The sequence below is a fragment of the Vibrio sp. 1CM23M genome, from assembly GCF_023161755.1.
In the GTDB taxonomy this organism is placed as follows: Bacteria; Pseudomonadota; Gammaproteobacteria; order Enterobacterales; family Vibrionaceae; genus Vibrio; species Vibrio coralliirubri.
Window position 1 is genome coordinate 57672 of the sequence record NZ_JALNTR010000008.1, and the last position, 57050, is coordinate 114721.

The window sequence follows — 57050 nt, forward strand, 5'->3', positions numbered from 1 at the left end:
AGTACACAACGTTGCACTACGTGTTGAAGAAACTGATAACCCAGATCGTTTCCGTGTTTCAGGTCGTGGTGAGCTTCACCTATCTATCCTGATCGAAAACATGCGTCGTGAAGGCTTCGAGCTAGCTGTATCTCGTCCAGAAGTTATCATCAAGAAAGACGAAGATGGCAACCTAACTGAACCGTTTGAAACTGTGACTATCGACGTGCTTGAAGAGCACCAAGGTGGCATCATGGAAAACATCGGTCTACGTAAAGGTGAGCTAACTGATATGTCTCCAGATGGCAAAGGCCGTGTTCGCATGGACTTCATGATGCCTTCTCGTGGTCTTATCGGTTTCCAAACTGAGTTCCTAACTCTAACGTCTGGTTCTGGTCTTCTTTACCACTCATTTGATCACTACGGTCCTCACAAAGGCGGCGTAATCGGTCAACGTAACAACGGTGTTCTAATCTCGAACGCAACTGGTAAAGCTCTGACTTACGCACTATTCAACCTACAAGAACGTGGTCGTCTATTTGCTGAGCACGCAGACGAAGTATACGAAGGTCAAATCATCGGTATTCACAACCGTTCAAACGACCTAACAGTAAACTGTCTGAAAGGTAAGCAGCTAACGAACGTTCGTGCATCTGGTACTGATGAAGCACAGGTTCTTTCGCCACCTATCCGTCACACTCTAGAGCAAGCTCTTGAGTTCATCGACGAAGACGAACTAGTAGAAGTAACGCCAGTAAGCATTCGTATCCGTAAGAAGCTTCTTACTGAAAACGAACGTAAGCGTGCAGCACGTCCAGCTAAGGCTTAATTGCCAGCTGACTAGCTTCTAGCTAAGTAGATAAGAAAGCCCCGAGTAGCCTAGCTGCTCGGGGCTTTTGTTTTTAGTTTGTTTAGATTCGAGTAAACGAGATGCGGGATACGAAGAGCGTATTTAGGCTGGAGATAGTCAGCCACTAAGAGGGTGACTATCTTTGGTACCCGTTCTCTTTTATCCATTTCCTGTCATCGAATCGTCATTCCAGAATTGAGGAACGAAATATCTGGAATCTTTCTCTTACGGCATCCAAGGGGTTCCCATTCATGCACGTACCTCGCTGTAGGGAATGACGGCAGTTTGTTTAGATACGGGTAACCGAGATGCGAGATGCGAAGAGCGTGTTCCATATCTACTCATCGAATCGTCATTCCAGAATCGAGGGACGAGATATCTGGAATCTAGCTTTTGATTCCTAGATGACTTTCAACGAATTGAACTCGCTCAGCTACCGACATAAACGGCACTTCAACCACCTCACAACCAAGTTCTTGATAGACTGTTACTAACGCGTGGTGAATCTCTAGCGCTTCCTCAAACGGATAAGGTCTCACATCATCTTGTACATAAATTGAAGCTTCAGGGCGACAGAACAAGACTTGTGAGTGGTAGCCTAGGCTCGCTTCTCGGTAGGTTGTGTTTATCTCTAGTTTCGCCTGAGCCAAGTAGCCACAGATATCTGGAATGGCGCGATCGAGAAAGGCAACTGGATGCTGACGGGCTTGGTCTTTTTGTTCGCTCATGACGGTTAAACATAGGCGAGCAAAGCCCGGAAGGTCTAACCAAGGCAAGATACCGTTCTCAAGTTGGCTCTGCTGTTCGATTAACTGGCGAGAGGACTCTGCGAAGGTGGGGTAACCCGCATCACCCAAGGCATTGATCAGTGTGGTTTTTCCGGCGCCAGGGCCGCCAGTAATAATGATTGGGTTCATACGGGCTTATCTTTATTTGTGTCTACGGGCGTTATTTTTGGTTCAACTGAGCTAGGAACTTATCCGATTCGGCGATCGCAGCATTCATCTGTTCTATTGCGTAGGCGATGTCTTTTTCTAAGCTCATAAACTCGCCCTGCAGTGAACCGACAGCGCTCGCATTGAGGTTGTGCTTCAAGTAAAGCGTATTGTCGCGAAGGGTATTGAGCACGGGATCCATTTTCTTCTCGGCGCGCTTCATTGCTGACAGCATGGTCTTGTAAGAGGATTGAGTCTCGCGCAGCTTTTGCTCGCTTGAGCGGCGCAGTGAGTCACTGGTGTAGAGATCTAATTCACTCTGCCACTCTTCAAACAGCGCATCCGACACATCTTCAATCGCAGCAATGCGATCACTGACATTTTGCGCGGCTTTCTCGCTGTCTTGGTATTTATCGTTGATTTGGTTGTACATGTCTTCAAGGTCGCCGCCACTGAAATTAGTCAGGCTACTTAAGGCTTCAAGTGCGCTAGTAAACTCTTCCTGAGCATCCTGCTGCGACTCTTTAGCGTCTTCCACTCTATCGATCATAATGTCACGCTTGTGGTAACCCACTTGCTCCATTGCGGAGTAATAAGCTGACTGGCATCCAGTAAGAGTAAAAATAGAGAGGACTATAACTATTAAATAAGGCATCCTAGTTTCCTATAGTTAAATAATATCAATCGTAGTAAATAACTGCTCAACCTAGCTTGTTAAAACACTCGATAACTTCGTTAGAATTTTTGATTGTAGAATAACTACTTATCGAAAAATCCTGCCTCGTTCTCAAGCCTTTTTCCTGCGCTATTTTTGAACATTTTCTTACTGTGATTGATATGTCGGAATATTAATTAGGACTATGAACGAGTTACAAGGGAGTTACAAGTTGAAGATAAAAAAGGTCGCCACACTCAGTATTCAGTTTTCTCGCTATCTTTTGGCGCGAATGACGCACGATAGAGTCAATGTGAATGCGGGATACTTGGCGTACATTACTTTGCTCTCGATCGTACCGATGCTGACGGTTCTGCTCTCTATCTTGTCGTCATTCTCCATCTTTGCTGATGTTGGTATCGTCATTCAAAACTTCGTTATTACCAACTTTGTTCCCGCGTCTGGGGATGCCGTACACGGTGCCTTGTTAGAGTTCGTTGCCAATACCGGAAAAATGACGGCGGTGGGCAGTGTGTTCTTATTCATTGCAGCGCTGATGCTGATCTCGAATATTGATAAGAACTTAAACTACATCTGGCGTGTCGACGAGAAGCGACGTGCGGTGCTGTCTTTTTCTATGTACTGGATGGTGCTCACGCTTGGACCTATTTTAGTTGGGGCGAGCATTGCAGCCACTTCTTATGTGACATCATTGAGCTTGCTGCAAAACGAGGTGGTGTCTGGCGCCTTTAATACCGTGATTCGTAAACTTCCTTTGATTCTCTCTTTCTTTGCGTTTTTCGGTCTGTATCTGTTGGTTCCCAACAAAAAGATACACTTTTCTCATGCGGCTGCTGGTTCTCTAGTGGCGGCTCTGTTGTTCGAACTCAGTAAGAAAGGCTTCGCGGCTTACATTACTCAATTCCCTTCTTACCAGTTGATTTATGGTGCATTAGCGGCGATTCCAATTCTTTTTGTGTGGGTTTATTTGTGCTGGTTGATTGTGCTGGTGGGTGCTGAGGTGACCGCTGCATTGGGTGAGCAGGAAAAGTGGAGTGACTCGAAAGAAATGGTACACTCGTCGGATAAAGACAAAATCACAGAGCAAGGAAACAACAGTGATAGCACTGATCCAGAGAGTAAGTGAAGCTGCCGTCCGTGTTGATGGCGAAGTAGTTGGTGAGATTGAGCAAGGCTTATTGGTTCTGTTAGGCGTAGAAAAAGGTGATGACGAAGCCAAAGCCAAACGTTTGATGGAACGAGTGACCACTTATCGTGTCTTTGGAGATGAAGACGATAAAATGAACCTCAACGTGAAGCAGGTAGAAGGTAAGGTATTAGTGGTGTCTCAATTCACTCTGCCGGCCGATACCAAGAAAGGGACTCGAGCAGGGTTCTCTCGTGGTGCTCACCCAGAAGATGCTGAGCGTCTTTACAACTATTTCTCTGACCAGTGTGAATCAGTGTTGCCAACGGAACGTGGCCGATTCGCTGCCGACATGAAAGTGTCTTTGGTTAATGATGGCCCAGTGACATTCTGGCTGCAGGTTTAGGCTTAAAGGAATAAGCATGTTTAAACTCATAACACCAACCACCGAAAATCAGCTAAACAAGTATTACCATTTTCGTTGGCAAATGCTCCGTGAACCTTGGCGAATGCCGGTAGGTTCTGAGCGCGATGAATATGACCCAATGAGCCACCATCGCATGATTGTTGATGGTCGTGGTCGCCCGATGGCGATTGGTCGTCTGTATATCACCCCAGATCTGGAAGGTCAGATCCGCTATATGGCGGTGAAGAAATCTCGCCAAAGTAAAGGCATGGGCTCGTTGATTCTAGTCGCACTTGAGTCATTGGCTCGCCAAGAGGGTGCTAAGCGCTTGGTGTGTAATGCACGTGAAGATGCGATCTCATTTTATGAGAAGAATGAATTTGAACGTCGCGGTGAGATTAACGATCAACGTGGCCCTGTGCGTCACCAACAGATGGTTAAGCATCTTGACCCAATGGCAGACGTTCTGCGTAAGCCTGAGTGGTGTAATGAGCTTCAGCAGCGCTGGGAACATCAGATCCCGATCAGTGACAAGATGGGCATCAAGATCAACCAATACACGGGTTACCAATTTGAGTGTAGTGCTCAGCTGAATCCTAACTTGAACCCGCATAATACCATGTTTGCAGGCTCTGCCTTTACCTTAGCGACCTTAACTGGTTGGGGGATGACTTGGTTATTGATGAAAGAACGCGGGCTGACCGGTGATATCGTGCTGGCAGACAGTAATATTCGTTATCGTCACCCGGTTGAGCAAAACCCTGTTGCCTCTACTTCATTGGATGGGATCAGTGGTGACTTGGACCGCCTTGCGTCAGGAAGAAAGGCACGTATCATCATTCACGTGACCATTCATAGCGGCGATGTGGAAGCGGTAGAGTTTACGGGAACCTATATGCTGATCCCTGACTACAAAAAGCGATTATCAACAGACTCCAACGTAAACGTATAGCTGACACTGGTTAACAGATACAGATTAAAGATACAAGGCGCTACTCCTGTGGAGTGGCGCTTTTTTGTTGGCAGTCGTTAATCTCCGAATACTCAGCTTGGGTGAGCTTTCCTGAGATTTGATGGCATGGGTCCGATAGGGTAATCGAGAGGGTGTGTTGCTCGGCTTTAAGCAAGTCGAGTTCTCCAGAAGCCTCGCCATTGAGCGTTTGAACCCTTTGTTCGCCTTGCTCTGCTGCTGATGCACCAATAATGTGCATCGGTTCGAGAGTGAAGCGCCCACGGTCAAAATGCGCATTAAGCTCTGGAATTTCAAACACGTTATCAGTCGATGTTTCAGAAAGCTTGTCATTAAAGGTCATCACACCTTGGCGAACGCTGCCAGTGAGTTGCCCTGTGGTTGAGTAACCGAGCATCAGAGAGTCGCCATATAAACCTGCGGCTTGAAGTTCAAACTCGCCATACCCGGTTGCATCGAGCGGTAATTCAAGTTGCTGCAGCATCGGCGCAATGGGTAACCCATCGGCAGATATATCTAAGCTCCATGGCTTGCTAATTTGGTTAAAGTCGAGTGTCGCATTGGCTTCAATGTAGCCATTTCTGAGAGGTGCAAACAGACGTGTCAGCGTCCATTTCCCTTGTTCGCTATTCATTTCAACCACAGGCTGTGCGCTGAGAATATTTTGGTAGCTGGCATCATTGGCGCTCGCCATCAGCTTCCCTTGCCACAAACCTAGCTTTCTATCTTGCAGCAGTTGAACTTGATGACCCTCGACATGTAATCCTGAGACCTGCCAGTAAGGTTGTTGTGCGAGTTGGATGAGTTGACTGCGTTCTATGTTAAGTCGGCTAACCTCGATGCTCTGGAGTTGTGTGAGCCAAGGGATTAGGCGAGTAGCAGGGAGGTTTTTATCTTGGCTTTCAGTAATCCATTTTATGCCTTGCAGGTCGAGTTGCGCTAATTCAATGCTGCTAGGTGTTATTTCGCCATTGAGTTGCACAGTGCCCTGCAGGAATTGAGTATAGAAATCCTCAATCAGAATCTGGTTTGCTTCTAGGTTGAGCTTGAGGCTTGGCCCGATGAACATGTCATCATCAATGGTCACTCCTTCAGCTTGCAGAGAGAAAATGGCTTTCTGTTGCTTCCACAGTTCAAAGGGTAGTTGGATATTTTCTAACGAGGCATCAAAGGCTGCGAGATGGCCACCTTTCCACTCTACATCGCTACGCAGAATATCTAGGCTGTTGATGTGGTTAATCTGAATACCTGCCACATCCCACTCTTTGCTTAGTAGGCTTTGGGTTTGCTGCTGATTGAGTCGTAAGCCATCGATGGTCACATTCACTAACGACCAATCTTGCTGATATTGCTCTGCTTGTCCGGAAATCTTAGCGCCACGCCAGTCAAACGAAGTACCATAAAGGGTGCTGTCACTCGGCTTGAGGTCCAGGTCAATCAACAGGTTATCGAATGCTTCACCTTGCCAATATAACTGCGAGGCTGAAAGTTGGGTTTTGCCATAAGGTAGCAGTGAGTTTTGGTTATCCCACACGGGGCCGGCGATCTGAAGGTTGATGCCTCGTGCATTAAAGTCTGGAGTCGAAAAGTCGAGATTGTTGATGGCCAGCTGGTGGAGCTTGATGTTTGGCTGGGTAAATAAAGATGTCAGTGTTCTTAGATCGTCTGCTTCTAATTGCAGGCCACTGATCAAAACAGATTCAAAGACCAGTTTGGCCTCTGTTATCGAGCTGGGGCTGAACCAAAGATCGATCTTGTCGATATACAGAGGTGCCTGTTTTTCAGGTTGGCTTTGGGTAATGCCCATTAAGGTGATGTGATAAGGCGCCTGATACTCAACATCTTCAATGAGTACAGGTTGTTCAATCGTATGTTTGATAAAAAAGTTAGCAACATCCGCACGGTATTGGGTCTGCAGGCTTAATAGCAGCGCTGCGATAGTTGCAACGGCGATAGCCAACACAATGCCGAACACCATGAATACCTTTTTCATTCCCTGAAAGCCTTAAATTTCAATAGTCTCAAAACAGAGTGGAACAAAAAGGGGCAAGCAGCAACAAAAAAGCCCCTCAAAAGAGGGGCTTGCTACAAAAATATCACTTTAAATTGGGCGTTCGCTTTTGGCTAAGCCCGAGCAGATGGTTGGGTTAGTCCAGTTGAGGGCCAGCCGCAACCAGTGATTTACCTTCAGCGTTGTCAGTGTACTTATCAAAGTTGTTGATGAAGCGCTCTGCTAGATCTTTCGCTTTGCTTTCCCATTGTAGAGGGTCAGTGTACGTATCGCGTGGGTCAAGGATCGCTGGGTCAACATCGTGTAGCGCTAGTGGCACTTCTAGGTTAAACATAGGGATAACTTTAGTATCAGCGTTGTCGATTGAGCCATCTAGGATAGCGTCGATGATGCCGCGAGTATCTTGGATAGAGATACGTTTACCAGTACCGTTCCAACCTGTGTTCACTAGGTAAGCTTCAGCGCCAGCCGCTTCCATACGCTTCACAAGCACTTCAGCGTACTGAGTTGGGTGAAGAGTTAAGAATGCCGCACCAAATGCCGCAGAGAACGTTGGCGTTGGCTCAGTAATACCACGCTCAGTGCCCGCTAGTTTTGCAGTGAAGCCAGATAGGAAGTGGTACTTCGTTTGTTCTGGAGTCAGTTTAGAAACGGGTGGCAGTACACCGAATGCATCAGCAGTCAGGAAGATAACCTTTTGAGCGTGACCGGCTTTTGATACTGGTTTAACGATGTTATCGATGTGGTGAATCGGGTAAGAAACACGAGTGTTCTCAGTTTTTGAACCGTCATCAAAGTCGATAGAGCCATCGCCACGAACCGTTACGTTTTCTAGTAGTGCATCGCGACGGATTGCATTGTAGATTTCTGGTTCTGCTTCTTTAGATAGACGAATAGTCTTAGCGTAACAACCACCTTCGAAGTTGAAGATACCATCGTCATCCCAACCGTGCTCATCATCACCGATTAGTTCACGCTTAGGATCGGTTGATAGAGTTGTTTTACCTGTACCAGATAGGCCGAAGAAGATGGCTACATCGCCCTTCTCGCCTACGTTTGCACTACAGTGCATTGAAGCGATACCTTGCAGAGGAAGTAGGTAGTTCATCATTGCGAACATGCCTTTCTTCATCTCACCGCCGTACCAAGTACCACCGATGATTTGAACGCGCTCTGTTAGGTTGAAAGCAACGAAGTTTTCAGAGTTTAGACCCTGCTTTTCCCAGTTAGGGTTGGTTGTTTTAGCACCGTTCATTACCACAAAATCAGGTTCGAACGTTGCTAGCTCTTCGTCAGTTGGACGAATGAACATGTTTTTAACGAAGTGCGCTTGCCACGCTACTTCAGTGATAATACGTACGCTTAGGCGCGTATCAGGGTTAGCACCACAATAACCGTCGATGACAAACAGGCGCTTGCCAGATAGCTGAGTTGTCACAAGCTCTTTCAGCTCATTCCATACTTCAGTTGTAATCGGTTTGTTGTCATTTTTGCCTTGATCTGACCACCACATGGTATCGCGGGTCGTGTCATCTTTAACAATGTACTTATCTTTTGGTGAGCGGCCAGTAAAGATACCAGTGTCTACCGCAACAGAGCCTAGTTCCGTTACTACGCCTTTTTCGTAGCCTTCCAAACCTGGCAGTGTTTCTTCAACGAATAACTGCTCGTAGCTAGGATTACGAAGAACTTCAGTAACGCCAGTCAGTCCGTGCTTAGTTAGATCAATTTGTGCAGCCTTTGTATGTTCCATAACGGTCATAGGTGCTCCTTGTAGGATATTTTGTAGGGATTTTGTATTAATTTTTTATTGTTATCTGCTCACCATGCTAGCAACGAGACTCGGGGGAAACAGGGATACAGCTCAAAAAATATCCATATTAACCATAGGGTTTTAAGCGCCTCGTCACATATTGGCCCAACTAGTCTATCCTGTACGCAAACCTTTGCGCTAGGGGCGAGAACATTATTAATTGATTAAAATTAAGCGGTGATTTTATTACGAGATGTTACGGAGTTTGCGCTGTTTTGATCACAAAAAAGGCCAGCTGAGTGCTGACCTTTTTGGGGTAAATTACGTGTTTTTGGTACGCCGTAAATTAATGAACCGTATTGCTGCCTTTATCTGCTGCTTCTGCGTACAGTGCATCAACATCATTCTTGTCGAACGAGTAGTTTGTGCCACAGTAATCGCAGTGTAGACCAACGCTTCCTTCGGTGCTTAGGATGTCGTAGATCTCTTCTTGAGCAACGGTAATGATTGCTGCTGCGCTTCGATCGCGTGAACAGCCGCAGAAGAACTCAACCGGTTGTGGTGTGAATAGCTGTACTTTCTCTTGGTTGTACAAACGGTAAAGTAGTTCGTTCGCTTCTAGAGTGAATAGCTCTTCGTTTTTCACGGTGTCTGTTAGTTGCTCTAGGTGTTCGAAGTCGTCTGGCGTACCAGTGCCGTCAGGCATTACTTGTAGCAACATACCTGCAGCGTGTGCTTTGCCTTCATGCTCGCCAGTGCGCAGCCATAGACGAGTCTTAAGCTGTTCAGAGTTAGCGAAGTAGCCTTCAAGCACTTGTGCCAGCGTGTCACCTTCAAGACCAACGATACCTTGGTAACGCTCACCTTTCTTAGGATCGATGGTGATCACTAGGTGACCTTTGCCCATTAGGTCGTGTAGACCAGCGTCGTCTGCGATATCGCCTTCAAAGCGAGCAACACCACGGATCTTCTGATCGTGATCGCCATTGATAACTGCTAGAGATACTGGGCCGTCACCTTGCAATTGCATCGTGATAGAACCTTCAAACTTTAGGGTCGCAGTTAATAGCGTTGTTGATACCAATAGCTCACCCAGTAGCTTTTGCACTGGCGCTGGGTATTCCTTGCTAGAAATAATTTGTTGGTACGCTTCATCCATTTGTACCAATTCACCACGTACTGATAGGTCTTCAAATAGGTAGCGATTTAAAACATTACTTGTAGACATTGGGTCTGCCATTTGGCTATTCCTTCTAGCTTATTGATGCTTGAACTTGATGATGTCACGACGTTGCTTCTTATCAGGGCGACGCTCTGGAGCTGGGTTATGAGCATTCAGTTTACGCTGTGTCGCAAACTCTTCTCTTTTTGCCAAGCTCTCGGTGGTTTCTTCATAGAGGGTTTGAGCGATCGGAGCTCCACCGCGATGAGCAGAGATTTTCTCGATCGTTACCGTCTTTTCTTCATTACCTTGGCGCAGTGTAATCACAGCCCCAAGTTCGACAATTTTACTTGGCTTACTGCGCTGACCATTATAGTGGACTTTGCCACCATCGACCATGTTGCGAGCAATAGACCGGGTTTTGTAAAAACGAGCTGCCCACAACCATTTATCGAGTCTGACAGCTTCATTAGCAGTTTTCATATAGGGCTGTGCCTTATTAAGTGAGAAATGAATGCGGTTTAACTGTAATGAACAGTGCGCAACATGTTTTTGATGATGCTTATCACATTAAGTAGAAGCTTAAAGTGGAGGCGGTTGGCATTTTTTTCAAGTCATAATACAAAATAGCCATGTTATGCCGATTTATCGATTTGCTATGATATAGTTCAGGATCTTATTGCTTAAATAAGCTTGGTATCGAACGAATGAATAAAAAAGCTGAAAGTTTAATGATTTGCAGCGTTTGTCGTCATGAAAAGGGACTAGGAAAGTGAACTTTTTAGAGCTCAAAAATCGCGTAGGGAATTCTCCTATGTTGAGCCGCTTATTAGAGAATGGATTTGTACTTCAGCAGAAACTAAGCTTAGCGACCTGTTGTGTATTGATTGCAGCTTCCGCATGGATTTTAGGACAGCTTGCATGGTTTATCGAACCTGCTGAGCAAACTGTCGCGCCTTGGACAGCAACCGCTTCATCATCTTCAGCACCTCAATCGACCCTTGATATCTCTTCTTTGCAGCAGAGCAACATGTTTGGTGCTTACAACCCAAGCACGCCCGCTGTGGTTGAACAGCAAGTTATCCAAGATGCGCCTAAGACTCGATTAAATCTCGTTTTAGTGGGTGCAGTCGCAAGCTCGAATCCAAAACTGAGCTTAGCGGTGATCGCCAATCGCGGCACGCAAGCGACCTACGGAATTAATGAAGAGATTGAAGGCACTCGAGCCAAGCTAAAAGCGGTATTAATCGATCGTGTGATTATTGATAACTCAGGGCGTGACGAAACCTTGATGCTTGAAGGTATTGAGTACAAGCGTTTGGCCGTATCAGCGCCTGCAGCACCTCGTAGCTCTTCTTCAGTTCGTGGTAATAACCCGGCTTCTGCAGAAGAGAAGCTTGATGAAATTAAAGCGAAGATAATGAAAGATCCGCAACAAATCTTCCAATATGTTCGACTGTCTCAGGTGAAGCGCGACGATAGCGTTATTGGTTATCGCGTGAGCCCTGGCAAAGATTCAGAACTTTTTAACTCAGTAGGGCTCCAAAACGGAGATATTGCTACTCAGTTAAATGGTCAAGACCTGACTGACCCCGCCGCTATGGGCAACATATTCCGTTCTATCTCCGAGCTGACAGAGCTAAACCTCGTCGTCGAGAGAGATGGTCAACAACATGAAGTGTTTATTGAATTTTAAAACTTTGCGTCTAACGAAGGACGAAAGTGTAGGAGAAGTACGTGAAGCATTGGTTTAAGAAAAGTGCATGGTTATTGGCAGGAAGCTTAATCTGCACACCCGCAGCCATCGCGAGTGATTTTAGTGCCAGCTTTAAAGGCACTGATATTCAAGAGTTTATTAATATTGTTGGTCGTAACCTAGAGAAGACCATCATCGTTGATCCATCGGTGCGCGGAAAAATCGATGTACGCAGCTACGACGTATTGAATGAAGAGCAATATTACAGCTTCTTCTTAAACGTACTAGAGGTGTATGGCTACGCAGTCGTTGAAATGGACTCGGGTGTTCTTAAGATCATCAAAGCCAAAGATTCGAAAACTTCGGCAATCCCTGTTGTTGGTGACCGTGATTCAATCACTGGTGATAGCGTAGTGACACGGGTAGTGACGGTTCGTAACGTATCGGTTCGTGAACTTTCTCCTCTGCTTCGTCAACTTAACGACAATGCTGGCGCGGGTAACGTTGTGCATTACGACCCAGCTAACATCATCCTTATTACAGGCCGAGCGGCGGTAGTAAACCGTTTAGCTGAAATTATCAAGCGTGTTGACCAAGCGGGTGATAAAGAGATTGAAGTCGTTGAGCTAAAGAATGCATCAGCGGCGGAGATGGTGCGTATTGTTGACGCTCTAAGCAAAACCACAGATGCAAAGAATACGCCTGCATTCCTTCAACCTAAACTGGTTGCCGATGAGCGTACCAATGCGATTCTGATTTCAGGTGACCCTAAGGTTCGTAGCCGATTAAGAAAGCTTATCGAGCAGCTTGATGTCGAAATGGCGACCAAAGGTAACAACCAGGTAATCTACCTTAAATACGCAAAAGCAGAAGATCTGGTTGATGTGCTGAAAGGCGTGTCGGACAACTTACAGTCGGAGAAACAATCTTCAACTAAAGGCAGCTCATCGCAACGTAACCAAGTAATGATCTCAGCTCATAGTGATACCAACTCTTTGGTTATTACTGCACAGCCAGACATCATGAATGCCTTGCAAGACGTGATCGCACAACTGGATATTCGTCGTGCTCAAGTATTGATTGAAGCCTTGATTGTCGAAATGGCAGAAGGTGACGGCGTTAATCTTGGCGTGCAGTGGGGTAACTTAGAAACGGGTGCCATGATTCAGTACAGCAACACCGGCGCGTCGATTGGTGGCGTAATGGTGGGTCTAGAAGAAGCAAAAGATACAGAAACGACAACCGCTGTATACGATGAAAATGGTAAGTTTGTACGAAATGAAACCACGACTGAACAAGGGGACTATTCAACATTAGCCTCTGCACTTTCAGGTGTTAATGGCGCAGCCATGAGCGTGGTAATGGGTGACTGGACTGCCTTGATCAGTGCGGTAGCAACCGACTCCAATTCAAACATCCTATCTTCTCCAAGTATTACCGTAATGGACAACGGAGAAGCATCGTTTATCGTTGGCGAAGAAGTTCCGGTTTTAACTGGCTCGACGGCGGGTTCAAGTAACGATAACCCATTCCAAACGGTTGAACGTAAAGAAGTGGGTATCAAGCTTAAAGTCGTGCCGCAAATCAACGAAGGCGATTCGGTTCAGCTAAATATTGAACAAGAAGTGTCGAACGTACTGGGCGCGAATGGCGCGGTTGATGTGCGTTTTGCTAAGCGTCAATTGAATACATCAGTAATCGTTCAAGATGGCCAAATGCTGGTGCTTGGTGGCTTGATTGACGAGCGCGCATTAGAGAGTGAATCTAAGGTGCCATTCTTGGGTGATATTCCTGTTCTTGGGCACCTGTTCAAGTCAACCAGTACTCAGGTTGAGAAAAAGAATCTAATGGTATTCATTAAGCCAACCATCATCCGTGATGGTATGACAGCCGATGGTATCACTCAGCGTAAATACAACTTCATCCGAGCAGAGCAGCTGTATAAGGCAGAGCAAGGTTTGAAATTACTCGATGACGATAACATCCCAGTATTGCCTAAATTTGGTGCAGACATGAATCACCCGGCTGAAATCCAAGCCTTCATTGATCAAATGGAAACAGAATAATGGCTGAATTGGTAGGGGCGGCACGTACTTATCAGCGCTTGCCGTTTAGCTTTGCGAATCGCTACAAGATGGTGTTGGAATATCAGCACCCAGAGCGTGCACCGGTACTTTATTATGTGGAGCCTCTAAAATCGGCGGCGATCATTGAAGTAAGCCGCGTGGTGAAAAATGGCTTCACGCCACAAGCGATCAGCGCAGACGAATTTGATAAAAAATTGACCGATGCTTATCAGCGTGACTCGTCGGAAGCTCGTCAGCTAATGGAAGACATTGGTGCTGACAACGACGACTTCTTCTCTCTAGCAGAAGAGCTACCACAAGATGAAGACTTGCTTGAATCGGAAGACGATGCACCAATCATCAAGTTAATCAATGCGATGTTGGGCGAGGCGATCAAAGAAGGTGCTTCGGATATTCATATCGAAACCTTCGAGAAGTCACTGTCTATCCGTTTCCGTATTGATGGCGTGTTACGTGATGTGTTGGCGCCGAGCCGTAAACTGGCTCCGTTGTTAGTTTCGCGTGTGAAGGTTATGGCTAAGTTAGATATTGCGGAAAAACGCGTGCCACAAGATGGCCGTATTTCTCTGCGTATCGGTGGTCGAGCGGTCGACGTTCGTGTATCAACCATGCCTTCATCACACGGCGAGCGTGTGGTAATGCGTCTGTTGGACAAGAACGCTACTCGTCTAGACCTGCACAGTTTAGGTATGACGGCAGAGAACCACGAAAACTTCCGTAAGCTAATTCAGCGCCCACACGGCATTATCTTGGTTACCGGTCCTACGGGTTCTGGTAAATCAACCACTTTGTACGCCGGCCTGCAAGAGCTCAACAGCAACGAGCGCAATATCTTAACCGTTGAAGATCCAATCGAATTCGATATCGATGGCATTGGCCAAACGCAGGTAAACCCTAAGGTTGATATGACCTTTGCGCGTGGTTTACGTGCCATTCTTCGTCAAGATCCCGATGTAGTTATGATTGGTGAGATACGTGACTTGGAGACCGCAGAGATCGCTGTTCAAGCCTCTTTAACCGGTCACTTAGTAATGTCGACCCTTCACACCAATACGGCAATCGGTGCGATCACGCGTCTGCGTGATATGGGCATCGAACCTTTCTTGATCTCTTCTTCGCTGCTGGGTGTTTTGGCTCAGCGCTTGGTTCGCACCCTGTGTAACGACTGTAAAGAACCTTACGAAGCGGATAAAGAACAGAAAAAACTGTTTGGATTTAAGAAGAAAGACAGCCTGACGCTTTACCATGCCAAAGGGTGTGAAAGCTGCAGCCACAAAGGCTATCGAGGCCGTACCGGTATTCATGAGCTATTGATGATTGACGATTCGGTACAAGAGCTGATTCACAGTGAAGCTGGCGAACAGGCAATTGAGAAAGCAATTCGTGGCACAACACCAAGTATTCGAGATGATGGCTTGAGCAAAGTTCTGAAAGGGGTAACGTCCCTAGAAGAAGTGATGCGCGTGACCAAGGAAGTCTAGTATGGCGGCATTTGAATACAAAGCACTGGATGCCAAGGGTAAAAGTAAAAAGGGCTCGATTGAAGCGGATAACGCTCGTCAGGCTCGCCAGCGCTTAAAGGAACAAGGCTTGATGCCGGTTGAGATGACCGAAGCTAAAGCTAAAACAGCGAAAGGTGCACAGCCCTCGACCAGCTTTAAGCGTGGTATCAGCACGCCTGACCTTGCTTTGATTACTCGTCAAATATCGACGCTCGTTCAATCTGGTATGCCGCTAGAAGAGTGTTTGAAGGCCGTTGCCGAGCAGTCTGAAAAACCTCGAATTCGAACCATGTTACTGGCGGTCCGCTCTAAGGTAACGGAAGGTTATTCGCTAGCCGATAGCTTAGCTGATTACCCACATATCTTTGATGAACTGTTTAGAGCCATGGTCGCAGCTGGTGAGAAATCGGGTCACTTAGATGCGGTATTGGAGCGACTAGCCGATTACGCAGAAAACCGTCAGAAGATGCGCTCTAAGTTGCTGCAAGCGATGATCTACCCTGTGGTGCTGGTGGTGTTTGCGGTGACGATTGTTTCGTTCCTGCTGGCAACCGTGGTACCTAAGATCGTTGAACCGATTATCCAAATGGGCCAAGAACTTCCTCAATCGACACAATTTTTATTAGCATCGAGTGAATTTATCCAGAATTGGGGCATCCAATTACTGTTGTTGTTCATCGGTGTGATTGTGTTGATTAAGACCGCGCTGAAAAAGCCGGGTGTTCGCATGAGTTGGGATCGCAAGCTATTAAGCATTCCACTGATCGGCAAGATCGCGAAAGGAATTAATACCTCTCGTTTTGCACGAACACTTTCTATCTGTACCTCTAGTGCGATTCCTATCCTTGAAGGGATGAAGGTCGCGGTAGATGTGATGTCGAATCACCATGTGAAGCAGCAAGTACTGCAAGCATCAGACAGCGTTCGAGAAGGCGCGAGTCTACGTAAAGCGCTCGATCAAACCAAACTCTTCCCTCCAATGATGCTGCATATGATCGCCAGTGGTGAGCAGAGTGGTCAGTTGGAGCAGATGCTGACAAGAGCGGCGGACAACCAAGACCAAAGCTTTGAATCGACGGTGAATATCGCGTTAGGTATCTTTACGCCAGCACTTATCGCTTTGATGGCAGGCTTGGTGCTGTTTATTGTGATGGCGACTCTGATGCCGATGCTTGAAATGAATAATTTAATGAGCGGCTAACCTACCGCTTATAAGACGTTAGTTTTTGGATTATCGAGAAGAAGGACATTATTACCTTCAACTCGCTGTCTGTAATTTGGAGAAAATAATGAAAAACAGAATGAAGAAACAATCAGGCTTTACCCTATTAGAAGTGATGGTTGTTGTGGTTATCCTTGGCGTATTGGCGAGCTTTGTTGTACCTAACCTATTGGGTAACAAAGAGAAGGCTGACCAACAAAAAGCCATCACTGATATCGTGGCGCTAGAGAATGCGCTCGATATGTACAAACTGGATAACAGCGTTTACCCAACAACGGATCAAGGTCTTGATGCATTGGTTTCTAAACCAAGTAGCCCTGAGCCTCGTAACTACCGTGACGGTGGCTACATCAAGCGTCTACCTAACGACCCATGGGGCAATGAGTACCAATACCTAAGCCCTGGTGATAACGGCACTATCGATATCTTTACACTTGGCGCTGATGGCCAAGAAGGTGGTGAAGGTATTGCTGCGGATATCGGCAACTGGAACATGCAAGACTTTCAGTAAGCCTAGGCTTATTGTCACTTGATGCCGTTATTTGATGTTAGGACGTAAACAGATGGAGTCTAAAGGTGAAAACTAAGCAAACACAGCCAGGTTTCACCTTAATTGAGATTCTTTTGGTGTTGGTATTACTGTCAGTAACGGCGGTCGCGGTGATCGCGACCATTCCTACCAATAGTAAAGATGTTGCTAAAAAATACGCTCAAAGCTTTTATCAGCGAGTTCAGCTACTCAATGAAGAAGCTATTTTAAGTGGCTTGGATTTTGGCGTTCGGGTTGATGAAAAGAAATCGACTTACGTTCTGATGACTTTGAAGTCTGATGGTTGGCAAGAAACTGAGTTCGAAAAGATCCCTTCTTCAACTCAATTACCAGAAGACCTCGCACTGACGCTGACACTTGGTGGTGGAGCTTGGGAAGACGACGATCGCCTTTTTAATCCGGGAAGCTTATTTGATGAAGATATGTTTGCTGATCTTGAAGAGGAAAAGAAGCCGAAGCCACCGCAGATCTACATCTTGTCGAGTGCTGAAATGACGCCATTTGTATTGTCGTTTTATCCAAATACCGGAGACACCATACAAGATGGTTGGCGTATTCGAGTATTGGATAATGGTGTCATTCGATTACTAGAGCCGGGAGAAGAATATGAAGAGGAATAACCGTTCTCCTTCTCGTTCTCGAGGTATGACTCTGCTTGAAGTATTGGTTGCGCTCGCTATTTTCGCAACGGCAGCGATCAGTGTGATTCGTGCTGTTACGCAGCACATCAATACTCTCAGTTATCTAGAAGAAAAAACCTTCGCTGCTATGGTCGTTGATAATCAAATGGCCTTGGTGATGCTGCATCCTGAGAAGCTTAAAAAAGCACAGGGTACACAAGAGTTGGCGGGAAGAGAGTGGTTCTGGAAGGTGACTCCCATCGATACCAGCGATAATTTATTAAAGGCGTTTGATGTGAGTGCGGCAACCAGCAAGAAAGCGTCTCCAGTGGTTACGGTGCGCAGCTATGTGGTCAACTAAAAACGTGTGGTTAGCTAAGAGCAAGTCGCTAGGTAAGAGCGTGTCGGCAAATAAGCGTATGCCACGTAAACAAGGTCTATCTTCAAAAGGGAGAGGCTTTACCTTAATTGAAGTTTTGGTCTCGATCGCTATCTTTGCCACGTTGAGCATGGCGGCTTATCAGGTAGTGAATCAGGTTCAGCGCAGCAACGAGCTTTCAATCGAGCGCAGTGCTCGTTTAAATCAACTGCAACGTAGCTTAGTCATTTTAGATAATGATTTTCGCCAGATGGCGGTGCGACAATTTCGCACCAACGGTGAAGAAGCATCATCTAAGCTGATCTTAATTAAAGAGTATTTACTGGATTCCGACAGCGTTGGCATCATGTTTACTCGCCTTGGTTGGCATAACCCACAGCAGCAGTTTCCTCGCGGAGAAGTCACCAAAGTGGGTTACCGCATTAAAGAAGAAACGCTTGAGCGTGTGTGGTGGCGTTACCCCGATACTCCTGCAGGACAAGAAGGTGTGATTACGCCTTTGCTTGATGATGTTGAAAGCTTGGAATTCGAGTTTTATGACGGAAGCCGCTGGGGGAAAGAGTGGCAAACCGACAAATCGCTACCGAAAGCGGTAAGGTTAAAGCTAACCTTGAAAGATTATGGCGAGATAGAGCGTATTTATCTCACCCCAGGTGGCACGCTAGATCAGGCCGATGATTCTTCAAACAGTGACTCTTCAAGTAGTAATGAGGGGAATAATGACTCATCGAACTAATAAGCTTGCACTGACAAGGTCTGCCATGGGGCGCAAGCAGCGTGGTGTCGCGCTGATCATTATTCTGATGCTATTGGCGATCATGGCAACCATAGCTGGCAGTATGTCGGAACGCCTGTTTACTCAATTTAAGCGCGTTGGCAATCAACTAAATTACCAACAGGCTTACTGGTACAGCATTGGTGTCGAAGCACTGGTGCAAGACGGCATTAGGCAAAGCTACAAAGACAGTGATACCGTCAATTTGAGCCAACCATGGGCGTTAGAAGAACAGGTATACCCATTGGATTATGGTCAAGTTAAAGGCCGTATTGTTGATGCTCAGGCATGTTTTAATCTCAATGCGTTGGCTGGTGTGACGGCGACTTCAAGTAACCAAACACCTTATTTAATTACGGTTTGGCAAACCTTGTTGGAAAACCAAGATGTTGAGCCTTATCAGGCCGAGGTTATCGCGCATTCAAGCTGGGAATTTGTTGATAGCGATACCCGAACCACCTCTTCAGCAGGTGTAGAAGACAGTACTTATGAGGCGATGAAGCCACCTTATTTGGCGGCGAATGGCTTAATGGCCAATGAGTCCGAACTACGAGCGGTTTATCAAGTTACCGGTGAGGTGATGAATAAGGTTCGCCCCTTTGTTTGTGCTCTGCCGAGTGACGATTTTCGCTTGAACGTGAATACACTTACGGAAAAGCAGGCGCCGTTATTGGAAGCGATGTTTGCCCCCGGCTTAAGTGAATCGGATGCCAAACAGCTGATAGACAAACGCCCATTTGATGGTTGGGATACGGTGGATGCGTTTATGGCTGAATCGGCCATTGTGGGTGTGAGTGCCGAAGTCAGCAAAAAAGCGAAAGCATATTTAACTGTAGATAGCGCCTATTTTGAGCTAGATGCAGAGGTATTAGTTGAGCAGTCACGTGTACGTATACGGACGCTTTTCTATAGTAGTAATCGAGAAACAGTGACGGTAGTACGCCGTCGTTTTGGAGGAATCAGTGAGCGAGTTTCTGACCGTTCGACTGAGTAGCGAACCACAAAGCCCTGTGCAGTGGTTAGTTTGGTCGACAAGCCAACAAGAAGTGATAGCAAGTGGCGAACTGTCTAGCTGGGAGCAGCTTGATGAGTTAACGCCTTACGCTGAAAAGCGCAGCTGTATCGCTTTATTGCCGGGAAATGAATGCTTAATTAAGCGTGTTGAGATCCCGAAAGGTGCTGCTCGCCAGTTCGACTCTATGCTGCCGTTTTTATTAGAAGACGAAGTCGCACAAGATATCGAAGACTTACACCTGACTATTTTAGATAAAGACGCAACGCACGCGACAGTGTGTGGTGTCGATCGTCAATGGTTAAAGCAAGCGTTAGACCTGTTTCGCGAAGCCAATATTATCTTCCGTAAGGTGTTGCCAGATACACTGGCCGTGCCTTTTGAAGAGCAAGGCATCAGTGCATTACAGATCGACCAGCATTGGCTATTACGTCAAGGTAACTCTCAACATCAAGGTGACTATCAAGCCGTATCGATCAGCGAAGCATGGTTACCGATGTTTTTGCAAAGTGATTGGGTTGTTGCTGATGACGAAGAGCAAACGACGACTATCTTCAGCTATACCGCGATGCCGAACGAAGACGTTCAACAGCAAAGCGGTGCGAATTGGCAAGCAAAGCCTGCGGAATTGGTGATGTCTTTGCTGAGCCAACAAGCGATCACAAGCGGTGTGAATTTACTGACTGGCACCTTTAAAACCAAATCTTCATTCAGTAAGTATTGGCGCGTATGGCAGAAAGTTGCGATTGCTGCTTGTATGTTGGTGGCTGTGATTGTGACTCAACAAGTGTTGAAGGTTCAGCAATTCGAAGCTCAAGCACAAGCCTACCGCATGGAGAGTGAGCGTATCTTTAGAGCTGTGCTGCCTGGTAAACAACGTATTCCGACAGTCAGCTACCTTAAGCGCCAGATGAACGATGAAGCCAAGAAATATGGCGGCTCGGGCGATGGTAATTCTTTATTGGGTTGGTTAGCATTGCTGCCTGAAACCTTAGGTCAGGTGAAATCAATCGAAGTCGAAAGCATTCGCTTCGATGGTAATCGTTCTGAGATTCGACTACAGGCGAAAAGTTCTGACTTCCAACATTTTGAGACCGCGAGAGTGAAGCTCGAAGAGAAATTTACCGTCGAACAAGGTCCGTTAAACCGTAATGGCGATGCCGTATTTGGCAGCTTTACTCTTAAACCCCATCAATAACCTGCGTAAGGAGATCAGTGATGAGAAATATGATTGAGCCACTCCAAGCGTGGTGGACTTCAATAAGTCAAAGAGAGCAACGATTAGTTATTGGTTGCTCAATTCTGTTGGTGGTCGGTGTCGTTTATTGGGGGCTAATCCAGCCACTCAGTCAGCGAGCTGAACTCGCGCAGACCCGTATTCAAAGCGAGAAGCAACTACTGGCTTGGGTAACCAATAAAGCCAATGAAGTGGTTGAACTACGAGGCAGTGGTGGCATTAGTGCCAGTCAACCTCTGAACCAATCTGTACCTGCTTCTATGCGTCGCTTTAATATCGAGCTGATACGTGTGCAACCACGGGGCGAGATGCTGCAAGTGTGGGTAAAACCAGTGCCTTTTAATAAGTTCGTTGACTGGCTAACATATCTGAAAGAAAAACAGGGTGTTGAGGTCGAGTTTATGGATATTGATCGCTCTGATAACCCTGGGGTTATTGACGTCAACCGACTACAGTTTAAACGAGGTTAATGTGAAACGCGGTTTATCTTTTAAGTATGGCCTGCTCTTCAGTAGCATCTTTATCGTCTTTTTCTCGGTCAGCTTGTTGCTGCACTTGCCGGCTTCTTTTGCTCTCAAGCAGGCTCCTGCTGTGCGCGGCTTGAGTATCGAAGGCGTGGAGGGCACCGTTTGGCAAGGCAGCGCTAACAACATCGTATGGCAGCGCATCAATTACGGTTCAGTGCAGTGGGATTTCCAGTTTTCTAAGCTATTTCAAGCCAAAGCAGAACTGGCGGTTCGTTTTGGTCGTAACAGTGACATGAACTTATCAGGTAAAGGGCGTGTCGGGTACAGCATGAGTGGCGCATATGCAGAGAACTTAGTAGCTTCAATGCCTGCTATGAACGTGATGAAATACGCTCCAGCTATTCCAGTACCGGTTTCTATTGGTGGACAAGTTGAACTGACGATCAAGCATGCGGTTCACGCTCAGCCTTGGTGTCAATCTGGCGAAGGTACACTGGCTTGGTCTGGTGCCGCAGTCGACTCTCCTGTTGGCTCGCTAGACCTTGGCCCTGTGATTGCAGACATAACCTGTGAAGACAGCACAATTGCAGCGAAAGGCACTCAGAAGAGCGATCAGGTAGACAGTGAGTTTTCAGCGAGCGTAACACCCAACCAACGCTATACGTCGGCGGCATGGTTTAAGCCGGGGGCGGAATTCCCGCCAGCAATGCAGAGTCAGCTTAAGTGGTTGGGTAACCCTGATAGCCAAGGTAAGTACCAGTTTACTTATCAAGGTCGTTTTTAGCTAAACAGCTAAGGGTCACAAAATTACGAGATTTAAAAAACGGGCACCTCATTGAGGTGCCCGTTTTGTTTGAATAATGAGAGTTACAGGGAGCAAACTCGCCTAGTCTTTGCCTTGCAAAATTTCTGCCCACGGTAAATCTGCATCACCGAGTACAATGAAGTTCGGGTTTTCTAGCGTTTCTCTTTCATTGTACGAAAGCGGCTCTAGCTGAGTACTTAAGATACGTCCGCCAGCTTCCTCAACAATGCACTGCGTTGCGGCGGTATCCCACTCCCCGGTTGGTCCAAGGCGCAGATAACAATCCACAGCACCTTCTGCGACTAAACATGCCTTAAGCGCTGCTGAGCCTAGAGGAACCAAATCATAATTCCATGCTGAGCTCATACGGCTAGTGATGCGATTGATGTCCTGGCGACGGCTGATCGCCATGGCGATTGACTGGTTTGGCAGCTCGTGACGATGCGTTTTGATTTTCACGCTGTCATTAAGGTCTGGGATCTTCCAAGCGCCTTTGCCACTGTAAGCGTAATAGCTCACACCTGAAACGGGAGCGTATATCACGCCCATTACTGGCTTGTTATGTTCGATTAGGGCGATAATTGTCGCGAAATCACCACTTCGTGCGATGAACTCCTGGGTACCATCCAGTGGGTCAACCAACCAGTAGCGATCCCACTGAGAACGTTGCTCTAGGCTGATGTCCGCAGCTTCTTCAGACAACACTGGAATGTCAGGCGTGAGCTCACTGAGTTTTTTCGAAATCAGCTTATGCGCCGCAAGGTCGGCACTGGTGACAGGTGTATCGTCACTCTTGGTGAACTCTTCGTAATCTTTTTTCTCGTAGATCTCTAAGATGAGTTGGCCAGCAGAGCGAGCAATCTCAATGACAGAGGGTAGGAGGTGAGACAAATCTTTTGTTATTGGCATAAATGTTCTCTTACTCTTAGAGCGAGCCTGAATGTTCTAGTTATTGTTTAATACACGAAGGCTTAAAAGCAGGGCTGTAATACTACGAGCCTCACAGAAATCGAGATGTGTTAACAGTTCTTCGGCTTGAGCAAGTGGCCAGCGCACAATGTCGAGTGGCTCTGGTTCGTCACCTTCTAGCTTTTCTGGGTAGAGGTCTTCTGCGATAAACAGCGTCATTTTGCTAGAGAAGTAAGAGGGCGCAAGGATCACTTCCTTTAGCGGAGTAAGCTTGTTGGCACCGAAGCCAATCTCTTCTTTAAGTTCGCGAACGGCGGCTTCGTTTGGCTGCTCACCTGGATCGATAAGCCCTTTAGGAAAGCCCAGTTCATAGCGTTCTGTGCCCGCTGCGTACTCACGCACCAACAGAATATCGCCTTGTTCAGTAATCGGAACCATCATTACTGCGTTGCGGCCGCTAGGCTTCATGCGTTCGTAAGTGCGCTGTTCGCCGTTTGAAAAGCGTAAATCGAGAGACTCGATAGAGAATAGTTTTGATTGAGCGACAGTTTGCTGAGCCAAAATCTCTGGCTTGGTCCTTTTTGTCATTGCGCTCGCTCCTTAGCTCATTGGAATTCTTTCTTATAAAGTCATTCTAATATAGGGGAAATGACGTTGAGTTCCTAGATCCGAGTTTTCATATCCTAGAATTATTAGAGCAGGAACCGATTGCGATCACTTGAATACCTTACTCAAGATGGTAACCAACCGAGAATTCGGGTTATTTCGTTCGGGAATACAAGAGCATAGTGAGATCGTGTTCGAGCGTATCTGTTTAGCCCTAAAACAAAAAAGGTTGATGCTTGCGCATCAACCTTTTAATCAGTGATTCTACTAACTGAGTAATTAGTAGTAAGAGTGCTCACCACGATCGTGTTCAGTTGCATCACGAACAGCAGTCAGTTCACCTTCGAATTGTTGAAGAAGTTCTTTCTCGATGCCTTCTTTTAGCGTTACATCAACCATAGAACAACCGTTACAGCCGCCACCGAATGCAACGATAGCAGCGCCGTCTTCAGTGATTTCTACCAAGCTAACGTGACCACCGTGACCAGCAAGCTGCGGGTTAACCTGTGTTTGGATTGCGTATTCAACGCGCTCTACAAGTGGTGCATCATCAGATACTTTACGCATTTTAGCGTTTGGTGCTTTAAGCGTTAGTTGAGAGCCCATTTTGTCAGTCACGAAGTCAATCTCAGCTTCGTCTAGGAATGGTAGGCTTAGCTCATCTACGTATGCAGAGAATGCTTCGAAAGAAAGTTTTGTATCAGACGCTTCGATAGCATCTGTTGGGCAGTAAGAAACACCACACTCAGCGTTTTGTGTGCCTGGGTTTACCACGAACACACGAATGTTTGTACCTTCAGGCTGCTGTGACAGCAGATTGGCAAAGTGAGTTTGAGCTGTTTCTGTAATAGTAATATTTGACACGACGAATACCTGAGTAGATTTGTAGGTTATTAGCGCCATTCTACTCCTGTCAGATTTGTAATTCAGCCCTTTTTTTGTTGGATTGCTGTACAAGTAGTGATTCACAGCTTTTATCCAGAGGGCTCAGGAGTGCGGCAGATGCAGTAAATATCAATCCTTTTAACGCCCACTTCAAGTAGTAATTGGCATAATTGATACACAGTACTGCCGGTGGTTACAACATCATCAATTATCGCGACATGAGAGGGAACCATTCCTTGAAAGTCTTGTTTTCTCAGCGCAAAAGCGCTCTTTAGATTGCGTAATCGTGCGGATTTAGTCAGCCCCTGCTGGGAAGCTGTTGAGCGAATTCGACGAAAGAGCACATCACTTTTAACGCCAAGCTCTTGAGCCGTGTAATTGGCTAGCAGCTGACTTTGATTAAAGCCACGATGAGTGTATCGGCGCCAATGCAGCGGTACGCTGGTGATCAGGTGAGCAGAATGTTCGATACGTGATGCTAATAGCTTAGATAAATCACGTGCAAACCAAAACTTATCAGCGTACTTCATTTGCTGAATGTAACCTGCTGTAGGGAAGGTGTAGTCACCGACACAGTAGAGGCGATGCCACGGTGGAGGTTGAGATAAACACTCACCACACTGATCGACAGTGATTACTGTTTTTAAGCCACATCGCTGACAGCGTGGCACTGGCTCAAAGAGTTTGAGACAAGAATTGCACCATCGAGGATGTGTATCACTGGGCAGTTTATCAAGTTTGCACAGGTGGCATTGAGGTGTGACCAGACGTGGTGTGTGTTTTTGTAGCCAATCAGATAACATAGCTCGTGATGCTTTTGGGTTATGGTGTTCCTTTTGCTCACCATACTGAAAAGCGCGGATTATCGCTGATGGAAAAAGTAGGGAATATTGAGAATGAGTGACGCGTTATATTGGCATGTTTCTGGACAAGGGCCTGATTTAGTTCTGGTTCACGGTTGGGGGATGAACGGTGCGGTATGGCAACAAACCGTTAATGCATTAGAAGCTGATTTTCGAGTGCATGTTGTCGATTTACCAGGGTATGGACACAGCGCGCACTGCCACGCTCAAGATCTTGAAGATATTGCTCAGCAGCTTTTGGCCGAAGCACCAAAGCAAGCGATTTGGGTGGGTTGGTCACTTGGTGGCTTGGTCGCAACGCACATGGCTCTCCATCACTCAGACTACGTGAGCAAGCTGGTGACTGTCGCCAGTTCTCCTAAATTCGCGGCCGCAAAAGAGCCCGTGTTATGGCGAGGCATTCAGCCAAACGTATTAAACGCATTCACCGAACAGCTGGTTGAAGATTTCCAAACCACCATCGAACGCTTTATGGCATTGCAAGCCATGGGCAGCCCTTCAGCAAGACAAGATGTAAAACAGCTCAAACAAGCAGTGCTGTCTCGCCCGTTGCCGAACCCTGACTCATTATTGGCAGGATTAAAGATGCTGTCGGATGTCGACCTGCGCGAACAACTGCCTGAGATTTCAGTACCAATGCTGCGCTTGTATGGTCGATTAGATGGATTGGTGCCAATCAAGGTTGCAAAAGACTTGGGGAATGCTCTGCCTCATACTGAGCAATACATTTTCACTCAGTCTTCGCATGCACCGTTTATGACCGAAGCCGATGCCTTTTGCAGTGAGCTTGTCAGCTTCGCACAAAAATAATTGCTAAATATATATCCGGCTTGGTCGATATATAACCTAATACCAATCAAAGTAAGTAAGTGTTCAAAAATAGCGTAGGAAAAAGGCTTGAGAACAAGGCAGAGCTTTTTGATAAGTAGTTATTCTACAATCAAAAGCTCTAACGCCGTTATCGAGCATTTTAACAAGCTAGGATGAGCAGTTATTTACTACGATTGGTATAACACCAACGTGTTGCATGATACTCAGACCTAACTCTCTCCAGAGCTGATTGCGCTAAGTTGGGCTATGCCTGTTGTGCGTTCTCGGTACAACAGTGTTATGGCAATAGTGATGGGCGATTCTTGAGGAGTTCGCGATGATTGTGTCACCTGCAACTGCAGTGAGTGTGCCACTAATCGCCCCGTCCGTTAATGTGCAAACAGAGCAAGTTGCGCGTGATAATAGAGTCCGAGAGCCTGTTGCTCCCGCAGTAGCATTGGCGAGAACCAATGCAGAGCGTAAGGTAAAATCAGACGATAAACGAAGGCAGCAGTCGGCTTGGGATCCTTCAGACCATCCAGGTTATGAAATGGAGAACGAGTCAGAGGCCAATTCGGTTAGCCAAGAAGAGCCACAAGACCCTTTTGAACGGCTGTTCAACTTATTGGCACTGAAAACATACAGTGCTGATCAAGGCAAAGGCTATACCATGCGTTTCCGCCTGCCAAAGCATGTTTTAGATGCGGCGATTCAAGAGGGGCAGATGGAGAAACGACGTAAGGTCATAAAATATCATTATGGTCATGCTGTTGCGCCTCATGCTCCGTCAGAGATGCTAGTCGTGTTATAATTATACTCTTCATACTTGAAGCTGCAGCGTTGTTAACTGCGTAAGTTCACCCTAATCACATATAACCTCTATGCTCATAGGGATGAACTTACTTGTTGCCTAGCTGCAACTCCAATTATTTTGAGTATAAGCACGAAGAGTACAACCAAGCTTCGATGTCTCTTTTGAACACATAATAAAAAAACCTGCATACCCTAAGGGATGCAGGTTTTCTGTTTTAAGCATATCTGTTTTGCAGATGAGTTAACGGATTACTTTTTCGCTTTTGCAAAAGCAGCGGCAAATGCACCACCCATCGCGGCATTTTGTTGTGGCTCTTCACGACGGCGTTGTCCGCCTTGTGAATTTTGGTTCGGGCGGTTTTGCGTACGAGGTGCACTTGAACGTTGCGCGCGGTTGTCTTGGCCAGGCTCATCTTTCATACGCATGCTTAGTGCAATACGTTTACGTTGAACATCCACTTCCATCACCTTCACTTTCACGATGTCACCGGCTTTAACCACTTCACGTGGGTCAGAGACGAAGCGATCGGTGAGCGCTGAAATATGAACTAAGCCATCTTGGTGAACACCAATATCAACGAAGGCTCCAAAATTCGCCACGTTCGATACCACACCTTCTAAGATCATGCCTGGTTCTAGATCTGAAACAGTGTTAACGCCATCGGCGAAGGTTGCAGTCTTAAATTCAGGGCGAGGGTCACGGCCCGGTTTATCGAGCTCTTTGATGATGTCGGTTATCGTAGGAACACCGAAGTTCTCATTGGTGTAATCAACCGCATGTAAACCACGTAAGAAGTCTGTATTACCCACCAGAGACTTAATGTCTTTGTGGTTTTTCTCAGCGATGCTTTTCACCACTGGGTAAGCTTCTGGGTGAACAGATGATGCATCCAGCGGGTTCTTGCCATCCATAATACGTAGGAAGCCGGCACACTGTTCAAAGGCTTTTGGACCTAAACGAGCCACTTTCTTCAACGTAGTGCGCGCTTCAAAACGACCATTCTCATCACGGAAATCCACGATGTTCTGAGCGATGGTGCTAGACAGGCCAGCAACACGAGTCAGTAGCGCAGCCGAAGCGGTATTCACATCAACACCAACCGCATTTACACAGTCTTCGACAATCGCATCTAGACGCTTAGCGAGCATAGTTTGGCTCACATCGTGTTGGTATTGGCCCACACCGATCGATTTAGGGTCAATCTTCACCAGCTCTGCCAATGGATCTTGCAGACGACGCGCGATAGACACTGCACCACGGATCGATACGTCCATGTTCGGGAACTCTTTTGCTGCTAACTCAGACGCAGAATAAACCGATGCGCCCGCTTCGCTAACAATGATCTTTTGCGCTTTTAGGTTGCCACGCTTAATCACATCAGCCACGAAGCTGTCGGTTTCGCGTGAAGCCGTGCCGTTACCAATCGCAATCAGGTCGACATTGAACTGACGAACCATCTGCTCAACAACGTGTGCTGACTTGTCGTATTGCTTTTGCGGTGGGTGAGGGTAAATAGTCTCTGTCGCTAGAACTTTACCTGTTGAGTCCACAACAGCGATTTTCGAACCGGTACGTAAACCTGGATCCAAGCCCAATGTTGCTCGAGGGCCAGCAGGCGCAGCCATTAGCAGGTCTTTAAGGTTGGTTGCGAATACTTCAATTGCTTCGATCTCTGCTCGTTCTTTCATCGCGCCCATCAATTCAGTTTCCATGTGCATAGAAACCTTGATACGCCATGCCCAACTAATCACTTGCTTACGCCATGCATCTGCAGGAGCGCTGCTTAGAGTAATACCGTAGTGATCAGAGATGATGTTCTCGCAGTAAGAACCGCGTACACCTTCTTCTTGTTCAGGGTCTGCATTCATTGCCAACGTTAAGAAGCCTTCATTTCGGCCTCGCAACATGGCTAACGCACGGTGTGAAGGTACTTTGTTTAGCGTTTCGTTGTGTTCGAAATAGTCTTTGAATTTCTCGCCTTCGTTCTCTTTGCCAGCCACAACACGAGCACCAAGCTCTGCATTACGGTTTAGGTGTTGGCGAATCTTTTCAAGCAGGTTTGCGTCTTCCGCAATGCGCTCCATGATGATCGCACGTGCGCCATCGAGTGCAGCTTTGGTATCGGCAATGCCTTTATCGCTGCTGATGAAGTTAGCGGCTTCCGTTTCCGGATCGTGCTGTGGTGCATTCCATAACGTATCGGCAAGTGGCTCTAAACCTGCCTCAATCGCGATCTGACCTTTGGTACGGCGCTTTGGTTTGTATGGTAGGTATAAATCTTCTAGGCGAGTCTTGCTGTCTGCTTGAGTGATATCACGCTCGAGTTCTGGCGTGAGTTTTCCTTGGTCTTGAATCGACTTAAGAATCGTTTGGCGACGATCGTCTAGCTCGCGAAGGTATGAAAGGCGGCTATCAAGGTTACGTAGTTGGGTATCGTCTAAGCCACCCGTAACTTCTTTACGGTAGCGGGCAATAAAGGGAACGGTGTTACCGTCATCAATTAGGTTTACTGCGGCAGTGACTTGCTCAGAACGGACATTCAGTTCTTCAGCGATCAGTCGACAGATAGCTTGGCTCATCCGATGAATCTCTTATTTAATATCATGACAAATACATGGGGGTGAGCGTACGCTTTTTCTAGCTTTGGCTGTGTAATTATCCTGTCAGAAGTCGAATTTCCGTTTCTGATACCTGCTTTGTGCGAGATCTCTTACAAGTGATGTGAGACTAAGTCGCTTTAAACCGATGATATCGTCTTAAAATGACCTTAAGTGATTGATTTTGTTCGATTGTGTGTTTGTGGGCGTATTTCCCACCTGAAATGTTTTTTGCGACTATCTAGGAAACTCGCTCAATTACCGTAATATTTAACTTGTCGACAGGGAGTTGGCAGGAACAGGAAAAAGCCTAATGGACTAGGTATCTTCAGGATGAAGATTTGATTACTTAGGATGAGTGGTCAGCAAGGAAGTGATAATCTCTGGATGAGATTCGCCAGTCAGGATGACAGGCTAGAATGGACACCGCTAGGATGGCGATGAACAAAAAGGAAATTGGTTAAAGGATTTAGCCACTATCAAGGAAAGATGCAGGGAGCACCTTATCTCGAAGAGATAAACAGTAGCCGGATTGCTGCGATAGAGACTTAACCCCGCTAGGCGAAAGCCTTGCGGGGTTTTCTTTTATCTGGAGTTTGGGTTTGCTTGAACATTCAGCTCATCGCTAGGTGTTTATTAGGTTCGGTTATTCGTTGTCTGCATAGCGAATCGAGTTAATGAACCACTCTTTGTCGCCTTCCGGTGTTTTTACCGTAAACTCATCATCCACTTCTTTCTTGAGCAGAGCTCTAGCCATTGGTGAGTCGATAGATATATAGCCTTTAGCATCGCCGTAGATCTCTTCGGGGCCAACAATTCGAAACTTCTTAATTTCCCCATCATCATTCTCAATTTCGACCCAAGCACCGAAAAATACTTTACCTTCTTGTTGTGGCGAGTAATCAACGATCGTGACATCAGGTAGGAACTTTCTTAAGAAACGCACTCGGCGATCAATCTGTCGAAGTAAACGCTTATTGAAGGTGTAATCTGCGTTTTCTGAGCGATCCCCTAGGCTTGCAGCCCAAGTGACTATTTTGGTGATCTCTGGACGCTTCTCGTGCCATAAGTGGTCATGTTCTGCTTTGAGTTTGTTATAACCTTCTCGGGTGATAAGTTTGGTTTTCATAAATCTGACTTAATGAAATGATGATCTAAGATAGAATATATAGAAAGGCAACATACGTTAACAATTATTTAGGCGACTTTTTCTCCAATAATGTTACATTTTTAATGTCTTATACTAGGGCGTGTTGATCTTTCGAGCTGTTTTTTGCAACGAATTACTGGGTATTTATACAAGGCAGAGGCTTTGATGTGTAGCTAGCCTACATGAGAAGCCGATAACGCAGTAGAAATGACCAGCAAACGTTGCCCGAAGGGTTCGGCTAAAAGCGTTTTACTCGTTGTTGAGGGAGATTTGCTTAGAATGACTAGGCTACTTCCCCCTCGCCGCGATTAAAACGCTTTTATCTCGAACAAAATTTAACCACGAAAGGTCAACACGCCCTAATACACATTTACCAAGAATGCTTAGCCTTAGGTTTAAGCTTTAATAGGTGGAACCATTACATGCAAGAAAACTACAAAATTTTAGTGGTCGATGACGATGCTCGTTTACGTGCACTGTTAGAACGCTATCTGTCAGAGCAAGGCTTTCAAGTGCGTAGCGTGGCAAACAGTGAGCAGATGGACCGCCTGTTAACCCGTGAAAATTTTCACTTGATGGTATTGGATTTAATGTTGCCGGGCGAAGATGGTCTATCGATCTGTCGTCGTTTACGAAACGCAAACAACTCGCTACCAATCCTGATGCTTACAGCAAAGGGTGATGAAGTGGATCGCATTGTGGGCTTGGAAGTGGGTGCTGATGATTACCTGCCAAAACCATTTAACCCACGTGAACTGCTTGCTCGTATTAAAGCGGTACTGCGTCGCCAAGTCATTGAAGCGCCGGGCGCACCAAGCACAGAAGAGTCTGTGGTTGAATTTGGCGAATTCCGTTTGAACCTAGGTACTCGCGAAATGTTCCGCGGTGAAGAGCCAATGCCTCTTACTTCGGGTGAATTTGCGGTACTTAAGTCATTGGTAACGAATGCTCGTGAGCCAATGTCTCGCGATAAGCTGATGAACATGGCTCGTGGCCGTGAGTATTCAGCAATGGAACGTTCTATCGATGTTCAGATTTCACGTCTGCGTCGTCTAGTTGAAGAAGATCCAAGCAAACCTCGCTACATCCAAACGGTGTGGGGCTTGGGTTATGTATTCGTTCCAGATGGCAAAGCTGTGTAACTCAGCTTAATAAGCTCTACAGCAGCTTTATCGATTCTGTGAATCTTACGGGTCATCTCATTAATATGCGATGGCCCGTTTTCTATTCAGCACAATGGTTTAGAGTTATAGTCATATAACACTTTCTTTATCTTTCTACATCTCGGGTACCCCATGCGTATACGTAGCTCCTTTACTCAGTCGATAGTGCTTTTCTTAACGCTATTGGTCGCTAGCCAAATTTTTTCTTATTACGCGGTGTTTAACTATGCGTTGATGCCGAGTTTGCAGCAGTTTAATAAGATTCTGGCTCACGAGCTAAACCTGGTATTGGACCAAGGCAGTGATATCGAGATTGATGCGCCACTGCGTCAGCGTGTGCTTGAGCAGCTTGGGGTAACCGTTCACGCCAAGGACAGCGAAGCGGCGGGTGAGTATTACCATGCGGTCGCAATCGACTTGATGAGTGAGGAGATGACCAAAGAGCTGGGCTCTGAAACCGAAGTACGGCTGATCTTGGGTAATGAAAGCTATGTGTTGTGGATGGACATTGCGCAGCTGCCTAACTCTTTGATTCGTATTCCGCTGTCTGAGCTGCAAGAAGAAGATTTTGCCCCGCTATTCCGTAACAGCCTGATCATGGCGTTGTTGATTGTTGCAGGCGGTTGGTTGTTTATTCGCTTGCAAAACCGGCCGTTGATAGCGCTAGAGAAAGCGGCGCAAGGTGTCGGGCGAGGTGATATTCCACCGCCATTGCCAGTTCAAGGTGCACAAGAGATTCGCTCGGTAACTCGAGCCTTTAACCAGATGTCGAAAGGCATCCAAGAGCTAGAAGAAGACCGCGCCTTGCTGATGGCGGGTATCAGTCATGATTTGCGTACTCCGTTAACGCGTATTCGCTTAGCGACTGAGATGATGTCACCAGAGGATGCCTACTTAGCTGAGGGGATCATCAGTGATACCGAAGAGTGTAATGAGATCATCAGTCAGTTTATGGATTACCTAAAGCCTGTCGATCGAGATTCATTCCAAGCGGTGTTCGTCGATGATATTGCTCGTGAGGTATCGAGCTCTGAGGGTGGCTACGAGGTTCAGATTGAAACCGATATTCCAGAGTCAATGAAGCCAGCGCTAGGTAACCCAATTGCGATGAAGCGCGCGGTGAGTAACTTGGTGGTGAATGCGCTGCGTTACGGCAATGGTTGGGTCAAGGTGTCGACCGGCATGACGGCGGATAATAAACTGGCTTGGGTGACAGTAGAAGATAATGGCCCGGGTATTCCACAAGACCAGATTGGTAAATTGTTTGAACCCTTCACACGTGGTGACACGGCACGTGGTAGTGAAGGAACTGGCTTGGGCTTGGCAATTGTTAAGCGTATTGTCAGCCAACATCAAGGTGCGGTGGTGGTCAATAATCGCAGTGAAGGTGGTTTGAAGGCGCAGATCAGTTTCCCTGTTAAGCCCTAGTTATCATCGGTCCGTATGATGACGGAAGTTTATTTTGCTCGTCATTCCCTATCGTGAGGAACGAACGAATAGGGAATCTCGTTCTTGATTGATCAAAGTAACGCGCATGAAAAAGGCTTCCTGATGGAAGCCTTTTTACGTTTTAAGCCGGAATATGAGGGCTAACTAAGCCTTTGAATAAACATCGCGCTCACCCAACCAGCGATTAATGATCGCCTTGGCGTTGTCTGGGTAGCTATCATGAATATGACGCGCAATACGCTGAACTTCAGGGATCAAACGTTGGTCTCGTACCAAGTCAGCAATCTTAAAGTCGGCCAAGCCGGTTTGTTTAGTACCAAGCAGTTCCCCAGGGCCACGAATCTCTAGATCTCGCTGAGCAATAACAAAGCCATCGTTACTTTCACGTAGTACACCTAAGCGCTTCTGAGCGGTTTTAGACAGCGGTGAGTGATACAACAATACACAATGGCTTGCGACCGAACCACGGCCAACACGGCCTCGTAATTGGTGAAGTTGCGCTAGGCCAAGACGTTCTGGGTTCTCGATGATCATTAAACTCGAATTCGGCACATCCACACCCACTTCAATCACCGTAGTCGCGACCAACAGGTGCAGCTTGTTCTCTTTGAACTCTCGCATCACCGCCTGTTTCTCGGCTGGCTTCATTCGGCCGTGCACCAAGCCAATTTTCACATCTGGCAGCTTTCGTTGCAGCTCTTCTGCAGTGTCAGCCGCGGCTTGAGCTTCTAATACTTCTGATTCATCAATCAGTGTACACACCCAATACGCTTGCTTGCCTTCATTGAGACACGCATTACGCACTCGCTCGACAATGTCATCACGTTTGGTATCAGGGATCGCTACGGTTTGAATCGGTGTTCGTCCCGGTGGTAGCTCATCAATGATTGAGGTTTCGAGGTCGGCATAGGCGGTCATGGCCAGCGTTCGCGGAATCGGTGTTGCGGTCATCACCAACTGATGTGGGTAATAGCCCTGCTTAGCGCCTTTCTCACGCAGCTCTAAACGCTGGTGGACACCAAATCGGTGTTGCTCATCAATGATGACTAAACCAAGGTTTTTGAACTCGACATGCTCTTGGAACAGAGCATGAGTGCCGACCACCATTTTCGCTTCGCCACTGGCAATACGCGCCAGTTCGGTTTCACGAGCTTTGCCTTTGAGTTTACCTGCGAGCCAACCGACTTGAATGCCCATTGCTTCAAACCAGTTAGCAAAGTTGATTGCGTGCTGCTCTGCGAGTAGTTCAGTCGGTGCCATCAGGGCTACTTGCTGACCATGTTCCAGTGCGCGAACAGCCGCCAGTGCAGCGACTAAGGTTTTACCTGAGCCTACATCCCCTTGCACTAAACGCATCATAGGGTGCGGTTTTTCTAAGTCAGCTTCGATCTCTTTAGTCACTCGTGCTTGAGCATTGGTTGGAGAAAACGGCAGCTGAGCCAACAACTTATCTTTCAGAGTATTCACTGGAGGAAAAGGCATCGCCTTGTCTTGCTGTCCTTTGCTTCGAACAGACAACATCGACAGGTTTTGAGCAAGCAGCTCTTCCATAATCAGGCGCAGCTGCGCAGGGTGTTTACCTTCATCAAATAGCTCTAGGTCAATGCCCGGAGGTGGTCTGTGAATGGTATGCAGTGCTTGTGCTAAGGTAATTTGGTGGTCGTATAAACCTGACGGGAGAAGCTCGTTAACCGCCGCCTTATCTATCAGGTCGAGCGCTTGGTCAGTGAGGCTGCGCAACGTGACTTGTCTTAGCCCTTCGGTGGTTGGGTACACCGGAGTTAGGTTCGCTTCCACATCTGGTTGTTGCCTTGGTGCAAAGAACTTGTAGTCAGGGTGAACAATCTCAAGCCCCATATTGCCGCGCTTGATTTCACCGTAGGCATGCACTTGTTTGCCTTCGGCAAAGTTATTCTTCATTCCTGCCGTAAAGTTGAAAAAGCGCAGCGTAATAGTGCCGTTACCATCGCTGATCTTTACTGCGAGCATCTTACGTTTACCGAAAATGGTATCGACGTGCATCACCTTGCCTTGCACTGCAGCCCATAAGCCCGCGTGCAGTTTTACGATCGGATAGATGCGTGTTCGATCTTCATAGCGTAAAGGGAGGTGAAACAGTAAGTCTTGTACGTTGTTAAGCCCAACCTTCTCCAGTTTCTCTGCGACTTTTGCGCCGACTCCAGATAAAGAGTTGAGAGGGATAGCAGATAAAAGCTGTGACATAACAAGGCTCATAAACGTAAGAGAGATAATCTATTCAAGCATTTTACTGGATTTTTGTACAGGATAAAGCGAAAGAGCAGATTAGAAGCAGATACGGGATTCGAGTAAACGAGATTCAAAGGAAGAAGAGCAGATGCGGGATACGGGTAAACGAGATGCGAAGGGATAAGAGCAAATAGGAGCTTGGATTCATCGGGGATGAAAGAACAGGGCAGTATAAAAAATTAAAGCAGACTCGAAATACGAAGAGTTGAGTGGTGAAAAGCTTTTGCTCTTCGCATCTCGAGACTCGTATCTCTCATCAGCTTTATTTATCGAGATACTAAAAGATTAAAAAAGATGTGGAGCCAAGATGGTGAGTCACGAAGTCTTTTGCTCTTCGTATCTCGCCATCTTGGCTCCTCATCTTTATTTTGATCAGTTCTTACGACGTCTTACTTTCAGCGCGTGTGGCATCACACGTAGCTTCTTCATAATACTTGCAAGATGAACACGATCTTTGGTGGTCAGCAAGATAGTCACTGTGTACAGGCGCCCGTCACGTTCTTCGGTAGAAATACCGTGAATGTTAGAGCCTGTTTTCGAGATAACGTTAGTTAGCTCAGCCAGTGCACCTTGGTGGTTCTGCAGATCAACCTGAAGTTCAGCTGTAAACTCTTGGTCGTAATCGTCAGACCATTCAACCGCCATGTATTTGTCTGGTTCTTTCTGGTAACCACGAACGTTTGGACACGTTTCGCGGTGAACCACAAGGCCACGACCTGGAGATACATGGGCAATGATGTGATCATCTGGAATCGGGTGACAACAGTTAGCGAACGTCAGTAGCAGACCTTCAGCACCACGGATTGGAAGTTTCTTCCTCGGTGTATCGCTGTTGTTTTCTACTTCAGTCAATTCGTCTGCATCACCAAGCAGGCGACGAGCAATAACGATACTCATCAGCTCACCAAGACCAATCGACGCCAGTAAGTCTTCAACGCTTTCTAGGCGTAAGTCAGACAATACATGTTCTAGATTCTCTTGGCCGATATCGGCAATAGAGTGTTCGCCAAGTGCATGATTCAGTAAACGACGGCCTAGCGTGATCGACTCTTCACGACGCATGGTTTTTAGAACCTGACGGATCTTGGTACGTGCGCGAGATGTCACTACGTAGTTGAGCCATGCAGCATTCGGACGCGCGCCCGGAGCACTAATGATCTCAATCGTTTGACCGTTTTTCAGCGATTTGCTGAGTGGGTAAGGGTTCATGTCTACACGAGCACCTACACACATGTTGCCGACATCGGTATGCACCGCGTAAGCAAAATCGACCGCTGTTGCGCCTGCCGGAAGTTCGACAATGCGACCCTTCGGCGTGAACACGAAGATCTCATCTGGGAACAGATCAGACTTAACGTTTTCAATGAATTCGAATGAGTTACCCGCGCTTTGTTGCAGCTCAAGTAAGCTCTGCATCCAACGTTGTGCTTTAACCTGTGCGGTTGTGCCATTACTGCTGCGTGAGCCGTTGCCTTTGTAAGACCAGTGCGCCGCGACACCTTTGTCTGCCATTTGATCCATATCTTCAGTACGGATCTGAACCTCAACTGGCACCCCATGAGGGCCGATCATTGATGTGTGCAGAGATTGGTAGCCGTTGGCTTTTGGTACCGCGATGTAATCTTTCATGCGGCCAGGACGAGGCTTGTACAGGCTGTGAGCCTGACCAAGTACGCGATAACAAGTATCTGGGGTATCAACCACTACGCGGAAAGCGTAGATGTCCATAATGGTGTGGAAGCGCTGCTCTTTGGTTTTCATCTTGTTGTAGATGGAGAACAGGTTTTTTTCACGACCAAGTACGCGAGCAGGCAAACCGACCTCTTCAAGGCGGCCTTCAATTTCGCTATGGATACGTTGGATCATTTCCTTACGGTTACCACGCGCAGCTTTCACTACGTTTTTAAGTACGCGATAACGGTTAGGATAGAGGGCTTCAAAGCCTAGCTCTTCTAGTTCGGTCTTGATGTTATGAATACCAAGACGGTGAGCTAGTGGAGAATAAATCTCTAGGGTTTCACGAGCGATACGACGCTTTTTGTCAGGACGAAGTGCCCCAAGCGTGCGCATGTTGTGAGTACGGTCAGCTAATTTGATCAAGATAACGCGGATGTCTTGCACCATGGCGAGAACCATCTTGCGGAAGTTCTCTGCTTGCGCTTCTTTGCGATCACGAAATTTAAGCTTATCCAGCTTAGATACACCATCAACCAATTCAGCAACGGTATTGCCAAATTTTTCCTCTAGATCTTCTTTAGTGACATCACAGTCTTCGATGACATCATGAAGCAGAGCAGCTTGCAGGGTTTCGATATCCAGACGCATTTCTGCCAGGATTCTTGAAACAGCTACAGGGTGGATAATGTATGGTTCACCGCTTGAGCGGGTTTGCCCTTCATGGGCGTCTCTCGCTACCACATAAGATTGACGCAGAGCCTCAATTTGAGGCTCTGTTAGGTATTCTTGGGCAACGTCTTTGAGGCTATCGAATAGATACAAATTAAAGGCCCGGAAGGTTAATTAGTTCGAATGACGTTCTTAACGAGTGTGAGCGATGCTGCTTACTGCTGCAAGTTCAGCCGCTTCTTGCTCTTGTTGCTCTTGACGTTCACGAGCATCTAGTACGTCTTTAGTGATAAGACCTTCTTCGATTTCGCGAAGAGCGATAACCGTTGGCTTATCGTTTTCTTCAGGCACTAGTGAATCTTTACCGCCAGTTTGCATTTGACGTGCGCGGCGAGCCGCAATAAGAACTAGGTCGAAACGGTTGCCAACTTTTTCAACAGCGTCTTGAACAGTTACGCGTGCCATGAGGACTCCAAATAGTAATTAACTAATAAATTTTTGATGACGAGAAAGTATACAAGTTTAACTAGAGACTTTCTAGATCACCGTATACTTATCTCAATGGAAAATCTAGTTCTAGATTATTCCGCCAGTAGTGCTGTAAGCATGCCGCTGTATTTCGCTGCTTGCTTATCTTCTTTTAAGCGTTCCGCACGAATGATAGCTCTGAAGTCCATTAGGGCTGCATCAAAGTCGTCATTCACGATCACATAATCATATTCTGCATAGTGAGAAATCTCTGATTTTGCTTCGCTCATGCGTTTCGCAATAACTTCGTCGCTGTCTTGACCGCGAACATTCAAACGACGCTCTAGTTCACCATTTGATGGTGGAAGAATGAAGACACTCTTCGCTTGAGGCATTTGTTCACGGATCTGACGAGCACCTTGCCAGTCGATATCTAGGAATACATCGATACCGCGGTTTAGGTTTTCTTCAATCCAAACGCGTGAAGTACCGTAGTAGTTGCCGAAAACTTCAGCGTACTCTAGGAACTCACCTTTAGTAATAAGGTCTTCAAAATGATGTTTCTCTACGAAGTGGTAGTGAACACCATTTTCTTCACCAGGGCGCATACCGCGAGTGGTGTGTGAAACAGATACCTTCATTGCGTAGGTTGGATTGGTTTCTAGCATTGCTGAGATCAAGCTCGACTTACCTGCGCCACTAGGTGCAGATACGATGTAAAGAGTACCTTTGCCCATCTGTATATTTCCACTGTTGGTTGGATTGAGTGAAGGCAATAAACCTTACACTTTAAAAGATAGCACTGACTCTAATTATTGTTCCGTTGCTTACGTCTATAAAGAGATAACGAGTAAAACGAATAGAAGCAATTGGTGAAAATTAGGCCAGAAAAATGGAGGCGAAGAGTAGCATATTTAGATGATTGAGAACAACTGGCTTGATCGTTATTTATTAGCAAATGATCTTCTCAAAGATCTTTGTATAAATGTAATGACTCGTCATCGGTACTTTTTTATGTGATCTGGACAAAATTTGTTGAAGTTTTAATCTCAATCCTTACAATCCGCGCAAACGATTAAATGCTGTATATATCTAGTGATATGGACTAGATGTTTCTACTACCGAGCCTACCTCGGTGACTACAGTTTTTAGTGTAGAGACCTCTCTATTCTCACAGCATTTGAATCTCCAAATTCTTAATTTATTGCATAGGTTTTGTTGTGAGTACCGATTCCACCCTGAAAACCCAGAACACCTCTGGCTCGCTTGATTCGATGTTTAAAATCACTGAAAGAAAAACCACGATTGGCACTGAGCTGTACGCGGGTTTCATTACTTTCTTGGCGATGAGTTACATTCTGGCGGTTAACCCAGCAATTTTGGGTGATATTCCAGGCATGGACAAAGGTGCCGTGTTTACTGCAACGGCTCTGTCTGCGGCTATCGCAACCTTAATCATGGGCATTTGGGGCAACTACCCAGTGATGCTTGCGCCGGGTATGAGCATGAACGGCTTCTTCAAAGGCTTACTATTAAGTGGTTCAGTCGCAGTACTTTGGAATGAAGCGCTGTTCGGCATCTTCCTGTCAGGTATCCTGTACCTCGCGTTCTCGTTAACCAATATTCGTAAATCGATGATTGAATCGATTCCTGAAGATTTGAAGTTGGCGATTACCGTGTCTCTCGGACTGTTCATTGCTTTCTTAGGTCTTAAGAATGCGGGCATCATCGTTTCTAACCCATTCGTATTGGTTGGCTTAGGCGACATTTCCGATCCAAAAGTGATCATCGCTTATGTGAGCATCTTCATCGCACTGGGTTGTATGGTTCGTGACATCAAGCTAGCAACGTTCATCTCGTTCGTTTCAGCTATTATGTTGACGATTCTTGCTGACGTCTTCATGGGCACTTCAAACGCACCAATCCCAGAGCAGTTCATTGCTATGCCACCAAGCATGGCAGGCAGCTTCGGCGCTATCTTTGATTTCTCTGCTTTCACGCCAGAGAAAATGTTCGACCTACTGTTCATCGTACTTATATTCTTGATTGTCGATTTCTTTGATGGCTTGAGCACCATTGTTGGTGTTGGCCGTGATGCGGGCATCATCGATAAAGACGGCAAGGTGCCAAACGCGAAATCAGCTCTAGTAGCAGATGCGGGCGGTACTGTGATTGGCTCTATTCTTGGTACCACATCGATCACTGCGTTCTCTGAGTCTGGCATTGCTTCTTCTCAAGGTGCAAAAACGGGCTTAGCGGCGGTGATGGTTGCTGGTCTGTTCCTAATCTCGCTATTCCTATACCCAATTTTCTCTATCTTCTCGGCAGCTATGGTTGCACCTGCGATGGTAGTGGTTGGCATCTACATGGTAGGTCGCCTTGGTCAGATCAACTGGGAAAAGAAAGAGTCACGCATTGCAGCCTTCTTTACCATCATGTTCACAGTGCTAAGCTTCTCTCCAGCGAACGGTATGGCGATGGGCTTCATCAGCTACGCATTCACAATGGTTGTGGCAGGTAAGCGTAAAGAAGTGCACCCGCTAATCTATGGGCTGTGTGTGGTGTTCTTAACTTACCTGATTCTGCTTTAAGGCTAATTAGCCACTAAGAAGTCGCTAAGTAAAAGACAAACAGATGGCTCTGCTGTGAATGCGGGGCCATTTTTGTATCTGTTGCTTCTCTATAGCGTGTGCAATTGATGGCGTTAATGCTTTGACAGTACGCGACTTATATTGATGCATGCTATTGTAGAGACTGGATTAATTATTTTTTGAAGAGTGACTATGCCTTCTAACTTACCTAGATCTTTTAGTAAGCCGTTTTTAAAAGTATTCCACATTATGGAAGCGGTATTGCTGGTGGCGATCACGCTCGCGACCTTATTTGCGATGGTCGAAGAGTTCATGCATGTTTTCGCTGAACGCCGAGTGCAATTGACCGACATTCTGCTGATGTTTATCTATTTAGAAGTGTTGGCGATGGTTCAGCAGTTTGTGATGAACGGTAAGATCCCAGTGCGATACCCAATCTATATCGCGATGATGGCGATTGCTCGTTACATCACTTTGGGCATGAAAGAACTCGATGCGGTATTGATCGTTTGGTTATCTTTAGCAGCATTTATCTTGGCCGCGGCGACATTGTTGATTCGTGTTGGACATCATTATTGGCCGTATGTAGACCTTAGAACCAAGCAGCCAGATGAGTAACACTTTGAAGGTTAAAGTTTTATAAATGAAGCCCAACGATATCGTTGGGCTTTTAATTTAAGTCGGTTGAACAAAAAAACATCAAATTGTCCAAATAACGCTTTACAAGCAGGCTCAGATCACCAAGAATGGCGTCGCTCTGTTCTCAGGGTTATTAAATGAAACATCCAGTTGTAAAGTAGAACCCTTAGTATTGCTTCATTGTTATTCTCAGTGTTTCCCTTAGCTTCATAGATACATTAAATAATTCAAGCTTTCAGCGCATCGCACTTTTGGCGATTAATTTTTTATTTTTATATAAGGGACACATCATGTCTAACAAAGTAAACGGCGTAGTAAAATGGTTTAACGAAGAGAAAGGCTTCGGTTTCCTAACTCAAGACAACGGCGGCGCTGACGTATTCGTACACTTCCGTGCAATCGCTTCTGAAGGTTTCAAGACTCTTAAAGAAGGCCAACAAGTGTCTTTCGAAGTAGAGCAAGGCCAAAAAGGTCTTCAAGCTGCAAACGTTGTAGCTCTATAAGATTTTAAGTCGGCGCAGGTTGCAACAGCAACTTGCGTCACTTTCTCTCTCAAATCTGTTTCCCTCTCAGTTTTACAACACTCTTCTCCACTTGCAATACCTCCTCAAAATATTCAAAAATCCTGTTTTACGTCCGTGATCTCGTTCTATCTATCGCTGTATCTATCTTTTGCTCTAAGTAAATCTTCTGCGTAATAATCTGCTCACTTAGGCATCCTGATTGTCATTACTGTATCCATAAAAAAAGCCCCTAAAATTAGGAGCTCCTTTTGATCTAATCAACACTGTTAGTTAATCAACACAGATTAGGCTGATTACTCTTCATCGTGTACAGTTTACAGACTGTTACTCAATGTTCTGGATCTGCTCACGCATCTGTTCGATAAGGACCTTAAGCTCTACGCCTGATGCGGTGATGTCTGTGCTGATAGACTTAGATGCTAGCGTGTTTGACTCACGGTTGAACTCTTGCATCATGAAGTCAAGCTTACGGCCACAAGCGCCGCCTTTCTTCAGTACTGCATTCGCTTCTTTCACGTGAGAGTCTAGACGATCTAGCTCTTCTGCTACGTCTGACTTCTGCGCAAGTAGGATAAGCTCTTGCTCAACACGAGAACCTTCCAGTTCAATTTTCGCATCTTCAAATTTGGTAAGAAGACGCTCACGTTGCCACTCTAGGATCTCAGGCATGCGTGCACGAACTTTCACGACTTCTTCAGTGATTGCATCTAAACGCTGAACGATTAGCGCCTTCATGTTTTCACCTTCACGAGCACGAGCGTCAATGAACTCTGCAATAGCATCGTTGAATGCTTCTAGTAGGTCTTTGTTGATAGCATCCATGTCTTGCTCTGGAGTTTCCATCACGCCAGGCCAGTTCATGATTTGGAATGGGTTCAAACGGCTCTCTTCGCCTGTCATCGTCATTACTTGGTTGGCTGCATTAATGACTTGCTGAGCCAAGCCTTCGTTAATGCTTAGTTCACCCTTTGCTGCAGGGTTTGCTTCAAAGCGTAGGTTACATTCAACCTTACCGCGCGCTAGACGCTTACGGAAACGCTCACGCAAGATTGGCTCTAAACCACGGAACTGTTCAGGCATACGGAAGTAAGTTTCTAGGTAGCGTTGGTTTACACTACGGATTTCCCATACTGCTGTGCCCCAATCGCCTTTTACTTCTTTGCGTGCGTACGCGGTCATACTATAAATCATCGAATTTTCCTGTCTTTTATCATTCTGAAAATAACGCGCACGCATAGTATCACGATATGGTGTGCTCTCGAAGCCTGTCGCCTTTCATGATGGATAGCTTTGCACGATAAACTGCTATATAATCTTGCCCCAATCAAAACTGTCTCACCCCTTTCTTAGGTGATGCACTCTTTCGATAGCAAATCACTTCAGACTGTTAATAAGGTAGATACCAATGCGTCCAAATGACCGCGCTGTAGATCAAATTCGTCCAATTAAAATTACTCGTAACTACACAGCTTATGCTGAAGGTTCTGTATTAGTTGAGTTCGGCAACACTAAAGTTCTATGTAATGCGACGGTAGAAGAAAACGTACCGCGTTGGTTAAAAGGCCAAGGAAAGGGTTGGGTAACGGCTGAATACGGCATGCTGCCACGTGCAACGCACACTCGTAACCGTCGTGAAGCGGCGAGCGGCAAGCAAGGTGGTCGTACGATGGAAATCCAACGTCTGATCGCTCGTAGCCTACGTGCTGTTGTTGACCTGAAAGTAATGGGTGAAATTATGATCACTGTCGATTGTGATGTTATCCAAGCAGACGGCGGTACTCGTACTGCTTCTATCTCAGGTGCAAGCGTTGCAATGGCTGATGCTATCAACAGCCTACTAGCAAGCGGCAAACTGAAAAAGAACCCAATGAAAGGCCACGTAGCGGCAGTTTCAGTGGGCATCGTTGGTGCACAAGCACTGTGTGACCTTGAGTACGTTGAAGACTCAGCAGCCGATACCGACATGAACGTTGTAATGACGGAAGACGGTAAGATGATTGAGATTCAAGGCACAGCAGAAGGCGAACCGTTCAGCCACGAAGAGCTGATGCAGCTTTTAGCCCTGGCGAATAAGGGTATTGCTGATATTGTTGAAGCGCAGAAGTCGGCGTTAGCAGAATAGTTTATAGATAGCTCCTTTTTTAAGGGGCTATTTTTTTGTCTGTAAAACTCGAAAGAGTAGTGCAGAGCGTAAGTTAAGTTTTATTGAATAAACGTAGAGGAAAAACATGAAAGCATATCAACGTGAATTTATTGAATTTGCACTAGAGAAAGAAGTACTTAAGTTTGGTGAGTTTACTTTAAAGTCTGGCCGTAAGAGCCCTTACTTCTTCAATGCTGGATTGTTTAATACAGGTCGTGACCTAGCACGCTTAGGTCGCTTCTACGCAGCAGCATTGGCTGATTCTGGCATTGAGTTCGATGTACTATTTGGCCCTGCATACAAGGGTATCCCAATTGCAACGACGACAGCGGTTGCACTAGCGGATCACCACGATGTAGACACGCCTTACTGTTTTAACCGTAAAGAAGCGAAAAACCACGGTGAAGGTGGCAACCTTGTCGGTAGCGCGCTTGAAGGTCGCATCATGTTAGTGGACGACGTGATCACTGCAGGTACTGCGATTCGTGAGTCGATGGAAATCATCCAAGCAAATGGCGCTGATTTAGCGGGTGTGCTTGTTGCTATCGACCGTCAAGAGAAGGGCAAAGGCGAGCTGTCTGCGATTCAAGAAGTTGAGCGTGACTTCGGTTGTGCAATCATCTCAATTGTTAGCCTTACTGACTTGGTGACTTTCCTTGAAGAGAAAGGCACTGACGCAGCGCATCTAGAGTCAGTAAAAGCGTACCGCGCTCAATACGGCATCTAATACAATTTGTTATAGCTATAGAATGCACAAGGGGCTGATGAATCATCAGCCCCTTTTCTTTTGGTTCAGTATTAATTATTTATAACGAATGCCGCGTTCAGCTTCTGGGTCTTCCATGGTCTTAAAGCGCTTGTGTAGCCACATCCACTGTTCTGGTGCACGTAAGATAATCTTCTCAAGGTAGCTGTTCATGTAGGCGGCAGCCGCTTTCTCGTCTTTTTGAGGATAGTTATCTTCAATTGACTCGTCCGCCATGATTTCATACTTGCCGTCGGCATTTCTAAAACCAGATCCCGGAACAAGTGCGCATCGGCTGGTGTAAGCCAGAATACTGGTGCCTGTTGTGGTACACGCATCTTCTACAGCGAAGAAAGGCACAAACACAGACTTGTTACGACCGTAATCATGATCCGGTAGGTAGAAAAGGATCTCACCCTGACGCAGGATTCGAATCATGCGCTTCACGTCTTTACGGTGAATCAGGCGGTTGCCGTTCTGAGTACGACCACGGTATTGAATGAATTCATAAGCCGGATTGTTGTGCGGGCGGTAAACACCTAAACCTGAAATACCGAGAACAGCCATTGCTCGCGCGGTGATCTCTAGGTTCAAGGCATGTACGCAACATAGTAGAACACCTTTACCGTTGTCTTTGTGTGTACGCAGCGTTTGGGTATCTTTATCTACTAGGATTCTTTTGAAGCGCCACGTTGGCCAAAACCAGGTAATACCGGTTTCGATCAATGCCATGCCGGTATTTTTAAAGTTTTCACTGACCATAGCCGCGACTTCGTCTGCTGGCTTATCTGGGAAGGCAAGTTCCAAATTACGCGTTGCAACAGCGACACGCTTTTTACCATAGCGAGCCCCCAAAGAGCCTAACGATCGGCCTAACAGCAGTAAGAGGCGATAAGGGAGAACGTTAACGATAAGCGCCAATAACCCAAAACCGAACCATACTCCCCAGTATTTAGGGTGGAGTAACGCCAGAGTAAAGGGTGGCTTAGTAATAACGTGTTGTGCAGTGCTGTTTGTCGGAGAAGTTTTCGTCGTCATAACCATCACTTAAGATTTGATTGCTACTTAATTTGATTGCTACTTAATCTGAGCGCTTAGCAGAGCCCAATAAGCATCAAAGTTTTCTGTCGGTTGATATTTGAAGTCTGAGCGAACAAATCGATTCAAGCTGCCTTCAACTTGACCGAGCAGCTGAGCGGCTAAGATTTTCTCATCAACCGGGAATGATTTCCCTTCACGAAGCTTTCTTTCACGCAGGATCTGGCGAAGTTGCGTCTCAATGCGTTCGAAAAGTTGATTAATGCGATCACGCAGGCGCTCATTTTCAAACATTAGAGCATGACCAGACAAAATTCGAGTCAGGCCTGGGTTACGTTCTGAGAAAACTAAGATGAGTTGTAGCACTAGACGTATGCGCTCTAGCGTGTCTTTCTCTTCATCCAGAATGCGGTTGATTCGAGACATCAACGCTTCTTCAATGAACTCGATCAGGCCTTCAAACATGCGGGCTTTGCTTGGGAAGTGGCGGTATAACGCAGCTTCAGAAACACCCACTTGCTTGGCCAACTTTACCGTTGTGATACGAGAAGCACCTTCGGTCGATTCCAACATTTGTGCGAGAGCTTGTAGGATTTCTTCACGACGGTTTGATTTTCGAGTACCAGCCATCTATTTACTTCCTTTCCTAAAGATGAGGATTGAGTGAAGAAGGATTATAAACACCATTCAATTCTGTTTCCTAGTTTTGTGAGCCCTAGGTCAACAGAATCGAGAGGTGTCAGCAGATTGTCAGAGCAAATTTGTGCGTTTATGCATCAATAAGCAGTTGGATCTGAGCGAGGATCTGGAAACCAAGTGTGTCTTTGCTTTCCAGTGGCAGAGATTTATCGCCGCCTTTCCAATAAAGGTGCAGCTCATTGCTACTGCTATTGAAGCCTTGCCCTTCGACAGAGACATCGTTGGCGCAAATCATGTCGAGGTTCTTTCTTTCCAATTTGCCGCGCGCGTATTTCTCTACATCTTGAGTTTCTGCTGCGAAGCCTACGGTAAATGGGCGGCCTTCCATCATTGAGGCAACAGAAGCGACAATGTCTGGGTTTTTAACCATTTGAATGGTCATGTCGTCTTTACCGTCGACCTTTTTAAGCTTTTGGTCTGCGATGATCTCAGGGCGGTAATCGGCAACCGCGGCGCAGCTGATGAAAATATCGTGTTGAGCCGCGTTGGCAGTAACGGCATCAAACATCTGTTGTGCGCTGTCGACATCAATACGATTAACTTTGTTTGGCGTCGCTAATGAAACAGGGCCACTGATTAGAGTGACTGTTGCGCCTTGTTTCGCGGCCGCTTCAGCCAGTGCATAGCCCATCTTGCCTGAGCTGTGGTTGGTAATGTAACGCACAGGGTCAATAGCTTCACGAGTCGGGCCTGCAGTAATAAGCACAGAACGGCCAGTAAGCGGCTTAGGTTGGAAGAAGTCTTCACAACGGTGCACGAGCTGCATTGGCTCTAGCATACGGCCCATACCGACATCACCACACGCTTGCTCGCCAGCTGCTGGCCCCCAGATTTCACAGCCACGACGTTTTAGCGTCGCGATGTTCTCTTGAGTCGCCGGGTGGCTGTACATCTGTTGGTTCATTGCCGGAGATACCGCAACTGGCGCATCGGTTGCTAAAACCAAAGTAGTCAGTAGGTCGTTACCCATGCCAGCTGTCATGCGAGCAATCAGATCTGCGGTTGCTGGCGCTAGTAATACCAAGTCAGCCCACTTTGCGAGCTCGATGTGCCCCATGGAAGCTTCAGCAGCAGGATCAAGCAAACTATCAGACACTGGCCTTCCAGAGACGGCTTGCATGGTGAGAGGAGTGATGAACTCCTTGGCTGCATTCGTCATCACGACTTGTACCTGCGCCCCTCGTTCAATTAAGCGTCGAGTCAGTTCGGCACACTTATACGCAGCAATACCACCACTAATGCCAAGGAGGATTTTTTTTCCAGCTAGGCCTTGTTGGTCAGCGTTATCCAGTTGATTAACCAATGTTTGCATGATTCTGTTCCTTAATTTCTCTGGGACTTACGATATCAGAACAAAGGATTAGTGCCTAGAAGCAGAATTCGAACAGACTTGATGCTCATCAAATTGGTGTTATCAAACTTATCAATTACACGGTTTTGCTAGCGACTCGTTTCCTTTTATCTCTATCGAAGGATCTCTGATTACGATCTCATTACGGTGATGGGTCGTGCACATGACTAGTGATTAGCCCTTATATGCCAATAGATAAAATACCTGCCGAATCGATGCCTAGAGAAAAGTTATTAAATAGAGGGCCTGACTCTTTGAGTGATGCGGAACTGCTCGCGATATTTCTGCGAACAGGGACACAAGGAATGAACGTGTTGGAACTCGCTGATAAGTTGATCAAAGACTTTGGCTCGCTCCGTCACCTTTTTTCAGCAACGCAGGAAGAGTTTTGTGCCCATAAAGGGATGGGTCAGGCCAAGTATGTTCAATTACAGGCTGTGTTAGAGATGACACAGCGCTATCTAGCAGAGACGTTATCTCGTGGAGATGCGCTCACGAGCCCAAGTCATACTAAGCTTTATCTTTCGAGCATGTTGCGTGATCGCCAGCGAGAAGCCTTCTATATATTGTTCCTCGATAACCAAAATAGGGTAATAAAGGACGAGGTGATGTTTGAAGGAACCATCGATGCCGCATCGGTTTACCCGCGGGAAGTGGTTAAACGGTCACTTCATCACAATGCGGCGGCATTAATCTTGGCTCATAACCATCCTTCAGGTGTTGCTGAGCCCAGCCAAGCGGATAGGCGGATTACACGCCGATTAACCGATGCATTAGCGCTGGTGGACATCCGAGTTCTCGACCATTTTGTCGTTGGAGATGGCGAAGTTGTCTCTTTTGCAGAGCGTGGATGGATTTGAATCACATTTTAGGTTGTTAGTTGCGTTAAATCTGCTATTATTCCGCCCACATTTTTAGACCTAAAATCAGCTCTGATTACTCAAGCAAGCTGCGCTGCACAAAAAAAGATCACGAAATCCGTAAAAAGGATCTGTTCGGGTCTTGAGCAATGCGTGTCAAGTTAGTATAATGCGCGACCTTTGATAGCCTTGTATGGATTTTCCATAACGGTTTTTACCTTCTATTTTAATTGATAGAGAGGTTCGGCCACCAAGGTTGATATCGAGCTGAAACGATTGGAGAAGACATTCATGTCCCGAGTATGCCAAGTAACTGGTAAGCGTCCAGTAACGGGTAACAACCGTTCACACGCACGCAATGCTACTAAGCGCCGTTTTCTGCCGAACCTACAAACTCATCGTTTCTGGGTAGAGAGCGAAAAACGTTTTGTTAAACTACGTCTAACTGCTAAAGGCATGCGTATCATTGATAAGAAAGGCATCGATGCTGTTCTTGTTGATATCCGTGCACGTGGCGAAAACGTTTAAGAGGAATTAAGCAATGGCTAAAGGCATTCGTGAGAAAATTCGTCTAGTATCTTCTGCAGGTACTGGTCACTTCTACACAACTGATAAGAACAAGCGTAACATGCCAGGCAAATTTGAGATCAAAAAGTTTGATCCAGTAGTTCGCCAACACGTTATGTACAAAGAAGCTAAAATCAAGTAATTGATGCTTTTTTTGCTCTTCTTCAGTAGAAGAAAGAATTGAAAAACCCAGTTTAATCGCTGGGTTTTTTTATATCTAAAATTTGAGTAACTCAATTGTTCATGCGTGATATAGCGCCTGATAGAGAGAAAACTGCACAACATAGAAAGTATTGCCACTTTCACGATATACTGAATGTTCATAGGTTAGATGAGCAAAATCAGATGAGATATCGTGGACGCCGGTGGAACAACATACTCATGTTCAGTGTGATCGCTTTTATTGGCGTGTTAAACCTTCCAACATTGATCAAAGCGTACCTTATCGAACCTGAACCGCAGGTTGATAGCCCTTATCCTTATCTCCTGAACCCAAAAGCAGAGCTTCAAGCGTTGCACTTTGCTAAGTGGTCTGTCATTCAACAAGACAATCAATGGGTTTACCAGTTCAAAGGTACAGACTTCCCTCAAACCACCAATGCACAAGAGTTGTCACAACGTTGGAAAGAGCTAGTGGGCACGGAAGTCGACTCACAGACCTACACAGACCTTACGCCTCGGTTAAAGACACCACACACCATCGAAGTATGGTATCAAGACCAAGAAGAGCCCCAGCGTATTACCTATTATCAACTGCCTGAGTTCTGGTTGTTAAAAAACTGGAATGATCAGTGGTTGGCGGTGTCTATTGAAGAGAGCTACCTGTTTCCAAGCTTTAACGCTAACCACTCCTCTACATCGGACGACTAGATTATGCCTGAATTACCCGAAGTCGAAGTAAGCCGCATGGGGATCTCGCCTCATTTAGTCGGCGAAACCATTAAAACGCTTACCTTTCGCACGCCGAAGCTGCGTTGGGATATCCCACAAGAGCTAAAAGCATTAGAAGGGCAGGTGATACGCTCTATCTCACGCCGTGCAAAGTACCTATTGATTGAAACGGATACAGGCACTGCCATAGTGCACCTTGGTATGTCGGGCTCACTACGCGTATTAGATGCCGATTTCCCGGCAGCAAAGCACGATCACGTGGATCTTAAGCTCACCAACGGCAAAGTGCTGCGTTATAACGACCCTCGCCGCTTTGGTGCGTGGCTATGGTCGGCGCCTGATGAAATTCATTCTGTGTTACTGGGATCTGGTCCTGAGCCGCTCACTGACGAATTCAATGCCGACTACATAGCCGAGAAGGCAGAAAAACGTAAAGTCGCCGTTAAGCAATTCATTATGGACAACAAAGTGGTGGTGGGTGTCGGGAATATCTACGCCAATGAAGCGCTATTTGCTTCACGTATTAGCCCTTTGCGCCCGGCAAGTAAAGTGACAAAAGAAGAGTGGGTCTTGTTGACCCAAGAGATCAAACAAGTGCTCGCTACCGCCATCAAGCAAGGCGGTACTACCCTAAAAGATTTCGCACAAGCAGATGGCAAGCCGGGGTATTTTGCTCAAGAACTGCAAGTTTATGGCAAAGCAGGCGAAAAGTGCCCTAACTGTAAAGCTCTAATCCAAGAGTTAAAAATAGGGCAGCGGAATACGTTCTTTTGTGAAGAGTGCCAAGTTTAAAAAAACTGAACTTACGTTCACTTTTTACTGCTAGTAGATATGCGGGCTAGTCGCTACAATTACATTAATGATATGAATTGAGAATAGTAGAATGAAATATTTAGTAACTGGCGTTGCCGGCTTTATCGGCTCCGCAGTGTCAGAGCGACTATGTGCGGCAGGACATGAGGTTATCGGTATTGATAACTTGAATGACTACTACGAAGTCTCTTTAAAACATGACCGACTAAAACGCATTGAACATGAAAACCTGACCTTTATCGAGCTGGATCTTGCTGATAGAGAAGGAATGGCTTCGCTGTTTGCTGAGCAAAAGTTTGACCGTGTGATTCATTTAGCAGCGCAAGCTGGCGTTCGTTACTCAATTGATAACCCAATGGCGTATGCTGACAGCAACCTTGTTGGCCACTTGGCTATTCTAGAAGGTTGTCGTCATAACAAAGTTGAACACCTCGTTTACGCTTCATCGAGCTCTGTTTATGGCTTGAATCAAAAAATGCCATTCCACACAGCAGACAGTGTTGATCACCCGATCTCACTATACGCAGCGACCAAGAAGTCGAATGAGCTGATGGCACATACCTATTCTCATTTATATGACGTACCAACGACAGGCCTTCGCTTCTTTACGGTTTATGGCCCCTGGAGCCGCCCTGATATGGCGATGTTTAAGTTTGCGAACTTAATCGTGGCGGGCAAAGAGATCGACATCTATAACAATGGCGATATGATGCGCGACTTTACCTACATCGATGATATCGTTGAAGGTATTATCCGTGTTCAAGATCGTATTCCAGCTAAGCAACCAGATTGGACAGTAGAGCAAGGTTCACCAGCAACCAGTTCTGCGCCGTATCGCGTATTTAATATCGGCCATGGTAGCCCCGTTAAATTGATGGATTACATAGAAGCATTAGAAGGTGCTCTAGGTGTTGAAGCGAAAAAGAACTTCATGCCAATGCAACCAGGTGATGTGTACGCGACTTACGCTGATACGGAAGATTTGTTTGAAGCGGTTGGCTATAAGCCTCAAGTGAAGATCCAAGAAGGCGCGAAAGCTTTCGCGGATTGGTATAAAGCCTATTACTCGCTGTAGTAATTGATCGCTTCGAATTAAAAATAGCGCTAATGAGCGCTATTTTTGTTTTTCGGAGTAGATAAAGAGAATTACGTGGCTGTTTTTATTGTGATTTCGTCTGCTACTTTTTGTGGCACAAACTGACTAATATCCCCGCCGTGTATAGCGACTTCACGAACAATGGTTGAAGAGAGGAAAGCATATTCTTCTGAAGGAGTAAGGAACACGCTTTCAAGGCCGGGGAGGAGCCTTCGATACATATTAGTTAAGCCGAACTCATATTCAAAATCTACCGTAGTACGTAAGCCACGTATAAGTATGTTAGCTTGCTCTTGCTTAGCAAAGTCAACCATTAAACCAGAGAAACCTTTGACTGTAACATTAGGCATATCTGCGGTGACATCTGTCACTAGATTCACACGTTCTTTCAAGGTAAACAAAGTGTTTTTACTTGGACTTGCAGCTATCGCAATAATGATCTCATCAAACATCTTCGTTGCACGCTCAATGAGATCAAGGTGCCCGTTAGTTATAGGATCAAAAGTACCTGGGTAAATAACTTTCTTCTTCATTGAGTTACTCTTTTCTTAGGTTTGCGTATAGTTGTTCATAACGTTGGGCTGTGTACTCAATACGGAAAGTATTGAGTTTTAGCTTTGCGCCATGGAGGATTGAATTGCGAAGTCGCTCGTTATTTTTTGTATCTAGAATAGCTTGAGCTAATTGATCTGCATTCCCGGGTTCAATCAATAAACCTGACTTACCATGGTCAATAATATCTGGAATACCACCGGCTTTACTGGCTGCTACTGGCAACCCTGCGTCAAGAGCTTCGAGAATCACTGAGCCAAGTCCTTCTGAGTATGACGGGTGAACGAGCATATCCGCAGCTGCGAACCAGTCACCCATTTGCTCTTGTTTTCCGACGAAACTAATATTTTCCAATCCGTGGGCTCTTTCCTCTAATTCACGTCGGACTTTCCCATCACCAAGCAAAGCAAAATGGATACTTGAGTCCTGTTTAGAGAGAGTTCTGGCTGCCTCTACTGTTACATCGAAGCCTTTGTGTTCGAGCATATTTGCGGCATGGATGACTAAATAGTTACCTGCAAACTGTTGGCGGATGATATTTATATTCTGTTCATTGCTGGGGTAACGTACAGGAGAGCTAGGGATACATTCCACCGGTTTATTCGGAAATACGGATTTGATTCGCGATACTATCTCCCGACTCAGTCCAACAAGAGCATCTGCTTTCTCGTACGCTAAGTTAGAAAGCCATTTCTTCTTGAGCGGGTTGTCGATTCGGCGTGTGATTATATAAGGGATGTTGAAGAGTAAATGTTGAATCAGAGCCCAATAAATAGCACGACCTTCATGAACATGGATAACCTGAGAGTCTTGAGTAATAGAGCGCTGATGTTTGAATAAATAATGCTTGGTTAAAATACAGTTGCACCCCAGTTCTTGCACTGCTTTAGCGAAAGGGCTTTTAGGGTTAGCGACAACCGTTAGCTCATATCCCAGTTTAAGTTGCTGTTTTATGAGTTGAAGTGTTTGATTCTCACCGCCATGGTACCCTGAAGCTAGATTAACGTGACATATTTTCATAGTGGTTGTTACTCAACTCTCTTCTTCATGTAATCTCGTAGCCATAGGTCAGCATAGCGTGTAAATGTTGTATTTGCGCTAAGTAGGGCTAGTAATAACCCATGTCTGCCGTCAAGAAATCCGCGTTTGATAATATACATTTTGAAAAATCGGAAAAAACCATGACTGATTGCACCACTCAGTGATACCGATTTTTTCCCTTCTCGTTGATCTGCCCAAGCTTCCATATAGTGTTGAGTTTTTCGGACGTAATTCGGCATAGAGTCAATTGTATAGTGAAATAGGTCACCATCTAATTGCTTGACTTTAAAACCCTCTGGCACAATGACTGATTCATGCACTAGGACGTCATTATATTGTGTGGCTAGCCTTGGGTAGAGGCGAGTTACTCGGTCAGGGTACCACCCTGAGTGACGAATAAATTTGCCAAAAGCTTCAGTTAAGCGGTTAATTTTATATACTGATTTACCATCATCTGTCTTTACTGCATGAAGAATAGATGCTTTAAGTTCAGGAGAAACCTCTTCATCAGAATCTAGTGGGAGAACCCAATCACTGTTCATCAAACTTTGCGCTTTTTGTCGCTGGGGACCAAAACCAAGCCAGTCTTGGTGATAGACAGAATCGGTATATTTTCTTGCGATATCCAAGGTACCGTCAGTACTACCTGAGTCCAAAATCACGATTTCATCCACCCAGCTTGAAACGGAAGACAAGGTCTTTTCCAGGTGTTGTTCTGCATTTTTGACGATCATAAGAACGCCGATACTCACATGAGTTGCCATATCAGTTTTCGCTCAACTTACGTTTTTGTTTAAGGTGCTATCTAGCTTTTCCTTTACTGATTCAAAAGCAATAGCTTCCATAAGTGTATCACCTTTGGCTCGAGTTCCCCATGAAGCTGATTTAGATTGATTTTTAATATGGCTATCGTAGGACGTTACAACGAGGTCGAGGCTATTATATGGTCCTGTTCGTTCAGGGTTACTATGCGCGTAAAGTCCAATTACGGGTGTACCTTGTGTTGTGGCCATATGAGCGGGGCCGGAGTCAGGGGCTACTACGATGCGAGCTTTAGCGAGCACTGCGATAAATTGCTTGAGATTTGTTTGGCCTATTAAATTGTTAACCGGTGATGTACATAAAGCTTCAATCTTTTGTCCCAATAACACCTCTCTCTCTGAGGGAGAACCGCATAGAGTAATATTTAAACCTCTTCTATGAGCGTAGTCGATTAGCTGAACATACCTATCTGTCAACCAGTTACGTTCATCCTTACTCGCAGAAGGACATATCACCAATGTATTGCTGGGTATATTCTCTTTTGCAAAATCTAATTCTTGCTGTTTCAAGGGAATATTCCATTGTGGTTCATCAAACGGGACACCGATATAGCGTGCGAATTCTGCAAAGTTGTCTAGAACATGGAAAGCACTGGTTTTTGGTAAGTGTTTGTTAGTGAAGAAATATTGCCCTTCTCTAGTTCGGTTGCGACTAAATCCTACCTTATACTTAGCTTTTATACCGAGAGAAAGTACGCTTGCTCTAAGAGCAGCTTGCATATGTAAAAGGCAATCAAAGCGGGTATTTGACAATTCCTTCCAAACATTTCGCATTCCAGCAAAGCCCTGCTGTTTATCGAAGACGACTACCTTAAGGTTTGGTAGGTCTTGAATGAGTTGAGCTTCCACTTTACCTGTGACCCAAGTTATTTCAGTAGTAGGCCAGTGCTGCTGAATAGCTTGTATTACCGAGATAGCATGACAAACGTCTCCAATTGCAGAAAGACGGAGCACACATAAGTTTTTTGGGGCAGAAGAAAATAGAGCCATAATGGACTTCAATCAGAAACGACTAATACGAATTATGCAGACACGGGGAATAAATGTAAAATATTCAGGTTATTTAGTCAGTATCTTTAATTGGTGGTTTATAAAATGATTAAGCAATCTCTTCTAGAAAATCAGGTTATATGGTTCGAGAGTCGACTGATTGATGAAGCATCGCCGCAATTTTTTGAGCCTGACTTTTGGAAGGTTCAAGATAAAGTGATCGGTAGTGCTCAAGGCAGAGGCACGACTTGGTTTGTTAATTTAGGTAATATTCAAGCTGCTCTACGCCATTATCGCCGCGGTGGCTTGTTTGGAAGATTGGTAGAAGATCGTTACCGCTTTTCTAGTTGGAACAAAACACGTTGTTATGAAGAAATGATGATCTTGGATAAGCTTTATAGAGCCAATGTCAATGTGCCCAGACCCTTAGCCGCCAGCGCTGTGAAAACTGGTTGGACTTATCAAGCCGATATTTTAGTTGAAAAAATCCCAGGAGCTAAAGATTTGGTCGCTATCCTTAAAGACAAGGAGTTAACTAAGGAGCTTTATCAAGATATTGGAAAGATGATCGCTAAAATGCATCAAGAACAAGTTAACCATACCGATCTCAATATCCATAATATTCTATTGGATCAATCGAATTCCGTGTGGATTATTGACTTTGATAAGTGCCGTGTAGAATCTGGCGATAAGTGGAAAAATGATAACTTGAAGCGATTACTTAGGTCATTTAAGAAAGAACAGGTGAAAGAAAGAATTAACTGGAACGAAAAAGAGTGGCAATATTTGCTAGATGGATATAATCGCTAGTCAAATTGAGCCCGAAATTCAACAAATAACTGCTAAGTAGAATCTTATAATGCTTAAAAATATATTAAAGATCATGGGTTTATCTTGGTCTATGCTTTTGACGGGGACCCCAAGTCAGCTACTAGAAAAAAGAATTTCTCTTATGCGGCTGTACCGCTCTATCCATTTAGATTGGATTGCACGAAAAATTCAAAGGAAAGTGTATAAAAAACATCATTGTGATATCTCAAGAAAAGCTGTCATTGGTGATGGGTTCATTATTGGTCATGCCGTCGGTATAGTGATTGGTGGTGGCTCAGTCATTGGAAATAATGTGAGAGTTTTTCAGAAT

57 protein-coding genes and 1 riboswitch (2 of these 58 cut by a window edge) are annotated in these 57050 nt (G+C 45.9%); of the genes, 33 read left to right on the forward strand and 24 right to left on the reverse strand.

Annotated elements, in window-relative coordinates; genetic code table 11:
• Window positions 1–808, forward strand: partial view of a translational GTPase TypA gene (typA, locus tag MSG35_RS19285; RefSeq protein WP_017059220.1) — the 3' end only. It extends 1028 nt beyond the left edge of the window; 808 of the gene's 1836 nt are visible here — the last part of the coding sequence; the start codon falls outside the window, past its left edge; its stop codon occupies window positions 806–808.
• Between the two features lie 407 nt (window positions 809–1215).
• Here the strand turns inward: typA and MSG35_RS19290 are convergent, their stop codons facing one another.
• The gene (locus MSG35_RS19290; RefSeq protein WP_248384785.1) at window positions 1216–1746 is read right to left on the reverse strand and encodes an AAA family ATPase; all 531 of its coding nucleotides are present in this window, start codon (window positions 1744–1746) and stop codon (window positions 1216–1218) included.
• Window positions 1747–1777: 31 nt separating this feature from the next.
• Window positions 1778–2419, reverse strand: a complete 642-nt coding sequence (locus MSG35_RS19295; protein WP_248384786.1) for a DUF2959 domain-containing protein — start codon at window positions 2417–2419, stop codon at window positions 1778–1780.
• A 205-nt stretch (window positions 2420–2624) separates the two neighbouring features.
• On the opposite strand from MSG35_RS19295, the gene MSG35_RS19300 reads away from it, so the two are divergent.
• The 3 genes from MSG35_RS19300 to MSG35_RS19310 are packed head-to-tail and all read left to right on the forward strand — an operon-like array spanning window position 2625 to window position 4924.
• A complete protein-coding gene (locus MSG35_RS19300) occupies window positions 2625–3566 on the forward strand; it encodes a virulence factor BrkB family protein (protein ID WP_081090265.1) in 942 nt (313 codons plus the stop codon).
• A complete protein-coding gene (gene dtd / locus MSG35_RS19305) occupies window positions 3538–3972 on the forward strand; it encodes a D-aminoacyl-tRNA deacylase (protein ID WP_004735590.1) in 435 nt (144 codons plus the stop codon). Before MSG35_RS19300 ends, dtd begins: the two co-directional genes overlap by 29 nt.
• Window positions 3973–3988: 16 nt before the next feature.
• Window positions 3989–4924: a bifunctional GNAT family N-acetyltransferase/hotdog fold thioesterase gene (locus MSG35_RS19310; RefSeq protein ID WP_017065806.1), complete on the forward strand. Its 936-nt coding sequence runs from the start codon at window positions 3989–3991 to the stop codon at window positions 4922–4924.
• A 40-nt stretch (window positions 4925–4964) separates the two neighbouring features.
• Here MSG35_RS19310 and MSG35_RS19315 read toward each other — a convergent pair whose 3' ends face one another.
• From MSG35_RS19315 to hslR, 4 genes are all read right to left on the reverse strand, one after another.
• The gene (locus tag MSG35_RS19315; protein WP_248384787.1) at window positions 4965–6935 is read right to left on the reverse strand and encodes an AsmA family protein; all 1971 of its coding nucleotides are present in this window, start codon (window positions 6933–6935) and stop codon (window positions 4965–4967) included.
• A gap of 154 nt (window positions 6936–7089) precedes the next feature.
• Window positions 7090–8715, reverse strand: a complete 1626-nt coding sequence (pckA, locus tag MSG35_RS19320) for a phosphoenolpyruvate carboxykinase (ATP) (RefSeq protein ID WP_086971648.1) — start codon at window positions 8713–8715, stop codon at window positions 7090–7092.
• Window positions 8716–9052: 337 nt separating this feature from the next.
• Window positions 9053–9946, reverse strand: a complete 894-nt coding sequence (gene hslO / locus MSG35_RS19325; RefSeq protein WP_019826486.1) for an Hsp33 family molecular chaperone HslO — start codon at window positions 9944–9946, stop codon at window positions 9053–9055.
• An 18-nt stretch (window positions 9947–9964) separates the two neighbouring features.
• Window positions 9965–10351 (reverse strand): ribosome-associated heat shock protein Hsp15, encoded by a 387-nt coding sequence (hslR, locus tag MSG35_RS19330; RefSeq protein ID WP_048607611.1) that lies wholly within the window; start codon window positions 10349–10351, stop codon window positions 9965–9967.
• A gap of 331 nt (window positions 10352–10682) precedes the next feature.
• Between hslR and gspC the strand changes: the two genes are divergently transcribed.
• From gspC to MSG35_RS19390, 12 genes are all read left to right on the forward strand, one after another.
• Complete coding sequence (gene gspC, locus MSG35_RS19335) at window positions 10683–11564, forward strand: type II secretion system protein GspC (RefSeq protein ID WP_050619714.1); 882 nt, start codon at window positions 10683–10685, stop codon at window positions 11562–11564.
• Between the two features lie 41 nt (window positions 11565–11605).
• Window positions 11606–13630 (forward strand): type II secretion system secretin GspD, encoded by a 2025-nt coding sequence (gene gspD / locus MSG35_RS19340; protein ID WP_248384788.1) that lies wholly within the window; start codon window positions 11606–11608, stop codon window positions 13628–13630.
• Window positions 13630–15132: a type II secretion system ATPase GspE gene (gene gspE / locus MSG35_RS19345; RefSeq protein WP_050619715.1), complete on the forward strand. Its 1503-nt coding sequence runs from the start codon at window positions 13630–13632 to the stop codon at window positions 15130–15132. The genes gspD and gspE overlap by 1 nt, the downstream gene beginning before the upstream one ends.
• A gap of 1 nt (window position 15133) precedes the next feature.
• Complete coding sequence (gene gspF, locus MSG35_RS19350) at window positions 15134–16354, forward strand: type II secretion system inner membrane protein GspF (RefSeq protein WP_086774464.1); 1221 nt, start codon at window positions 15134–15136, stop codon at window positions 16352–16354.
• Window positions 16355–16442: 88 nt separating this feature from the next.
• Window positions 16443–16886, forward strand: a complete 444-nt coding sequence (gspG, locus tag MSG35_RS19355; protein WP_017062485.1) for a type II secretion system major pseudopilin GspG — start codon at window positions 16443–16445, stop codon at window positions 16884–16886.
• 65 nt (window positions 16887–16951) lie between these two features.
• Complete coding sequence (gene gspH, locus MSG35_RS19360; protein ID WP_061039839.1) at window positions 16952–17545, forward strand: type II secretion system minor pseudopilin GspH; 594 nt, start codon at window positions 16952–16954, stop codon at window positions 17543–17545.
• Entirely contained in the window at window positions 17532–17906 is a 375-nt protein-coding gene (gene gspI, locus MSG35_RS19365) for a type II secretion system minor pseudopilin GspI (protein ID WP_108020203.1), read from the forward strand. Before gspH ends, gspI begins: the two co-directional genes overlap by 14 nt.
• Window positions 17893–18660, forward strand: coding sequence for a type II secretion system minor pseudopilin GspJ (gene gspJ, locus MSG35_RS19370; protein ID WP_248384789.1), 768 nt, complete (start codon window positions 17893–17895; stop codon window positions 18658–18660). Before gspI ends, gspJ begins: the two co-directional genes overlap by 14 nt.
• The gene (gspK, locus tag MSG35_RS19375) at window positions 18644–19693 is read left to right on the forward strand and encodes a type II secretion system minor pseudopilin GspK (protein ID WP_248384790.1); all 1050 of its coding nucleotides are present in this window, start codon (window positions 18644–18646) and stop codon (window positions 19691–19693) included. The genes gspJ and gspK overlap by 17 nt, the downstream gene beginning before the upstream one ends.
• Window positions 19662–20909 (forward strand): type II secretion system protein GspL, encoded by a 1248-nt coding sequence (gspL, locus tag MSG35_RS19380; protein ID WP_248384791.1) that lies wholly within the window; start codon window positions 19662–19664, stop codon window positions 20907–20909. The genes gspK and gspL overlap by 32 nt, the downstream gene beginning before the upstream one ends.
• 20 nt (window positions 20910–20929) lie before the next feature.
• Complete coding sequence (locus MSG35_RS19385; RefSeq protein WP_019826466.1) at window positions 20930–21418, forward strand: type II secretion system protein M; 489 nt, start codon at window positions 20930–20932, stop codon at window positions 21416–21418.
• A 1-nt stretch (window position 21419) separates the two neighbouring features.
• Window positions 21420–22199 carry a type II secretion system protein N gene (locus tag MSG35_RS19390; protein WP_048607634.1) on the forward strand — a complete coding sequence of 260 codons (780 nt, stop codon included), beginning with the start codon at window positions 21420–21422 and terminating at the stop codon, window positions 22197–22199.
• A 102-nt stretch (window positions 22200–22301) separates the two neighbouring features.
• Here MSG35_RS19390 and cysQ read toward each other — a convergent pair whose 3' ends face one another.
• From cysQ to MSG35_RS19410, 4 genes are all read right to left on the reverse strand, one after another.
• The gene (cysQ, locus tag MSG35_RS19395; RefSeq protein ID WP_248384792.1) at window positions 22302–23129 is read right to left on the reverse strand and encodes a 3'(2'),5'-bisphosphate nucleotidase CysQ; all 828 of its coding nucleotides are present in this window, start codon (window positions 23127–23129) and stop codon (window positions 22302–22304) included.
• Between the two features lie 36 nt (window positions 23130–23165).
• Window positions 23166–23717, reverse strand: a complete 552-nt coding sequence (gene nudE / locus MSG35_RS19400) for an ADP compounds hydrolase NudE (RefSeq protein WP_019826462.1) — start codon at window positions 23715–23717, stop codon at window positions 23166–23168.
• Between the two features lie 297 nt (window positions 23718–24014).
• Window positions 24015–24599, reverse strand: coding sequence for a Fe-S biogenesis protein NfuA (nfuA, locus tag MSG35_RS19405; RefSeq protein WP_029405734.1), 585 nt, complete (start codon window positions 24597–24599; stop codon window positions 24015–24017).
• 110 nt (window positions 24600–24709) lie between these two features.
• Window positions 24710–25423 carry a ComF family protein gene (locus MSG35_RS19410; protein ID WP_282449980.1) on the reverse strand — a complete coding sequence of 238 codons (714 nt, stop codon included), beginning with the start codon at window positions 25421–25423 and terminating at the stop codon, window positions 24710–24712.
• A gap of 93 nt (window positions 25424–25516) precedes the next feature.
• On the opposite strand from MSG35_RS19410, the gene bioH reads away from it, so the two are divergent.
• The gene (gene bioH / locus MSG35_RS19415) at window positions 25517–26293 is read left to right on the forward strand and encodes a pimeloyl-ACP methyl ester esterase BioH (RefSeq protein ID WP_248384794.1); all 777 of its coding nucleotides are present in this window, start codon (window positions 25517–25519) and stop codon (window positions 26291–26293) included.
• A 337-nt stretch (window positions 26294–26630) separates the two neighbouring features.
• A complete protein-coding gene (locus MSG35_RS19420; RefSeq protein ID WP_248384795.1) occupies window positions 26631–27104 on the forward strand; it encodes an ATP-dependent Lon protease in 474 nt (157 codons plus the stop codon).
• Between the two features lie 251 nt (window positions 27105–27355).
• On the opposite strand, the gene MSG35_RS19425 is transcribed toward MSG35_RS19420, so the two are convergent.
• Together MSG35_RS19425 and greB are read right to left on the reverse strand one after the other, a co-directional pair.
• Entirely contained in the window at window positions 27356–29686 is a 2331-nt protein-coding gene (locus MSG35_RS19425) for a Tex family protein (protein WP_248384796.1), read from the reverse strand.
• 664 nt (window positions 29687–30350) lie between these two features.
• Entirely contained in the window at window positions 30351–30833 is a 483-nt protein-coding gene (greB, locus tag MSG35_RS19430; RefSeq protein ID WP_017062470.1) for a transcription elongation factor GreB, read from the reverse strand.
• 443 nt (window positions 30834–31276) lie between these two features.
• Between greB and ompR the strand changes: the two genes are divergently transcribed.
• On the forward strand, window positions 31277–31996 hold the full coding sequence (gene ompR / locus MSG35_RS19435; protein ID WP_008218409.1) for a two-component system response regulator OmpR: 720 nt from the start codon (window positions 31277–31279) through the stop codon (window positions 31994–31996).
• A 153-nt stretch (window positions 31997–32149) separates the two neighbouring features.
• Entirely contained in the window at window positions 32150–33445 is a 1296-nt protein-coding gene (envZ, locus tag MSG35_RS19440; RefSeq protein WP_048612456.1) for a two-component system sensor histidine kinase EnvZ, read from the forward strand.
• A 165-nt stretch (window positions 33446–33610) separates the two neighbouring features.
• Here envZ and recG read toward each other — a convergent pair whose 3' ends face one another.
• The 4 genes from recG to gmk all read right to left on the reverse strand — a co-directional run bounded on the left by recG (window position 33611) and on the right by gmk (window position 39285).
• Window positions 33611–35689, reverse strand: a complete 2079-nt coding sequence (gene recG, locus MSG35_RS19445) for an ATP-dependent DNA helicase RecG (protein ID WP_248384797.1) — start codon at window positions 35687–35689, stop codon at window positions 33611–33613.
• A 417-nt stretch (window positions 35690–36106) separates the two neighbouring features.
• Entirely contained in the window at window positions 36107–38233 is a 2127-nt protein-coding gene (gene spoT / locus MSG35_RS19450) for a bifunctional GTP diphosphokinase/guanosine-3',5'-bis pyrophosphate 3'-pyrophosphohydrolase (RefSeq protein WP_048612458.1), read from the reverse strand.
• A gap of 39 nt (window positions 38234–38272) precedes the next feature.
• Window positions 38273–38545, reverse strand: coding sequence for a DNA-directed RNA polymerase subunit omega (gene rpoZ, locus MSG35_RS19455; protein ID WP_009848003.1), 273 nt, complete (start codon window positions 38543–38545; stop codon window positions 38273–38275).
• 116 nt (window positions 38546–38661) lie between these two features.
• Window positions 38662–39285, reverse strand: coding sequence for a guanylate kinase (gmk, locus tag MSG35_RS19460; RefSeq protein WP_017062466.1), 624 nt, complete (start codon window positions 39283–39285; stop codon window positions 38662–38664).
• 325 nt (window positions 39286–39610) lie between these two features.
• Window positions 39611–39710, forward strand: a riboswitch (purine riboswitch).
• A gap of 58 nt (window positions 39711–39768) precedes the next feature.
• Here gmk and MSG35_RS19465 point away from each other — a divergent pair.
• The 3 genes from MSG35_RS19465 to MSG35_RS19475 all read left to right on the forward strand — a co-directional run bounded on the left by MSG35_RS19465 (window position 39769) and on the right by MSG35_RS19475 (window position 42281).
• Window positions 39769–41139: an NCS2 family permease gene (locus MSG35_RS19465; RefSeq protein WP_248384798.1), complete on the forward strand. Its 1371-nt coding sequence runs from the start codon at window positions 39769–39771 to the stop codon at window positions 41137–41139.
• 192 nt (window positions 41140–41331) lie between these two features.
• Window positions 41332–41757 carry a phosphate-starvation-inducible PsiE family protein gene (locus MSG35_RS19470; protein WP_050652097.1) on the forward strand — a complete coding sequence of 142 codons (426 nt, stop codon included), beginning with the start codon at window positions 41332–41334 and terminating at the stop codon, window positions 41755–41757.
• A 311-nt stretch (window positions 41758–42068) separates the two neighbouring features.
• Window positions 42069–42281 (forward strand): cold-shock protein, encoded by a 213-nt coding sequence (locus MSG35_RS19475; protein ID WP_017071067.1) that lies wholly within the window; start codon window positions 42069–42071, stop codon window positions 42279–42281.
• 345 nt (window positions 42282–42626) lie between these two features.
• On the opposite strand, the gene MSG35_RS19480 is transcribed toward MSG35_RS19475, so the two are convergent.
• Complete coding sequence (locus MSG35_RS19480) at window positions 42627–43493, reverse strand: YicC/YloC family endoribonuclease (RefSeq protein WP_055320011.1); 867 nt, start codon at window positions 43491–43493, stop codon at window positions 42627–42629.
• Window positions 43494–43707: 214 nt separating this feature from the next.
• On the opposite strand from MSG35_RS19480, the gene rph reads away from it, so the two are divergent.
• Together rph and pyrE are read left to right on the forward strand one after the other, a co-directional pair.
• Window positions 43708–44424, forward strand: a complete 717-nt coding sequence (rph, locus tag MSG35_RS19485) for a ribonuclease PH (protein ID WP_019826449.1) — start codon at window positions 43708–43710, stop codon at window positions 44422–44424.
• Window positions 44425–44530: 106 nt separating this feature from the next.
• A complete protein-coding gene (pyrE, locus tag MSG35_RS19490) occupies window positions 44531–45172 on the forward strand; it encodes an orotate phosphoribosyltransferase (RefSeq protein WP_017059267.1) in 642 nt (213 codons plus the stop codon).
• A 75-nt stretch (window positions 45173–45247) separates the two neighbouring features.
• On the opposite strand, the gene lpxL is transcribed toward pyrE, so the two are convergent.
• The 3 genes from lpxL to coaBC form a co-directional block, all read right to left on the reverse strand.
• Window positions 45248–46228: an LpxL/LpxP family Kdo(2)-lipid IV(A) lauroyl/palmitoleoyl acyltransferase gene (lpxL, locus tag MSG35_RS19495; RefSeq protein ID WP_248384799.1), complete on the reverse strand. Its 981-nt coding sequence runs from the start codon at window positions 46226–46228 to the stop codon at window positions 45248–45250.
• 39 nt (window positions 46229–46267) lie between these two features.
• Window positions 46268–46858: a nucleoid occlusion factor SlmA gene (slmA, locus tag MSG35_RS19500; protein WP_004741428.1), complete on the reverse strand. Its 591-nt coding sequence runs from the start codon at window positions 46856–46858 to the stop codon at window positions 46268–46270.
• Window positions 46859–46997: 139 nt separating this feature from the next.
• Window positions 46998–48239: a bifunctional phosphopantothenoylcysteine decarboxylase/phosphopantothenate--cysteine ligase CoaBC gene (coaBC, locus tag MSG35_RS19505; RefSeq protein ID WP_248384800.1), complete on the reverse strand. Its 1242-nt coding sequence runs from the start codon at window positions 48237–48239 to the stop codon at window positions 46998–47000.
• 224 nt (window positions 48240–48463) lie between these two features.
• Here coaBC and radC point away from each other — a divergent pair, with 224 nt between their 5' ends.
• The 6 genes from radC to MSG35_RS19535 all read left to right on the forward strand — a co-directional run bounded on the left by radC (window position 48464) and on the right by MSG35_RS19535 (window position 52484).
• Window positions 48464–49138: a DNA repair protein RadC gene (radC, locus tag MSG35_RS19510; RefSeq protein ID WP_048666236.1), complete on the forward strand. Its 675-nt coding sequence runs from the start codon at window positions 48464–48466 to the stop codon at window positions 49136–49138.
• A gap of 291 nt (window positions 49139–49429) precedes the next feature.
• Complete coding sequence (gene rpmB / locus MSG35_RS19515; protein ID WP_004728407.1) at window positions 49430–49666, forward strand: 50S ribosomal protein L28; 237 nt, start codon at window positions 49430–49432, stop codon at window positions 49664–49666.
• A 13-nt stretch (window positions 49667–49679) separates the two neighbouring features.
• Complete coding sequence (gene rpmG / locus MSG35_RS19520; RefSeq protein WP_002535344.1) at window positions 49680–49847, forward strand: 50S ribosomal protein L33; 168 nt, start codon at window positions 49680–49682, stop codon at window positions 49845–49847.
• Window positions 49848–50050: 203 nt separating this feature from the next.
• Window positions 50051–50575, forward strand: a complete 525-nt coding sequence (locus tag MSG35_RS19525) for a hypothetical protein (RefSeq protein ID WP_248384801.1) — start codon at window positions 50051–50053, stop codon at window positions 50573–50575.
• 3 nt (window positions 50576–50578) lie between these two features.
• Window positions 50579–51388 (forward strand): bifunctional DNA-formamidopyrimidine glycosylase/DNA-(apurinic or apyrimidinic site) lyase, encoded by an 810-nt coding sequence (gene mutM / locus MSG35_RS19530; RefSeq protein ID WP_248384802.1) that lies wholly within the window; start codon window positions 50579–50581, stop codon window positions 51386–51388.
• Between the two features lie 91 nt (window positions 51389–51479).
• On the forward strand, window positions 51480–52484 hold the full coding sequence (locus MSG35_RS19535; RefSeq protein ID WP_248384803.1) for an NAD-dependent epimerase: 1005 nt from the start codon (window positions 51480–51482) through the stop codon (window positions 52482–52484).
• A 71-nt stretch (window positions 52485–52555) separates the two neighbouring features.
• Here MSG35_RS19535 and coaD read toward each other — a convergent pair whose 3' ends face one another.
• The 4 genes from coaD to MSG35_RS19555 are packed head-to-tail and all read right to left on the reverse strand — an operon-like array spanning window position 52556 to window position 55909.
• Window positions 52556–53038 (reverse strand): pantetheine-phosphate adenylyltransferase, encoded by a 483-nt coding sequence (gene coaD, locus MSG35_RS19540; RefSeq protein ID WP_248384804.1) that lies wholly within the window; start codon window positions 53036–53038, stop codon window positions 52556–52558.
• Window positions 53039–53042: 4 nt separating this feature from the next.
• Window positions 53043–54077 (reverse strand): glycosyltransferase family 4 protein, encoded by a 1035-nt coding sequence (locus MSG35_RS19545; RefSeq protein ID WP_248384806.1) that lies wholly within the window; start codon window positions 54075–54077, stop codon window positions 53043–53045.
• Window positions 54078–54085: 8 nt separating this feature from the next.
• Window positions 54086–54862, reverse strand: coding sequence for a glycosyltransferase family 2 protein (locus MSG35_RS19550; RefSeq protein WP_248384807.1), 777 nt, complete (start codon window positions 54860–54862; stop codon window positions 54086–54088).
• Between the two features lie 12 nt (window positions 54863–54874).
• Window positions 54875–55909, reverse strand: coding sequence for a glycosyltransferase family 9 protein (locus MSG35_RS19555; RefSeq protein WP_248384808.1), 1035 nt, complete (start codon window positions 55907–55909; stop codon window positions 54875–54877).
• A 105-nt stretch (window positions 55910–56014) separates the two neighbouring features.
• On the opposite strand from MSG35_RS19555, the gene MSG35_RS19560 reads away from it, so the two are divergent.
• Together MSG35_RS19560 and MSG35_RS19565 are read left to right on the forward strand one after the other, a co-directional pair.
• Entirely contained in the window at window positions 56015–56719 is a 705-nt protein-coding gene (locus MSG35_RS19560) for a 3-deoxy-D-manno-octulosonic acid kinase (protein WP_248384809.1), read from the forward strand.
• Window positions 56720–56768: 49 nt separating this feature from the next.
• On the forward strand, window positions 56769–57050 hold the 5' portion of the coding sequence (locus tag MSG35_RS19565; RefSeq protein WP_248384811.1) for a serine acetyltransferase. 201 nt of this gene lie beyond the right edge of the window; the window shows 282 of its 483 coding nt (coding positions 1–282); its start codon is at window positions 56769–56771; the stop codon falls past the right edge of the window.

What these genes read in the sequence shown, in the direction of transcription:
- MSG35_RS19290 (WP_248384785.1), bottom strand. Translation starts at nt 1,746, where the DNA reads ATGAACCCAATCATTATTACTGGCGGCCCTGGCGCCGGAAAAACCACA.
- MSG35_RS19295 (WP_248384786.1), bottom strand. Translation starts at nt 2,419, where the DNA reads ATGCCTTATTTAATAGTTATAGTCCTCTCTATTTTTACTCTTACTGGA.
- MSG35_RS19300 (WP_081090265.1), top strand. Translation starts at nt 2,625, where the DNA reads ATGAACGAGTTACAAGGGAGTTACAAGTTGAAGATAAAAAAGGTCGCC.
- MSG35_RS19310 (WP_017065806.1), top strand. Translation starts at nt 3,989, where the DNA reads ATGTTTAAACTCATAACACCAACCACCGAAAATCAGCTAAACAAGTAT.
- MSG35_RS19315 (WP_248384787.1), bottom strand. Translation starts at nt 6,935, where the DNA reads ATGAAAAAGGTATTCATGGTGTTCGGCATTGTGTTGGCTATCGCCGTT.
- pckA (WP_086971648.1), bottom strand. Translation starts at nt 8,715, where the DNA reads ATGACCGTTATGGAACATACAAAGGCTGCACAAATTGATCTAACTAAG.
- hslO (WP_019826486.1), bottom strand. Translation starts at nt 9,946, where the DNA reads ATGGCAGACCCAATGTCTACAAGTAATGTTTTAAATCGCTACCTATTT.
- hslR (WP_048607611.1), bottom strand. Translation starts at nt 10,351, where the DNA reads ATGAAAACTGCTAATGAAGCTGTCAGACTCGATAAATGGTTGTGGGCA.
- gspC (WP_050619714.1), top strand. Translation starts at nt 10,683, where the DNA reads ATGTTGAGCCGCTTATTAGAGAATGGATTTGTACTTCAGCAGAAACTA.
- gspE (WP_050619715.1), top strand. Translation starts at nt 13,630, where the DNA reads ATGGCTGAATTGGTAGGGGCGGCACGTACTTATCAGCGCTTGCCGTTT.
- gspF (WP_086774464.1), top strand. Translation starts at nt 15,134, where the DNA reads ATGGCGGCATTTGAATACAAAGCACTGGATGCCAAGGGTAAAAGTAAA.
- gspG (WP_017062485.1), top strand. Translation starts at nt 16,443, where the DNA reads ATGAAAAACAGAATGAAGAAACAATCAGGCTTTACCCTATTAGAAGTG.
- gspI (WP_108020203.1), top strand. Translation starts at nt 17,532, where the DNA reads ATGAAGAGGAATAACCGTTCTCCTTCTCGTTCTCGAGGTATGACTCTG.
- gspJ (WP_248384789.1), top strand. Translation starts at nt 17,893, where the DNA reads ATGTGGTCAACTAAAAACGTGTGGTTAGCTAAGAGCAAGTCGCTAGGT.
- gspK (WP_248384790.1), top strand. Translation starts at nt 18,644, where the DNA reads ATGACTCATCGAACTAATAAGCTTGCACTGACAAGGTCTGCCATGGGG.
- MSG35_RS19385 (WP_019826466.1), top strand. Translation starts at nt 20,930, where the DNA reads ATGAGAAATATGATTGAGCCACTCCAAGCGTGGTGGACTTCAATAAGT.
- cysQ (WP_248384792.1), bottom strand. Translation starts at nt 23,129, where the DNA reads ATGCCAATAACAAAAGATTTGTCTCACCTCCTACCCTCTGTCATTGAG.
- nudE (WP_019826462.1), bottom strand. Translation starts at nt 23,717, where the DNA reads ATGACAAAAAGGACCAAGCCAGAGATTTTGGCTCAGCAAACTGTCGCT.
- MSG35_RS19410 (WP_282449980.1), bottom strand. Translation starts at nt 25,423, where the DNA reads ATGTTATCTGATTGGCTACAAAAACACACACCACGTCTGGTCACACCT.
- bioH (WP_248384794.1), top strand. Translation starts at nt 25,517, where the DNA reads ATGAGTGACGCGTTATATTGGCATGTTTCTGGACAAGGGCCTGATTTA.
- MSG35_RS19420 (WP_248384795.1), top strand. Translation starts at nt 26,631, where the DNA reads ATGATTGTGTCACCTGCAACTGCAGTGAGTGTGCCACTAATCGCCCCG.
- MSG35_RS19425 (WP_248384796.1), bottom strand. Translation starts at nt 29,686, where the DNA reads ATGAGCCAAGCTATCTGTCGACTGATCGCTGAAGAACTGAATGTCCGT.
- greB (WP_017062470.1), bottom strand. Translation starts at nt 30,833, where the DNA reads ATGAAAACCAAACTTATCACCCGAGAAGGTTATAACAAACTCAAAGCA.
- ompR (WP_008218409.1), top strand. Translation starts at nt 31,277, where the DNA reads ATGCAAGAAAACTACAAAATTTTAGTGGTCGATGACGATGCTCGTTTA.
- envZ (WP_048612456.1), top strand. Translation starts at nt 32,150, where the DNA reads ATGCGTATACGTAGCTCCTTTACTCAGTCGATAGTGCTTTTCTTAACG.
- recG (WP_248384797.1), bottom strand. Translation starts at nt 35,689, where the DNA reads ATGTCACAGCTTTTATCTGCTATCCCTCTCAACTCTTTATCTGGAGTC.
- rpoZ (WP_009848003.1), bottom strand. Translation starts at nt 38,545, where the DNA reads ATGGCACGCGTAACTGTTCAAGACGCTGTTGAAAAAGTTGGCAACCGT.
- gmk (WP_017062466.1), bottom strand. Translation starts at nt 39,285, where the DNA reads ATGGGCAAAGGTACTCTTTACATCGTATCTGCACCTAGTGGCGCAGGT.
- MSG35_RS19470 (WP_050652097.1), top strand. Translation starts at nt 41,332, where the DNA reads ATGCCTTCTAACTTACCTAGATCTTTTAGTAAGCCGTTTTTAAAAGTA.
- MSG35_RS19475 (WP_017071067.1), top strand. Translation starts at nt 42,069, where the DNA reads ATGTCTAACAAAGTAAACGGCGTAGTAAAATGGTTTAACGAAGAGAAA.
- MSG35_RS19480 (WP_055320011.1), bottom strand. Translation starts at nt 43,493, where the DNA reads ATGATTTATAGTATGACCGCGTACGCACGCAAAGAAGTAAAAGGCGAT.
- rph (WP_019826449.1), top strand. Translation starts at nt 43,708, where the DNA reads ATGCGTCCAAATGACCGCGCTGTAGATCAAATTCGTCCAATTAAAATT.
- pyrE (WP_017059267.1), top strand. Translation starts at nt 44,531, where the DNA reads ATGAAAGCATATCAACGTGAATTTATTGAATTTGCACTAGAGAAAGAA.
- lpxL (WP_248384799.1), bottom strand. Translation starts at nt 46,228, where the DNA reads ATGACGACGAAAACTTCTCCGACAAACAGCACTGCACAACACGTTATT.
- slmA (WP_004741428.1), bottom strand. Translation starts at nt 46,858, where the DNA reads ATGGCTGGTACTCGAAAATCAAACCGTCGTGAAGAAATCCTACAAGCT.
- coaBC (WP_248384800.1), bottom strand. Translation starts at nt 48,239, where the DNA reads ATGCAAACATTGGTTAATCAACTGGATAACGCTGACCAACAAGGCCTA.
- radC (WP_048666236.1), top strand. Translation starts at nt 48,464, where the DNA reads ATGCCAATAGATAAAATACCTGCCGAATCGATGCCTAGAGAAAAGTTA.
- rpmB (WP_004728407.1), top strand. Translation starts at nt 49,430, where the DNA reads ATGTCCCGAGTATGCCAAGTAACTGGTAAGCGTCCAGTAACGGGTAAC.
- rpmG (WP_002535344.1), top strand. Translation starts at nt 49,680, where the DNA reads ATGGCTAAAGGCATTCGTGAGAAAATTCGTCTAGTATCTTCTGCAGGT.
- MSG35_RS19525 (WP_248384801.1), top strand. Translation starts at nt 50,051, where the DNA reads ATGAGATATCGTGGACGCCGGTGGAACAACATACTCATGTTCAGTGTG.
- mutM (WP_248384802.1), top strand. Translation starts at nt 50,579, where the DNA reads ATGCCTGAATTACCCGAAGTCGAAGTAAGCCGCATGGGGATCTCGCCT.
- MSG35_RS19535 (WP_248384803.1), top strand. Translation starts at nt 51,480, where the DNA reads ATGAAATATTTAGTAACTGGCGTTGCCGGCTTTATCGGCTCCGCAGTG.
- coaD (WP_248384804.1), bottom strand. Translation starts at nt 53,038, where the DNA reads ATGAAGAAGAAAGTTATTTACCCAGGTACTTTTGATCCTATAACTAAC.
- MSG35_RS19545 (WP_248384806.1), bottom strand. Translation starts at nt 54,077, where the DNA reads ATGAAAATATGTCACGTTAATCTAGCTTCAGGGTACCATGGCGGTGAG.
- MSG35_RS19550 (WP_248384807.1), bottom strand. Translation starts at nt 54,862, where the DNA reads ATGGCAACTCATGTGAGTATCGGCGTTCTTATGATCGTCAAAAATGCA.
- MSG35_RS19555 (WP_248384808.1), bottom strand. Translation starts at nt 55,909, where the DNA reads ATGGCTCTATTTTCTTCTGCCCCAAAAAACTTATGTGTGCTCCGTCTT.
- MSG35_RS19560 (WP_248384809.1), top strand. Translation starts at nt 56,015, where the DNA reads ATGATTAAGCAATCTCTTCTAGAAAATCAGGTTATATGGTTCGAGAGT.